At 57.8% G+C, this 57671-nt stretch carries 54 protein-coding genes and 2 tRNA genes (2 of these 56 cut by a window edge); 27 read left to right on the top strand and 29 right to left on the bottom strand.

What is annotated here, in order from left to right:
- The 5 genes from RA19_RS23865 to RA19_RS23845 form a co-directional block, all read left to right on the top strand.
- Positions 1-1428 carry the 3' portion of an ABC transporter ATP-binding protein gene (locus RA19_RS23865; protein WP_039167781.1) on the top strand. The gene continues 210 nt to the left of window position 1, outside the view, so only the last 1428 of its 1638 coding nucleotides appear in the window; its start codon lies beyond the left edge, outside the window; it ends in the stop codon at positions 1426-1428.
- Positions 1429-1652: 224 nt separating this feature from the next.
- Positions 1653-2294 carry a DUF1326 domain-containing protein gene (locus RA19_RS23860; RefSeq protein WP_039167777.1) on the top strand — a complete coding sequence of 214 codons (642 nt, stop codon included), beginning with the start codon at positions 1653-1655 and terminating at the stop codon, positions 2292-2294.
- A 6-nt stretch (positions 2295-2300) separates the two neighbouring features.
- The gene (locus tag RA19_RS23855; protein ID WP_039167773.1) at positions 2301-3125 is read left to right on the top strand and encodes a DUF2182 domain-containing protein; all 825 of its coding nucleotides are present in this window, start codon (positions 2301-2303) and stop codon (positions 3123-3125) included.
- Positions 3126-3275: 150 nt separating this feature from the next.
- Complete coding sequence (locus RA19_RS23850; RefSeq protein ID WP_039167770.1) at positions 3276-4112, top strand: alkaline phosphatase family protein; 837 nt, start codon at positions 3276-3278, stop codon at positions 4110-4112.
- 82 nt (positions 4113-4194) lie between these two features.
- Positions 4195-4752, top strand: coding sequence for a DUF4453 domain-containing protein (locus tag RA19_RS23845; RefSeq protein WP_039167763.1), 558 nt, complete (start codon positions 4195-4197; stop codon positions 4750-4752).
- Here the strand turns inward: RA19_RS23845 and RA19_RS23840 are convergent, their stop codons facing one another.
- The 4 genes from RA19_RS23840 to RA19_RS23825 all read right to left on the bottom strand — a co-directional run bounded on the left by RA19_RS23840 (position 4753) and on the right by RA19_RS23825 (position 9940).
- Complete coding sequence (locus RA19_RS23840; RefSeq protein WP_039167760.1) at positions 4753-5679, bottom strand: alpha/beta hydrolase; 927 nt, start codon at positions 5677-5679, stop codon at positions 4753-4755.
- 117 nt (positions 5680-5796) lie between these two features.
- Entirely contained in the window at positions 5797-7686 is a 1890-nt protein-coding gene (locus tag RA19_RS23835; RefSeq protein ID WP_039167757.1) for an acyl-CoA synthetase, read from the bottom strand.
- Positions 7687-7896: 210 nt separating this feature from the next.
- A complete protein-coding gene (locus RA19_RS23830; protein WP_039167754.1) occupies positions 7897-9696 on the bottom strand; it encodes an ABC transporter transmembrane domain-containing protein in 1800 nt (599 codons plus the stop codon).
- Between the two features lie 170 nt (positions 9697-9866).
- Positions 9867-9940: transfer RNA gene (locus RA19_RS23825), tRNA-Gly, on the bottom strand.
- A gap of 171 nt (positions 9941-10111) precedes the next feature.
- Between RA19_RS23825 and RA19_RS23820 the strand changes: the two genes are divergently transcribed.
- Together RA19_RS23820 and RA19_RS23815 are read left to right on the top strand one after the other, a co-directional pair.
- Positions 10112-10819, top strand: coding sequence for a CbiX/SirB N-terminal domain-containing protein (locus tag RA19_RS23820; protein ID WP_039167751.1), 708 nt, complete (start codon positions 10112-10114; stop codon positions 10817-10819).
- Positions 10820-10943: 124 nt separating this feature from the next.
- A tRNA-Cys gene (locus RA19_RS23815) sits at positions 10944-11017 on the top strand.
- Positions 11018-11350: 333 nt separating this feature from the next.
- Here RA19_RS23815 and RA19_RS23805 read toward each other — a convergent pair.
- The 3 genes from RA19_RS23805 to RA19_RS26745 all read right to left on the bottom strand — a co-directional run bounded on the left by RA19_RS23805 (position 11351) and on the right by RA19_RS26745 (position 14390).
- Positions 11351-12058, bottom strand: a complete 708-nt coding sequence (locus RA19_RS23805; RefSeq protein ID WP_193748326.1) for a replication-relaxation family protein — start codon at positions 12056-12058, stop codon at positions 11351-11353.
- A gap of 65 nt (positions 12059-12123) precedes the next feature.
- The gene (locus RA19_RS23800; RefSeq protein ID WP_039167742.1) at positions 12124-13953 is read right to left on the bottom strand and encodes a type IV secretory system conjugative DNA transfer family protein; all 1830 of its coding nucleotides are present in this window, start codon (positions 13951-13953) and stop codon (positions 12124-12126) included.
- A gap of 254 nt (positions 13954-14207) precedes the next feature.
- Positions 14208-14390: a hypothetical protein gene (locus RA19_RS26745; protein ID WP_152615864.1), complete on the bottom strand. Its 183-nt coding sequence runs from the start codon at positions 14388-14390 to the stop codon at positions 14208-14210.
- A gap of 399 nt (positions 14391-14789) precedes the next feature.
- Here RA19_RS26745 and RA19_RS23790 point away from each other — a divergent pair, with 399 nt between their 5' ends.
- Genes RA19_RS23790 through RA19_RS26740 form a run of 5 tightly spaced genes read left to right on the top strand, consistent with a single transcriptional unit; the run spans position 14790 to position 22428 of the window.
- On the top strand, positions 14790-16961 hold the full coding sequence (locus tag RA19_RS23790) for a type I restriction-modification system subunit M (RefSeq protein ID WP_039167738.1): 2172 nt from the start codon (positions 14790-14792) through the stop codon (positions 16959-16961).
- Positions 16958-18262: a restriction endonuclease subunit S gene (locus RA19_RS23785; RefSeq protein ID WP_052262027.1), complete on the top strand. Its 1305-nt coding sequence runs from the start codon at positions 16958-16960 to the stop codon at positions 18260-18262. Before RA19_RS23790 ends, RA19_RS23785 begins: the two co-directional genes overlap by 4 nt.
- A 2-nt stretch (positions 18263-18264) precedes the next feature.
- Positions 18265-18903 (top strand): hypothetical protein, encoded by a 639-nt coding sequence (locus RA19_RS25980; RefSeq protein ID WP_052262026.1) that lies wholly within the window; start codon positions 18265-18267, stop codon positions 18901-18903.
- 10 nt (positions 18904-18913) lie between these two features.
- A complete protein-coding gene (locus tag RA19_RS23775) occupies positions 18914-22012 on the top strand; it encodes a type I restriction endonuclease subunit R (RefSeq protein WP_052262025.1) in 3099 nt (1032 codons plus the stop codon).
- An 8-nt stretch (positions 22013-22020) separates the two neighbouring features.
- Positions 22021-22428 (top strand): hypothetical protein, encoded by a 408-nt coding sequence (locus tag RA19_RS26740; RefSeq protein WP_152615863.1) that lies wholly within the window; start codon positions 22021-22023, stop codon positions 22426-22428.
- Between the two features lie 124 nt (positions 22429-22552).
- Here RA19_RS26740 and RA19_RS23770 read toward each other — a convergent pair whose 3' ends face one another.
- A complete protein-coding gene (locus RA19_RS23770; RefSeq protein WP_039167848.1) occupies positions 22553-22741 on the bottom strand; it encodes a helix-turn-helix transcriptional regulator in 189 nt (62 codons plus the stop codon).
- A 197-nt stretch (positions 22742-22938) separates the two neighbouring features.
- Positions 22939-23832 carry a phage integrase N-terminal domain-containing protein gene (locus tag RA19_RS23765; RefSeq protein ID WP_039167735.1) on the bottom strand — a complete coding sequence of 298 codons (894 nt, stop codon included), beginning with the start codon at positions 23830-23832 and terminating at the stop codon, positions 22939-22941.
- A 937-nt stretch (positions 23833-24769) separates the two neighbouring features.
- Here RA19_RS23765 and RA19_RS23760 point away from each other — a divergent pair.
- A complete protein-coding gene (locus RA19_RS23760) occupies positions 24770-25090 on the top strand; it encodes an H-NS histone family protein (protein ID WP_039167732.1) in 321 nt (106 codons plus the stop codon).
- 81 nt (positions 25091-25171) lie between these two features.
- Here RA19_RS23760 and RA19_RS23755 read toward each other — a convergent pair whose 3' ends face one another.
- The 3 genes from RA19_RS23755 to RA19_RS27260 all read right to left on the bottom strand — a co-directional run bounded on the left by RA19_RS23755 (position 25172) and on the right by RA19_RS27260 (position 26754).
- Positions 25172-25834, bottom strand: coding sequence for a hypothetical protein (locus RA19_RS23755; RefSeq protein WP_152615862.1), 663 nt, complete (start codon positions 25832-25834; stop codon positions 25172-25174).
- A gap of 69 nt (positions 25835-25903) precedes the next feature.
- Complete coding sequence (locus RA19_RS23750) at positions 25904-26146, bottom strand: hypothetical protein (RefSeq protein ID WP_039167727.1); 243 nt, start codon at positions 26144-26146, stop codon at positions 25904-25906.
- Between the two features lie 455 nt (positions 26147-26601).
- Positions 26602-26754, bottom strand: coding sequence for a hypothetical protein (locus tag RA19_RS27260; RefSeq protein WP_206540301.1), 153 nt, complete (start codon positions 26752-26754; stop codon positions 26602-26604).
- Between the two features lie 41 nt (positions 26755-26795).
- On the opposite strand from RA19_RS27260, the gene RA19_RS23745 reads away from it, so the two are divergent.
- A complete protein-coding gene (locus RA19_RS23745) occupies positions 26796-27473 on the top strand; it encodes a tyrosine-type recombinase/integrase (RefSeq protein ID WP_241479137.1) in 678 nt (225 codons plus the stop codon).
- Here the strand turns inward: RA19_RS23745 and RA19_RS23740 are convergent.
- Positions 27470-27955 (bottom strand): hypothetical protein, encoded by a 486-nt coding sequence (locus RA19_RS23740; protein WP_152615861.1) that lies wholly within the window; start codon positions 27953-27955, stop codon positions 27470-27472. The genes RA19_RS23745 and RA19_RS23740 overlap by 4 nt on opposite strands.
- A 459-nt stretch (positions 27956-28414) precedes the next feature.
- On the opposite strand from RA19_RS23740, the gene RA19_RS23735 reads away from it, so the two are divergent.
- A complete protein-coding gene (locus RA19_RS23735) occupies positions 28415-29683 on the top strand; it encodes a tyrosine-type recombinase/integrase (protein WP_082020663.1) in 1269 nt (422 codons plus the stop codon).
- 137 nt (positions 29684-29820) lie between these two features.
- On the opposite strand, the gene RA19_RS23730 is transcribed toward RA19_RS23735, so the two are convergent.
- Together RA19_RS23730 and RA19_RS23725 are read right to left on the bottom strand one after the other, a co-directional pair.
- Positions 29821-30111 (bottom strand): hypothetical protein, encoded by a 291-nt coding sequence (locus tag RA19_RS23730; RefSeq protein ID WP_039167719.1) that lies wholly within the window; start codon positions 30109-30111, stop codon positions 29821-29823.
- Between the two features lie 813 nt (positions 30112-30924).
- A complete protein-coding gene (locus tag RA19_RS23725; protein WP_039167716.1) occupies positions 30925-32040 on the bottom strand; it encodes a tyrosine-type recombinase/integrase in 1116 nt (371 codons plus the stop codon).
- Positions 32041-32405: 365 nt separating this feature from the next.
- On the opposite strand from RA19_RS23725, the gene RA19_RS27800 reads away from it, so the two are divergent.
- Positions 32406-32576 carry a helix-turn-helix domain-containing protein gene (locus RA19_RS27800; protein ID WP_082020662.1) on the top strand — a complete coding sequence of 57 codons (171 nt, stop codon included), beginning with the start codon at positions 32406-32408 and terminating at the stop codon, positions 32574-32576.
- Between the two features lie 175 nt (positions 32577-32751).
- Here RA19_RS27800 and RA19_RS23715 read toward each other — a convergent pair whose 3' ends face one another.
- From RA19_RS23715 to RA19_RS23685, 6 genes are all read right to left on the bottom strand, one after another.
- Complete coding sequence (locus RA19_RS23715; protein WP_039167712.1) at positions 32752-33009, bottom strand: HipA N-terminal domain-containing protein; 258 nt, start codon at positions 33007-33009, stop codon at positions 32752-32754.
- Positions 33010-33319: 310 nt separating this feature from the next.
- Positions 33320-33922, bottom strand: a complete 603-nt coding sequence (locus RA19_RS23710; protein WP_039167710.1) for an NAD(P)H-dependent oxidoreductase — start codon at positions 33920-33922, stop codon at positions 33320-33322.
- On the bottom strand, positions 33919-34299 hold the full coding sequence (locus RA19_RS23705) for a nuclear transport factor 2 family protein (protein ID WP_039167708.1): 381 nt from the start codon (positions 34297-34299) through the stop codon (positions 33919-33921). Before RA19_RS23705 ends, RA19_RS23710 begins: the two co-directional genes overlap by 4 nt.
- Positions 34300-34304: 5 nt before the next feature.
- Positions 34305-34961: an SDR family NAD(P)-dependent oxidoreductase gene (locus RA19_RS23700; RefSeq protein WP_039167705.1), complete on the bottom strand. Its 657-nt coding sequence runs from the start codon at positions 34959-34961 to the stop codon at positions 34305-34307.
- A 10-nt stretch (positions 34962-34971) separates the two neighbouring features.
- Positions 34972-35907 carry a nuclear transport factor 2 family protein gene (locus RA19_RS27545; protein ID WP_241479136.1) on the bottom strand — a complete coding sequence of 312 codons (936 nt, stop codon included), beginning with the start codon at positions 35905-35907 and terminating at the stop codon, positions 34972-34974.
- Positions 35908-35918: 11 nt separating this feature from the next.
- Positions 35919-36824, bottom strand: coding sequence for an alpha/beta hydrolase (locus RA19_RS23685; RefSeq protein WP_152615860.1), 906 nt, complete (start codon positions 36822-36824; stop codon positions 35919-35921).
- A gap of 129 nt (positions 36825-36953) precedes the next feature.
- Here RA19_RS23685 and RA19_RS23680 point away from each other — a divergent pair, with 129 nt between their 5' ends.
- Positions 36954-37853, top strand: coding sequence for a LysR family transcriptional regulator (locus RA19_RS23680; protein WP_039167702.1), 900 nt, complete (start codon positions 36954-36956; stop codon positions 37851-37853).
- Between the two features lie 344 nt (positions 37854-38197).
- Positions 38198-38380, top strand: a complete 183-nt coding sequence (locus tag RA19_RS23675; protein WP_039167698.1) for a hypothetical protein — start codon at positions 38198-38200, stop codon at positions 38378-38380.
- 35 nt (positions 38381-38415) lie between these two features.
- On the opposite strand, the gene hisI is transcribed toward RA19_RS23675, so the two are convergent.
- A complete protein-coding gene (hisI, locus tag RA19_RS23670; RefSeq protein ID WP_052262023.1) occupies positions 38416-38889 on the bottom strand; it encodes a phosphoribosyl-AMP cyclohydrolase in 474 nt (157 codons plus the stop codon).
- 80 nt (positions 38890-38969) lie between these two features.
- On the opposite strand from hisI, the gene RA19_RS23665 reads away from it, so the two are divergent.
- The 3 genes from RA19_RS23665 (at position 38970) to RA19_RS23655 (ending at position 42855) form a co-directional block, all read left to right on the top strand.
- Positions 38970-40094, top strand: coding sequence for a CobW family GTP-binding protein (locus RA19_RS23665; RefSeq protein WP_052262022.1), 1125 nt, complete (start codon positions 38970-38972; stop codon positions 40092-40094).
- Between the two features lie 108 nt (positions 40095-40202).
- The gene (gene thrS, locus RA19_RS23660; protein ID WP_039167692.1) at positions 40203-42143 is read left to right on the top strand and encodes a threonine--tRNA ligase; all 1941 of its coding nucleotides are present in this window, start codon (positions 40203-40205) and stop codon (positions 42141-42143) included.
- 76 nt (positions 42144-42219) lie between these two features.
- On the top strand, positions 42220-42855 hold the full coding sequence (locus RA19_RS23655; protein WP_039167690.1) for a DUF1826 domain-containing protein: 636 nt from the start codon (positions 42220-42222) through the stop codon (positions 42853-42855).
- A gap of 25 nt (positions 42856-42880) precedes the next feature.
- Here RA19_RS23655 and RA19_RS23650 read toward each other — a convergent pair whose 3' ends face one another.
- Entirely contained in the window at positions 42881-43897 is a 1017-nt protein-coding gene (locus tag RA19_RS23650) for a GlxA family transcriptional regulator (protein ID WP_052262021.1), read from the bottom strand.
- A gap of 123 nt (positions 43898-44020) precedes the next feature.
- On the opposite strand from RA19_RS23650, the gene RA19_RS23645 reads away from it, so the two are divergent.
- A complete protein-coding gene (locus tag RA19_RS23645; protein WP_039167687.1) occupies positions 44021-45184 on the top strand; it encodes an S-(hydroxymethyl)glutathione dehydrogenase/class III alcohol dehydrogenase in 1164 nt (387 codons plus the stop codon).
- 864 nt (positions 45185-46048) lie between these two features.
- Here the strand turns inward: RA19_RS23645 and RA19_RS23640 are convergent.
- From RA19_RS23640 to RA19_RS23630, 3 genes are all read right to left on the bottom strand, one after another.
- The gene (locus tag RA19_RS23640) at positions 46049-47566 is read right to left on the bottom strand and encodes a tripartite tricarboxylate transporter permease (protein ID WP_039167685.1); all 1518 of its coding nucleotides are present in this window, start codon (positions 47564-47566) and stop codon (positions 46049-46051) included.
- Between the two features lies 1 nt (position 47567).
- A complete protein-coding gene (locus RA19_RS23635) occupies positions 47568-48062 on the bottom strand; it encodes a tripartite tricarboxylate transporter TctB family protein (RefSeq protein ID WP_039167682.1) in 495 nt (164 codons plus the stop codon).
- 286 nt (positions 48063-48348) lie between these two features.
- A complete protein-coding gene (locus tag RA19_RS23630; protein ID WP_039167679.1) occupies positions 48349-49332 on the bottom strand; it encodes a tripartite tricarboxylate transporter substrate binding protein in 984 nt (327 codons plus the stop codon).
- Between the two features lie 117 nt (positions 49333-49449).
- Here RA19_RS23630 and RA19_RS23625 point away from each other — a divergent pair, with 117 nt between their 5' ends.
- The 4 genes from RA19_RS23625 to RA19_RS23610 all read left to right on the top strand — a co-directional run bounded on the left by RA19_RS23625 (position 49450) and on the right by RA19_RS23610 (position 53065).
- Positions 49450-50115, top strand: a complete 666-nt coding sequence (locus RA19_RS23625) for a response regulator transcription factor (RefSeq protein WP_039167676.1) — start codon at positions 49450-49452, stop codon at positions 50113-50115.
- A complete protein-coding gene (locus RA19_RS23620) occupies positions 50112-51497 on the top strand; it encodes a sensor histidine kinase (RefSeq protein ID WP_039167674.1) in 1386 nt (461 codons plus the stop codon). The genes RA19_RS23625 and RA19_RS23620 overlap by 4 nt, the downstream gene beginning before the upstream one ends.
- On the top strand, positions 51467-52501 hold the full coding sequence (locus RA19_RS23615; protein WP_039167673.1) for an ABC transporter substrate-binding protein: 1035 nt from the start codon (positions 51467-51469) through the stop codon (positions 52499-52501). The genes RA19_RS23620 and RA19_RS23615 overlap by 31 nt, the downstream gene beginning before the upstream one ends.
- A gap of 234 nt (positions 52502-52735) precedes the next feature.
- A complete protein-coding gene (locus tag RA19_RS23610; protein ID WP_039167671.1) occupies positions 52736-53065 on the top strand; it encodes a DUF2322 family protein in 330 nt (109 codons plus the stop codon).
- A 72-nt stretch (positions 53066-53137) separates the two neighbouring features.
- Here the strand turns inward: RA19_RS23610 and RA19_RS23605 are convergent, their stop codons facing one another.
- Both RA19_RS23605 and RA19_RS23600 read right to left on the bottom strand, forming a co-directional pair.
- A complete protein-coding gene (locus RA19_RS23605; RefSeq protein WP_241479135.1) occupies positions 53138-53905 on the bottom strand; it encodes an SDR family NAD(P)-dependent oxidoreductase in 768 nt (255 codons plus the stop codon).
- Positions 53905-54855, bottom strand: a complete 951-nt coding sequence (locus RA19_RS23600; RefSeq protein ID WP_052262020.1) for an NAD(P)-dependent oxidoreductase — start codon at positions 54853-54855, stop codon at positions 53905-53907. Before RA19_RS23600 ends, RA19_RS23605 begins: the two co-directional genes overlap by 1 nt.
- A gap of 111 nt (positions 54856-54966) precedes the next feature.
- Here RA19_RS23600 and RA19_RS23595 point away from each other — a divergent pair, with 111 nt between their 5' ends.
- On the top strand, positions 54967-55719 hold the full coding sequence (locus tag RA19_RS23595; RefSeq protein WP_039167667.1) for an IclR family transcriptional regulator: 753 nt from the start codon (positions 54967-54969) through the stop codon (positions 55717-55719).
- Here RA19_RS23595 and RA19_RS25975 read toward each other — a convergent pair.
- Positions 55638-57671 carry the 3' portion of a calcium-binding protein gene (locus RA19_RS25975; RefSeq protein WP_193748323.1) on the bottom strand. The gene runs 15 nt beyond the window's last position, so the window shows 2034 of its 2049 coding nt (coding positions 16-2049); its start codon lies beyond the right edge, outside the window — the gene reads right to left on this strand; it ends in the stop codon at positions 55638-55640. The genes RA19_RS23595 and RA19_RS25975 overlap by 82 nt on opposite strands.

Here is a 57671-nt window from a genome sequence, read left to right as displayed (position 1 = left end):
ACCGGCGGCGAGGTCTGGGTCAACGGCCGCGACATTCTGAAGACCGGCCATCGCGACGTGCGCGCCCTGCGCGGCGGCGAGGTGACCTATGTGTCGCAATCGGCGGCAGCCTCCTTTAACCCGGCCAAGAAGATCATGGACCAGGTTGTCGAGGCGGCGGTGGAGCAGAAGAAGTTCTCCCGCAAGGACGCCGAGGCGCGGGCGCGCACCTTGTTCGCCAAGCTGGGCCTGCCCGATCCGGATAACATTGGCGACCGCTTCCCGCACCAGGTCTCGGGCGGCCAGTTGCAGCGCTGCATGACCGCGCTGGCGCTGTGCCCAGAGCCGGATCTGGTGGTCTTCGACGAGCCGACCACCGCGCTTGACGTGACCACCCAGATCGACGTGCTGATGGCGATCAAGGAAGCGATCCGCGACACCGGCGTGGCCGCGCTCTACATCACCCACGACCTGGCGGTTGTGGCGCAGGTGAGCGACGACATCATGGTGCTGAAGATGGGCAACACGGTCGAATACGGCAATGTTGACCAGATCATCAACAACCCGCAGGAGGAGTACACCAAGGCTCTGGTCTCGGTCCGCTCCATCGAGCACGAGGAAAAGGCCCCGACGCCCGATCCGGTGCTGAGCGTGAGGAACATCACCGCACGCTACAAGGGGACCAATTTCGATGTTCTGAAGAACGTGAATGTCGATCTCTACCCCGGCCAGACCCTGGCTGTGGTGGGCGAATCTGGCTCGGGCAAATCCACCCTCGCCCGGGTGATCACCGGCCTCTTGCCGCCGCGCGAAGGCGAGATCGAGTTTGCCGGCCGCAAACTGTCGCCGGATCTGGCGGGACGTTCCCGCGAGGATCTGCGCGAGCTGCAGATGATCTACCAGATGGCGGATGTGGCGATGAACCCGCGCCAGACTGTTGGCACCATCATCGGCCGCCCGCTGGAGTTCTACTTCGGCATGCGCGGCGCCGAGAAGAAGAAGCGGATCATCGAGCTGCTGGACGAGATCGAGCTGGGCGAGAAGTTCATCGACCGCTATCCGGCAGAACTGTCCGGCGGCCAGAAGCAGCGTGTCTGCATCGCCCGCTCGCTGGCGGCCAAGCCCAAAATGATCATCTGCGACGAGGTGACTTCGGCGCTAGACCCGCTGGTGGCGGACGGCATCTTGAAGCTGCTGCTGGATCTGCAGAAGATCGAAGACGTGGCCTATCTGTTCATCACCCACGACCTGGCGACCGTGCGCGCCATTTCGGACAATATCGCGGTGATGTACCAGGGCCAGGTGCAGCGCTATGGCGGCAAGTCCAAGGTGCTGAGCCCGCCGTTCGACGATTACACCGACCTGCTGCTGAGCTCCGTCCCCGAGATGCGGCTGGGCTGGCTGGAAGAGGTGATCGCCAACCGCAAAATGGAAAGCGCCGGCAACTGAACCGGCGGATATTCCGCAGCCTGGCCTCTGCCCGTACCCCGGGCGGGGGCTTTTTCTTATTCGGCTCCACCGGGATTTGTGGTATTTTATTGCCACCGGGGAGAATGCGGCGGAACCAGCCGCAAGCAATAGTAATATAACTGAGCGTGGCTGTTTCCTCATGCAGGCCTAACCCGAATCCTCCGGGCAGTTTTTGCTTTTCTGGCGGAACAGGAGGGACTGCCATGACGGACTGGGCCATTCACGGATTTGAAATCGCAAACTGCAATTGCGTTCCCGGCTGCCCGTGCCAGTTCTCGCAACTGCCAAATGACGGCACTTGCGAGGCGATGCTGACATTCCGGATCGACAAGGGTCATTACGGGGACACCAGTCTGGACGGTCTGCTGGCTGCGGCCATCTACAAGTGGCCAGGGCCGATCCACGAGGGCAACGGCGAGATGCAGCTGATCATCGATGAACGCGCAACCGCAGATCAGAAGGCAGCGCTTGAGGCGATTATGACCGGCCAGGACACTGCGGAATTCGCTACGATGTTCTTTGTCTTCAATGCCATGTGCACAACCAAGCACGAAACCCTCAGCGCCGCGGTCTCATTGAGTTACGACAAGGAAACCGGGACCGGCCATGCCAGGGCCGGCGATATCGGTGAAACCTCGGTGGAGCCGATTCCCAACGTCGTATCCGGCGCGCCGCATTCGGTGCAGATCAAGCTGCCGAACGGGTTCGAATACGATGTGGCCTCGGTGGCGCGGGGCAGCACCAAGACCCCCGGCTCTGCCATCAGCCTGGAAAAGAACAGCAGTACCCACGCCCATGTCGCCGAGCTGCATCTGACCGGTGCAGGCGTTCAGCGGGCGGCCTGAGCCGCCATGGGCGGGCAGCAGCAGATAGATGGGCCAGCGGAGCGGCTGGCCCGCCATGACCGGGCAGTTGTCATCGCTGCCGCCGGCCTGGTCGTGCTGCTGAGCGCGCTTTACACCATTTTCGGCGTCGGCATGGAGATGAGCGCTGTCGAGATGACCCGCATGGCCCGCCCCATCGGTGAGCCGATGCAGATGGGCGGAAGCACCGTCTGGTCCGCGTCTTATGCCGTGCTGATCTTCCTGATGTGGTGGATCATGATGATCGCCATGATGACCCCCAGCGCGGCGCCCGTGCTGCTGCTGTTCACCGCCATCAAGAAAGCCGGATTCCGGCCGGACCTGGCGCCGCTCCTAAGCCTATTGTTCCTGAGCGGCTATCTTCTGGCCTGGGGAGTGTTCTCAATCACAGCCACCGCTCTGCAGTGGGGGCTGGAAACAGTTGGCCTGTCAAACGGCCCAATGATGTCGCTCAGCAGCCGCGCCCTTAGCGGAGCACTGCTGCTGGCGGCGGGCGCCTATCAGTTCACCCCCTACAAGCACGCCTGCCTAATGCATTGCCGTATGCCGGTGCATTTTCTGACCGCGCATAACCGCACAGGTTTGGTTGGTGCTTTGCTGATGGGCGCCCATCATGGAACCTTTTGCCTAGGCTGCTGCTGGGCATTGATGCTGCTGCTGTTTGCCGGCGGCATCATGAACCTCTACTGGATTGCCGGGCTTGCGCTTTACGTTCTGGCCGAGAAGCATTTTGCCCATGGGCGGCTGTTTACTGCTGCCACCGGCGGTCTTCTGATCCTGGCCGGCAGCTATGTCCTGGTCACCGGCCTGTGATGCGCCTGCTGCGTCAAACCCGGTCTCTGCTTGGAAAAACCTTCCCCAAATGACGGTTTCAGACCATTTGTCCGCTTTTTGAATGGCCCTTCAAGAAAGTGACACGTAGATGCGGCAGCTAGGCGTCCGCTAGGCAAAAGGATTCGGCGAATGGACAACAAACTCCTCCTCATCATTCTGGACGGCGTGCCGTGGCGCAATTTCCGCCGGCTGTTCGGAAACCTGGAAGGCTGGGTGGACAGCGGCGACGCCCGCGTCTGGAAGCTGCGCAGCGTTCTGCCGTCGACCTCGGCCAGCTGCTACGCCTCGATCCATACTGGCGTGGCTCCGGCCATTCATGGCTCAACCGGCAATGCCAACGTGTTCCGCCTGAAGGAAAAAGACGTGTTTTCCCAAGTGCGCGAGGCCGGCGGCGTGACCGGTGCCGTGGCGCACAGCTACTGGTCCTCCTTCTTCAACCGGCATCCCTTCGACTACGTGCGCGACATCGAATACGACGAGCCGGAAAGCAAGACCATCAACCATGGCCGCTTCCACTCGATGACCGGCTACGGCAAGGACAATCAGATGACGCCCTCGGATGTCGACCTGTTCGGCACCCTGACCAATCTCTGCCTGCGCTTTGGCCTGAACTACGGCATGCTGCACACTTGCACGCTCGATTGCATGGGCCACCGGTTCTTCCACGATTGCCAGGAGATGGACCACGCGTGTTTCGTGATGGATGAGATGCTGGCGCCCTTCATCACCCGCTGGCGCGATCTGGGCTATGAGGTGATCGTCACCGCCGACCACGGCCAGGACGAGCGCGGCCACCACGGCGGCCGCAGCCCGCTGCAGCAGGAAACCGCGCTATACTACTTCGGCGACGCCGACGGCCCCGATCATGACGAGGTGATCGACCAGCGCCAGCTGGCCCCGACCATCCTCAAGCGGCTGGGTGCCCCGATTGCCGAAACCATGAAGCATGAGTCCTTCCTAAAGTAACTTCACGCTCCTGATCTATAGACGGCGGCTTTGTGCTAGACTGGCACGCAGCCGCCGTTTTTCTTTGTCAGGATCCATTGCCATGAAATCCCTTGTGTTTGCCGTTTCCCTGCTGGCCTCCCCCGCACTGGCCAGCGATGCCTGCCATGACCTGTGGTTCACCCGGAACGCGGTCATTGACCGGGCCGGTTATTGCTTTGGCTCGCCGTTGGGCCAGGCAGTGTTCAACAACGGCGACTGCATCGGCAAATCCGTCTCGCTGCCGCCGCAGGCCGAGCGGATGGTGGCGCTGGTCAAGGAAATGGAATCCCGCTTTGATTGCCGGGTGAACAATAAGCGGACTTCCCTGGATCTGGACGACCTGTTCCTGCGCTATCAGCTATGGGACCTGCCGGTACGCGACGAATTCGAAAGCGCCTGCCTGGGCTGGCTGGGGCCGGTGATGGGGCTGCGTGCCGGGCACCGCCCCGATGCGCCGCTGGTTGGGCAGATCACGCCTGGCGATTACGTGAACTACTCGCATATCCCGGTGGGCAGCTGGACCTATGTCACCACCTCAGGTCCCGACTGGCAGGTCACCAGCGGCGGCTGGCTGGATACCTCGCTGTTTCAGGAGCAATGCGAGAATTATGCAGGGTAATCAGTCCTCGTAGGACCAGACCCCCTGCCCCAGCGCCTCAACCGCCACCGAGATCCGCTCGAAACTATCGCGGGCGCGGGTGACGCTGTGGCGGGCGCGCAGGTAGCCGTGGATCAGCCCCGGCTCGTTGATCCAATGCGCCTTGCCGCCGGCCGCCAGGATACGGTCGCGGTAATCGCGGGAATCATCGCGCACCGGGTCGCAATCGGCGCTGACCAGCACGGTGGGCGGCAGATTCGAAAAATCACTGTCTGACAGCGGCGCATAGAGCGGGTCGTTCTCCGGCGCGGCCCCGTCCACCCGGATATCGTGGTAATACAGCACATCCTCGCGGGTCAGCATCGGCGCCTGGGCGTGTTCGATATAGGAGCCCTGATTCACATCGCCGCCAAATGCCCCGTAGATCAGCACCTGGCCCAGGATCGCCTCAGTGCGGCCACGAGCATGATGCGCCACCGCGGCGCAAAGGTTCGCCCCGGCGCTGTCGCCCACCAGCACGATGCCCTTGCCATAAGCCGCTTCGATCCAACCCAGCACCACCCAGGCATCTTCGAACGCAGCGGGATGCTTGTGCTCCGGCGCCAGCCGGTAGTCCGCCGCCACCACCCTGTAACCGGTCTGGGCGCAGATCTCGGCGCAGACGTCGTCATGGCTGTCGAGCCCGCCAACCACAAAACCGCCGCCATGGCAGAACAGCACCGTGCGGGTGGGATCACCCGCGGTATAAATCCGAACCGGCACCCCGTTGGCCGAGACCTCCTCGACCGAGACCACATCCGGCCGCGGCACCCGGAATTCCTGTGCCATGGAATCATAGATCCGCCGCTGTTCTTCGATGGACATGTCGACAGCATCATCGGGATAGAGCTCGCCGGTCTTCTGGATGAAATCCCAGGTCTCCTCGTCGATCAGCTTTTCATAGTCCATGCGGGTCTCCCTGCGTGCCTGTGTCCCCAGAGCCTAGGCAGAGTTTCCCGTAATTGGAATGCCTGAAAGAAAAAGCGCCCCGAGGGGCGCCAAAAATCTCACGTCAGTTTCCTGGGCTCAGGCCGCTGCGGCAGGCTCCCAGGGGCGGGTGAAATTGTTCAGCACGCCTGAGATTTCTGCCTCGGCGCTGCCATTGGCCGCCACCTGCGCGACCAGCCCGCGTTTCTTGTCGTCGGTCACACTGACAACCCGTGCTGCCAGCCCGGCCTCCTCCAGCGCGCCATTATAGACACGGGTGATTGCGTGCTTGCGCAGATCCGGTTTGAACACCTTGCCCACTGCGGTTTTCGGCAATGCGTCCAGCACCGTCAGATGCTTGGGGATCGCGGCGCGCTCATGCACGTGCACCTTGCAGTATTCCAGCAGCTCCGCCTCGCTGACCGAGGCGCCCTCGACCAGTTCGACAAAGGCGCAGGGCAGCTCGCCCGCGTGGGAATCCGGCTGGCCGATGGCCCCGGCAAAGGCCACCGCCTCATGGCCCAGGAGCGCCTCTTCGATCTCGGCCGGGTCGATGTTGTGGCCGCCGCGGATGATCAGATCCTTGGCGCGGCCGGTGATCCATAGGTAGCCGTCTTCATCGATGCGGCCCAAGTCACCTGTCCTCAGGTGGGTGTCCTGATAATAGAGGTCCGCGTTCTTGTCCGCCTCAGTATAGGTGTTGCCGGCAAAGACGCCCGGACTCGACACGCAGATTTCTCCGACCTCGTCGGTGCCGCATTCCAGCGGGCCGTCGTTGGTCTGCTTGACTATGCGCACGTCTGTGTAAGGGAACGGGATGCCGACCGAGCCGACTTTCTTCTCGCCGTCTGTCGGGTTGCAGGACACCAGGCAGGTGGCCTCGGTCAACCCGTAACCTTCGATGATGGTCACGCCCGACGCGCCCTCGAACCGTTTGAACAGTTCCATCGGCATCGGCGCGGAACCGGAGAAGGCGGTTTTCACAGAGGAGATATCTGCATCCACCTCGCGCTGCATCAGCGCCGAGACGGCGGTGGGCACGGTGATGATAAAGGTGATCTTCCAGCGCTCGATCAGCTTCCAGAAGTTGTCGAAGACGCCCTCGCCCCGGTAACCCTGCGGCGTCGGGAACACCACATGCGCTCCCGAAGCCAGCGCCGCCATCATGATCACATGCACCGCAAAAACATGGAACAGCGGCAGCGGGCACATGATGTTGTCTTCTTCGGTGAACAGCAGCGTGTGGCCGATCCAGCCGTTGTAAATCAGGCCGGAATACTTGTGCTGCGCCACTTTGGGCATGCCGGTGGTGCCACCGGTGTGGAAGTAACAAGCGACCCGGTCGCCGTCGCTATCGGCGAATCTCAGCGTCTTGGGCTGCTTGGCCATCTCCTTGGAGAAATTCAGGTAATCGGCGTGGCTGGGCCGGCTGTCGAGCTTGGGCCGGATCAGCGGCACGATCCAGAATTTCGGCGGCGTCAGATAGCGGTTCAGGTCCACTTCCAGCACCGTGTTCACCCCCGGCGCATGGCGCACTGCCTCGGCCACCTTCTGCGCCACATCGGTTTTGGGAAACGGCCGCAGGGTGACAACAACCTTGGCCTTGGTCTCGCGCAGGATCGAGGCGATCTGTTCCGGCTCCAGCAGCGGATTGATCGGGTTCACAATCCCCGCCACCGCACCGCCCAGCATGGTCACCAGCGTCTCATGGCAATTGGGCAGTACATAGGCGACCACGTCCTGCTCGCCGATGCCAAGTGAGCGGAACATGTTTGCCGCCTGGCTCACCTGGTCCTTCAGTGCGCTCCAGGTCAGCGTTTCCGCCTTGTCCTGAGGGCCGGAGAAGATCTGATAGCTGACCGCCTTGCTGTTGGGAAACTTACCCGCAGTGCGCGACAACAGCCCATAGAGCGTGGCGGGCAGCTCCCTCGCCTCCCAGGGCATTTCGTTCTGCAGCGCGTCGCGGTCCGCAATTCCGGAAAAACTCATAGATTTCCTCCCCATTCCCCCCTGCTGTTCCGGGGTGTGTTCTCGTTAGGCCCAGACTATTGAAATCAAGCGTTTTCGCAAGCGCCGGGTCCGGGTCACGCCAAGGCAGTTTCCAGCATGACGTGACGCCAAGCCCGGTCACTGGCTGATTTCAACCAAAAACGCCCCGGAACCTGTCCGGGGCGCCTGAGATTCAACGCTGCGCTGCGGTTATTCCGCCGCCAGGCCTTCAGTAAACTGCAATTTCGCCAGCCGGGCATAGAGGCCGCCCTCGGCCACCAGTTCGTCATGGGTACCGGTTGCAACAATCTGCCCTTGGTCCATCACTACGATACGGTCGGCCTTTTTCACGGTGGCCAGACGGTGCGCCACGATCAGCGTGGTGCGGCCCTGGCTCAGCTCATCCACAGCAGCTTGCACAAGACGCTCGCTTTCGGCATCCAGCGCCGAGGTCGCCTCGTCCAGAAGCAGTACCGGCGCATCGCGCAGAATGGCACGGGCAATGGCGATCCGCTGTTTCTGGCCGCCCGACAGCATCACGCCGCGCTCGCCGACAAAGCTGCCGTAGCCTTCGGGCAGTTTGGAAATGAAGTCATGCGCCGCGGCGGCCTTGGCAGCAGCCTCTACTTCGGCATCCGTTGCCTCAGGCCGGCCAAAGCGGATGTTTTCAAGCGCCGAGGCGGCAAAGATCACCGGATCCTGCGGCACCAGTGCAATGTGGCGGCGGAACTCATCGCGCTGCAGGTCTGTCAGCGCCATACCGTCCAGCTTCACCGCCCCCTGGTTGGGGTCATAGAACCGCTGCAGCATCTGGATGATGGTGGTCTTGCCCGCCCCGGACGGACCGACAAATGCCACGGTTTCACCCGGCTGCACCCTCAGCGACACCGCGTCCAGCGCCGAGACATCCGGGCGCGAGGGATAGCGGAAAGACACGTTGTCAAATTCAATTGCGCCTTTTACCGGCGCCGGAAGCATCTGCGCCGCAGCCGGGTCCAGCACCGTATCCTCGGCGTTCAGCAGCTCCACCAGCCGCTCGGTTGCGCCCGCCGCACGCTGCAGCTCGCTCCAGATCTCTGACAGTGCCGCCACGGAACCCGCCACCAGCACCGAATAGATCACGAACTGGATCAGAGTGCCCTCGCTCATCAGGCCCGCGCGCACATCATTGGCGCCCATCCACAGAACGCCGACAATGCCGGAGAATACCAGAAAGATCACAATAACAGTCAGATAAGCACGGGTCTGAATGCGGCGGCGCGACACATCATAGGCGGTCTCGGTCATCTCGCCGAATTTCAGCCGGCTTGCGGCTTCATGGGTATAGGCCTGCACCGTCTGCACCGCCCCCAGCGCCTCGCCTGCGTTGCCGGAAGAGGCGGCGATCCAGTCCTGGTTTTCCTTGCTGATCGCCCGCAGGCGGCGGCCCAGCACAAGGATCGGCACGATCACGGCAGGCACGATCAGCAGCACCAGCATCGTCAGCTTCGCCGAGGTCAGCAGCATCAGCACCATGCCGCCCAGGAAAATCAGCAGGTTGCGCAGCGCAATTGAGACGGACGAGCCCAGCACCGACTGGATCAGCGTGGTATCGGTGGTGATCCGGCTCAGGACTTCGCCGGTCATGATCCGTTCGTAAAACTCCGGGCTCATGCCGATCACTCGGTCAAAAACCGCCTTGCGGATATCTGCCACCACCCGCTCGCCCAGCCGGGTCACCAGCGCGTAACGCACCCCGGTGCCAACCGCCAAAAGCGCTGCAATCACCAGTGCAGCACTGAAGTACAAATTCAAGAGTTCGGAATCGGAGACCCGGAAATTGTCCACCACCCGGCGCACCGCCAAAGGCAGTGTCAGCGACAGCCCAGCGGTCATCACCAGGGCACAGGTGGCAGCAAACATCAGCAAACGGTAAGGCCGCATGAACGGCCACAACGCCGACAGCACTCCAATTTTCCGGGAGCCCGCCCGCTCCTGTTCCGCATTCGGGGCTGCTTGATTTCGCGCCATTCCGGATCCTTTAAGCAGTCTTGCGCCGCCGCGGGCCAAAGCCCGCCGCATCTGCCAAGGTTCATGGCCCTGTGCGCCAGCGGCGTCAAGCGCTCAGCAGTTTAAAAAAATGCAAGAAAACAGCCGAAAGCCGCGGCAGATCGTATCAGAAACGGCTGATCAGGAAAGTCTGGAGCGGGTAGCGGGAATCGAACCCGCACCTTAAGCTTGGAAGGCTCTTATGATACCATTTCACCATACCCGCTCAGGACATTTGCTGATGTATGGGAAGCATCCGGCGAGGTCAACCGTCTTGGTTTCGATTATTTTTGCCCGGCCGGAAAAATCTTCGCTCCCCTTGCGAAAGCCTGGCAAGCTGCTCAAATGACACCGTAATCCAGCCGCCTCGTCTCACATCTTTCTCCGGAACAGCGCCTTGACCTCAAACCCGCACACGGTTGTTATAACCGCCCACGGCCAGCCGTCCGCCCCAGCCCCGGCTGAAGCAGATCTGGCACGGCTGGCCTCGGCAGTTGCGCTGCATCTGCCGGACTGGGATGTCCGCTCGGCCACTCTCTCCACCCCCGGGAGACTTGAAGAGCAAGCAGCAGGGGGCGCCCTGATCTACCCGTTTTTCATGTCCCGGGGTTTCTTCACCGCCAAGGTGCTGCCGGACCGCCTGAAAAACACGGGCAGTCGGATTGCAGCGCCGTTTGGCATGGACCCCGGCCTTCCGCAGCTTGCCGCCCGGGCAGTGCACGAAACGGCCAGTGAGCAGAACTGGCAGCTGCAAGACCTTCATCTGCTGCTGGCCGCCCACGGTTCCGCCCGCGGCCCCAAGGCAGCAGATGCCGCCGAGGAGTTTGCCTCCCGGCTGTGCCTCTTGCTGCCCGGCTGCGCGGTTTCGACCGGCTATGTCGAACAGGAGCCCCGGATCGCCTCCGCCGCTGCGCCTTTGCCTGACCGCGCCGTCTGCCTGCCATTCTTCGCTCAGGCCGGCGACCATGTGAAGCAAGACCTCCCCGCAGCCTTGGAGGCCGCCCGGTTTGGAGGAATTCTACTGCCGGTTGCCGGCGCCCTGCCCGGATCTGCCGAGCTGATTGCCACCGGCATCCGCGCGGCAGCCGTCAGCAACGCCCCTTGACCGAAGTCCGTCCAAGTGAAATTCTAGTCTTCCGGAAAGAAAAGCAATTTTTGGCCCGGGCGGAGGCAAAACGCCTCTTGCACCGGCCGCAGGCATGTGATTAATCACGCCCTACACCACGGATGGCGAGTTGGCGGAGTGGTGACGCAGCGGATTGCAAATCCGTGTACACCGGTTCGATTCCGGTACTCGCCTCCAAACAAAATCAATCACTTATGAGATAATAAGCAAGCCCCACAGCGGGTTTAGTCTCTTTTTAGTCTCATAAATCGCTGAGTTTTGAAGCGAGTACCTATGTTCAGGTATGAGCGGCAATCTACCTACCGTGATAGCAGGTGGAGCAGCGCTCCGTAGAACTGATCTTTATCATAGTCGCAGAGCCTCGCTGCCGCTCTGCATATTTCCCGCTCGTCTTCATTTGGGATTGTTGCAAATATTTTGCTATCCAGGCAGCTCTTGTATTTCATCTCAAGTTCCATAGCCTTCTGGATGGGGTTCATTGGTTTAACTCCTGTTTGTCATCAAGGTTAGTCAGTCACGTCCTACTATTTTCACTTCGATATTGGGGATGCCCCAATGGGTCTTGAACGCCTGCGCTTGAATCGCCGCAGCATAGGCGGCTTGCTTCTTCCTGGTGCTGGATGTGGCGGTGCCTGAACGAAAGGCCGGGCTCGTGCGCTCGCATTCCAGCGCATAGAAGCGGTAGCGGCTTTCTCCGTTGATTTGATGCTCAATGCCGTAGATCGCATCAGGGATCAGTTGCGTCTTCCTCCCGTCGATTCTGACGGGTAGCGCCAGCGGGTTCCTGGCTTTCTGTGTTGCCTCCGGTGCCCGTGCCAAAATTTCATCCACTGGTACAAATCGCTGATCAGACTCCGACCGCGTTGCCAATTCAGTTTCCAGCAGGCTTTCAATGATCATCATCGTGTGCAGCACCTGCGGATTGAAACTGTCCCGAGGGCGACGCGAGAAAGTGACGGCCCGATGCGGGAGGAGTTTAAGCGCTTCCAGATAGGTAACGCCCTTATTGCTGATCTCGTACATCATCGGCGTGGCGCGAGCATCAAACAGGGGCGCTTGCAGCAGAGGGCGATTTATGAAGCCCGTCTCATGAAACAAATCGCCCAGCCGCTCAGCAAATCGTTTGGGTGACTTGGGCGAAAAGATGCGGATCAGGTGATCATGGCGCAGATAGCGGTAGCGATACAGCCAGGACAGAATCTCCTGATCGCGCGGCATCAAGCGCATCCTCTTGCCTGTAGGGCTTCTCTCAAAGCGACTACGGCGCCCCAAGGTATCTAGCTTCACCATGTCATGGGGCTGCCATCATCCGGAATGGGCTCACTGACGGAAGGCGGCGCAGCAGTCTCATTCAGATTTCGATAGTACTCAAGCTGCTGCTGTTTGATCTCCGCCCATTGGTCCGGCGTCATGCTGATATTATTGCCAACCAGGTCGCTGTTGGCTTCAAGCTTGAACGTACTGCCGTTGCCAACCTTCATCCAGAAGTGGCCGGTTTGAAGCGCCTGCACATCTGCTTGAGTCTTTCCGAGGATTTTGGCCAGCTTGTCATCTTCAGGTGTTCGGCCTGCCGCTTTGACGTTGGTGTTGTTGAGCACCACGGTCTGCATCTCGGAAGACATGCCCCGGCCTACCACTTGCTGCGCTAGCGTCAGGCTAACACCGTATTTCCGGGCCTCTTCCAAAATCTGCATCGTGGCCGGTGCGATGTAGTTCTGGCATTCATCTATGAAAAGATTGATAGGGGTGCGCCGGTTTTCAGGGATGTCTGCACGGCGCAAGGCCAGCCCTTGAACCGCTGCCACGACCAAGCGCCCGAATGCCTCACTGGCTTCATCGCCCATCCGCCCTTTGGAGAGATTGAAGAGGATGACCTTGCCTTGATTGATCGCCCCTTCAAGGTCGAGGCTCTTGGGACTGTTGACGACTTCATCAAAAGCGAAGGTGTTGAAGAGGCTTTGTAGCTTTCTTGAAATCGCGCTTTTCGATGGACGCAACGTTGGATCACCCGAGAAGTCATGCTGGAAGAAGTCCCGGATGGCCCGTCGGTTTGATTGCTCCCCCAATGCCACCAAATCTTCGTTGATCCGGTCATTCATAAACCGTTGGAGGTCAGCAAGCGTGGAGCTTGGCTGATCTAGCAATGTCAGAATGCACGGCATCAAAACTGTCCGCATGTTCACCGTGAGATTGTCACCGCCGGACCCTTTCAAAAGTTGCTCGAAGGCATTGACGAGTTGCTGGGCGATGACTTCCCGTTGCTGCATGGATGTGCCTTCTGGCACGATGAGCGGATTGAAGGCAGGCACATGATCTTCTTCAAAATAGGGATCGATGTAAATCAACCGATCATCATCCACGAACATCTCCCAATGAGCGACTTGCTCAGCCAGATCGCCGTGGGGATCTATGACAATCGTCGCTTCGTCGAAGCGATGATAGGCGGCATGGATTAGCTGTTTCAGAAGTTCTGTTTTGCCGGAACCGGAGCCGCCTGTGATATAGGCGTGGCGACGGATTTCTGAGAGCGACGGGGCAGCAGGCAGCGCTTCATTGAGCGCAGACATAAAGGCAGTATCCTGCCCCTCTATAAAGTGAAGGTACCCCGTGCGGTCGGGCGTATGTACATGAGGATTAAAGTTGCGCGCCAATTGCAATGTGGTTGCATCGTACTGAGAGTAAAGCTTACGGCGAGCTTCGTTGATTTTATCGGCGAGTTTCCAGTTCTCTGACGGGTTGTAGCCTGTCTTCTTCTCAATGATCTTGGCTGCGATTTTGTCTTCTACGGGGTTTCCCATCCGTCTAACCTGATAGGGGACATCCCGCTCGGCTTCAGCTAGCTTGGAACGAATGCTGTCTATTCCTTTGACAGTGCTCAGGTACTGATCAAAGGTCAGAAGCTGGCGGTTCTGCTCAGCGCTTAAACCCATATCATCGCCATGCTCGAGGTAGATGTTGTCAATGGCATTGGCGACGACCTGCAAGCGATGCTGAATGCAGTGATCTACAACCTCATCGCTATCCGCCACGCGGATACGGCCAATGCTGTCTGCTCCGGCAAGCTCAAGATTGAGCTCTCTCAGACCAAAGTCCTGATAATCCTCCAAGCGCATGAGTCACCTCCCAACAGTCAAACCGATGCACCCTCATGAAGTGCATGAATCACGAGCGCAGCAATGCAGGGTAGTAAGACTCATATCGGCACATAAGAAAACAGGGTTGAACAAAGGAGAGATAGGAAAAGGGGATACCGCATCCCTGAGATTATCCCCATCAACATGAGCTCGTTGCGGGATGTGATTGTGCAACTCAAATGTGGAAGTTCGCAGCAGGTTTCTCTGGGGAGAGGGCACGAAAAATGGGGGGATTATCCCCCCAGCCGTTTTCGCGCCTGTTGGCCACGGAATGCTGCTTCCGTGGCAACCAGGTCGGCTTGTTCTTCGCCTTCAGGTATGGCGTCAACGCGATCCTCAATCTGGCGGACGGTTTCAACGTCCGTTCCACATGCGGGTGCGACTTCTGCGATTTCAGCGTCAGACAGTTTTTTCATAGAAAATGCTCCGATGGGTCAAGCGGGACAATCCCGCTTTTCATGGAGTGTTATGATCGGGTGCGAAAAAAGCTCCTGACCCTTAGCTCTGCTCGGCATTGGCTGTAGAAGGTTGTTGCTACAGATCTTTCCCTTGACGAAAAAAGCACGCTATACGTGCTTCCCGAGAATGAGCGCCCTTGAATCTTGATTTTGTGGATAGCTTTTGAGTTCAGATGCCACAAGGGCTAGGACTGTCCTATAGCTCGTTGAAGGGGCTGGGCGATCTGGAACGTGGCGCAGTTTTTTCGGTTACTACAACATGAAACATGATGTATAGTGATCTGAAATAAAAGGAAAATTCATGATATCTCAAACGACACGCCTGCAACCGCTGGCAATAATGCTGGAGCAGGTTCTTTGAAGCAGAATCACGATCAACTTGTCGGCCTAATCTGGAGCATCGCAAACAAACTCCGTGGCCCGTATCGCCCGCCGCAGTATCGCCGTGTCATGCTGCCAATGACTGTACTGCGCCGGATGGATCTGGTTCTTGCCCCCACCAAGGCAAAAGTTCTCGCCCAATATGAGAAGCTAAAAGCACAGGGCCATAGCGAAGACGCGATCCATAAGATCCTTGGGAAAACCGCAGCGGATGATCGCGAGCAACCGCTTTACAACATTAGCAATTTTGACTTTGAAAAGCTGTTGGGCGATCCAAACAACATTGCACGTAATCTGGTTACCTATATCGAAGGCTTTTCACCCAAAGCCAAAGACATTTTCTCAAAGTTCGGCTTCGATGCAGAGATCGAGAAACTCGACAACGCAAACCGTCTGTTCTTGGTGATTCAGGAATTCGCCAAACCTGAAGTTGATCTCCATCCCGACCGCGTAAGCAACTTGCAGATGGGCTATGTCTTCGAAGAGCTAGTACGCAAGTTTAACGAACAAGCCAACGAAGAGGCTGGAGATCACTTCACGCCACGAGAAGTCATCCGTTTGATGGCTCATCTGATGTATACCGAGGACGAAGACGTTTATACGCCCGGCATCGCGCGTACGATTTATGACCCTACCTGCGGGACCGGCGGGATGCTCTCAATTTCTGAGGAGTACATTCGTGAGCAGAACCCTCAGGCAAATCTAATTCTCTATGGTCAAGAGTATAATGCCGAGTCCCACGCGATCTGTTGTTCCGACCTGCTCATCAAAGATGAACCCATCGACAACATTCACTTCGGTGACACACTGGGTGACGGCAAATCCGGAGACGGGCATCTGGACAAAAAATTCCATTACATGATGGCCAACCCGCCCTTCGGTGTGGAATGGAAAACCCAGCAATCCATCGTACAGAAAGAGGCTGACGCACTTGGGTTCTCTGGTCGTTTTGGCGCAGGCACACCACGTATCAACGACGGCGCGCTATTGTTCCTGCAAACCATGATCAGCAAGATGCGCCCCAGCCCCGAAATCGGCGGTGACGGCTCGAAAATCGCTATCGTTTTCAATGGATCTCCCCTCTTCACAGGGGATGCCGGATCGGGTGAAAGCAACATTCGCCGCTGGATCATCGAAAACGACTGGCTCGACGCGATTATCGCGCTGCCAGATCAGATGTTCTACAATACTGGGATTTTCACCTACATCTGGATTGTCTCGAACCGCAAACGCCCCGAGCGGCGCGGCAAGGTGCAATTGATTGATGGCACTAAGCACTTCCAGAAGATGCGCAAAAGCCTTGGCAATAAGCGCAATGAATTGTCTGACGACCACATTGACGAGATCACTCGCCTTTATGCCAAGTTCAAACATGACGAAACTTCACGCGTCGTCATCGACGGCAAAACCAAAGAGCGGATATGCTCCAAGATCTTCGACAACCGCGATTTCGGTTATCTCAAGATTACCGTCGAACGACCGCTGAAACTGAACTTCCAGGCCAGCGCAGAACGCATTGCACGGCTGGCAGGCGAGACAGCCTTTGCAAAACTGGCGCAGAGCAAAAAACGCAAGGACAGTGCCGTCATCGCGGCGGAGGAAGAGGCTGGCAAGGTCTTGCAGGATCGGATCATCGCTGTTTTGGAAGACATGCCCGACGCTCTGGTCAAAAATCGCGCTGACTTCACTCAGATACTCAACGCCGCCTTCAAAACCGCTGGCCTCAAGCTCGAAGCACCGATCCGCAAAGCGATCCTGAGCGCATTGTCGGAGCGGGATGAGACTGCCTCTACCTGCACCGACAGCAAAGGTAACCACGAGCCGGATACCGAGCTGCGCGATACCGAGCTGGTACCGCTGCCCAAGGATATCGATCTGCCAATGCTGAACGCGATTGAGGGTGAGTTGACGGATGATCAACTGCCCGATCTCGTGAAAAGCCATGTCGAAGCCTATCTCGCCGCCGAAGTGCATCCGCATGTGCCTGACGCCTGGGTTGATCACAAGAAAACCAAGATGGGCTATGAAATCCCGCTCAACCGGCATTTCTATGTCTACGAGCCGCCACGCTCGCTGGAGAAGATTGAAACGGATATCGAGGATATCACTCGCGACATTATGGAGATGCTTAAGGGGATCACCGCATGAGCTACGCCCCTTATCCGGCATACAAGGATAGCGGAGTTCCTTGGTTTGATACTGTTCCAGAACATTGGGATGTTCGACGATTGAAAGACGTCTCACGACTGAAGGGGGGAGCTGGTTTCCCATTGGACGAGCAGAATATTGAAGGCGAAGAACTCTATTTCTACAAGGTTGGTGACCTAAGCTTATCGAAAGATGGCGTTCATCTTGATAAGTCTCCGCACACAATAAATCGAAAGACAGCAGCAAAACTTCGCGCAGAGGTCATTCCGAAGGAGGCCATTTGCTACGCCAAAATTGGGGCTGCGCTTTTGCTGAACCGGCGGCGCATAACAACGGCAGATTGTTGTATCGATAACAATATGACGGCACTTCTACCCAACGCTGACCAACTCAATCACAAATACGCTTTCTATTGGATGTCGACGGTTGATTTCGGCGAACATACCAACCCTGGAGCTGTTCCTTCTCTTAGCGAAGGGTATCAATCATTTATTCCTATCGCCATACCGCCTATCGAAGAACAAACCGCAATCGCGGACTTTTTAGATGAGAAGACGACTGAGATAGATGATCTGATCGCCAAGAAGGAAGAGCTTCTGCGGCTTTTGGCTGAACAACGCACCGCATTGATCACCCACGCCGTCACCAAAGGCCTCAACCCTAACACTTCCATGAAACCCAGTGGCATCGACTGGCTTGGCGATGTGCCAGTAGGATGGGATGTTGTGCCGTTTAAATGGTGCTGTCAGGTTCAAAGCGGCCAAGTCGACCCAAAACTGGATGAATACAAGAGTCTGCCATTGATTGCTCCCGATCACATCGAGTCAGGCACTGGCCGCTTGCTTCCTTACGAGAGCGCTGAAGAGCAAGGGGCGATTAGTGGAAAGTATCAGTTTGATGCTGGCGAAGTTCTCTACAGTAAAATCCGCCCGGAGCTGTCTAAGGTTGCCCTAGCTCCCGAAGCTGGACTTTGCAGTGCCGACATGTACGCTATCCGAGCACTGAAAGGCTTGCGACCAGAGTTCTTGTTCTTCCAGATGCTTAGCCGCCACTTCCATCGCTTCGCAGTTCTCGAGTCGATGCGCGTCGCGATGCCGAAGATTAACCGAGAGTCACTAGGGGTTTTCCCGGTGATGATCCCTGATGAAAACACACAGTACGAAATTCTGGGCCATATCGAAACCGAGCTGGCCAAGATGGATCTGGCTGAAGAGAAGATCACGACTGCGCGTGATCATTTGAGGGAGTACCGCTCTTCAGTAATTACTAACGCGGTCACCGGTAAGATCAAGGTCGCGTAGTGATGCCAATAAACGCAGATGGCTACTTCAAGCATCTAAAAACCTTCCTCGACACTCGTGAAAGCGTTGGGAAAAGCAACATCCCGCACTATGGTCAGCTGTGCCGTGCCAAAGAGCGAGAGGGCCTGGCAGCCAATGAATTTCTTTTGGCTGATACGGATGAGACCACCAAAGAGCGTCTTAAAGCCAAGCTGTCTTTCTCAGGTCGAGTACTGGGGTTGCGACTGGATGCTTGCAAAAACCCGCTTTTCCACTTTCTCGACGACGACGGCAAACGCCCCTGGATGCGTAAATGCGACTTCGTCTTGTTTCAGGCACACGAAAACCGGCTGAAAGCCTATTGCATCGAGTTTAAGAAGGCGCGGACGTTTATCCCTGCATCAGACGTTATGCTTCAGCTGCATGCAGGCGAGGCATGGTGCCACACGCTGCACAAGCTGATCTCGGTCTATTCCAACAAGGACGCCCAGCTTGAGGTGTCCAAGTATGTTTTCACGGATTGCCAAAATCCCGGACCCGACTTGGATCCAGATGGAAAGTATCTGAGAGATTATCCGGATATTCGCCATTACCTATTCAATGAAGTGAACGGAATGGCGCTCGAAGATTTGGAAAATGACACACAAAAAGTAATCGTATAGATTGTAAACTATGAGAAAACATACTGAAATCCGTTTTGAAGATGCCATCACCGAAAGCCTGACTACGAATGGCGGCTATGCCTTGGGCGATCCTGACGGCTTTGATGCCGAGCGTGGGCTATTCCCTGACGATGTCATTGCCTTCATCGAGGCGACTCAGGCCAAACGCTGGGCCAGCCTGCAAGAGTTCCACGGTGACCGCGCCAAGGGCACTCTGCTAGACTCGCTCTGCAAAGAGCTGTCGGCCAAAGGCTCACTGCATGTGCTGCGCCACGGTTTCAAGTGTTTCGGTAAGACGTGGAAGCTGGCCTATTTTGCACCTGCCTCTGGCATGAACCCCGACGCGCTAGCTGACTACGCCGCCAACCGCCTGATAGCCACACGGCAGGTTCATTTCGATCCTAAGCAAAAGGGCCTCTCGCTTGATCTAGTTCTATCAGTCAATGGCCTGCCCATCGTGACGATGGAGCTGAAAAACCAGATGTCTGGCCAAACGGTTGAGCATGCCAAGAAGCAATACAAGGTCGACCGCGATCCGACTTGCCCAATTTTTCGGTTCAAAGAACGGGCGCTGGTGCATTTCGCTGTTGATACTGACCTAGCCTATATGACCACAAGGTTGAGCGGATCAAAGACGTTCTTTCTGCCCTTCAACAAAGGGCATGGGTACGGCGCGGGCAATCCGCTGGATGAGGACAATTACCGCACGGCTTATCTGTGGGAAGAGGTTCTGACCAAGGATAGCCTGATGGATATTCTCTCGCGCTTCCTACATTTGGAGGTCAAGGAAACCAAAGTCGTGACCGCACGCGGGATCAAGACTTCGCGCAAGGAAACGATGATCTTTCCGCGATATCACCAGCTTGATGCGGTGCGGAAGCTGGTGGCAGATGCCAAGACAAAAGGGCCGAGTCATAACTACCTGATCCAGCATTCCGCCGGGTCCGGTAAGTCTAACTCTATCGCCTGGCTGGCACACCGTTTATCCAGCCTGCACGATGGCAACGATCAAAAAGTGTTCAACACAGTGGTGGTGATCACTGACCGCCGTGTGCTGGATCAACAGCTGCAAGACACCATCTATCAGTTCGAGCACAAACAAGGCGTGGTCGAGAAGATCGACGAGAACACACAGCAGCTCGCCAAAGCGCTGTCCGGGGGTGTTCCGATTGTCATCACGACAATCCAGAAATTCCCATTTATTGCTCAAGCGTTGGATACGTTGGCCGAGAAGGGTGAAGGCGTCCAAATCAATACGACAGGCAAGACCTTTGCAGTGATCGTGGATGAGGCGCACAGTTCCCAAAGCGGCGAAACCGCAATGGAGTTGCGCAAAGTTCTCAACCGAGACGGTATTGCGGCCACCATAGCCGAGCAAATAATAGACGATGAGGAGGAGCAGAGCCTTTCGGATGAGGCGAAGGAAACTCTCTTCCAAGAGATGCTAAAACGCCCTCGTCAGAAGAACATCAGTTTTTTTGCGTTCACCGCGACACCGAAATTCAAGACGCTGGCAGTGTTCAATGAACCTGGGGCGAACGAGAAGCCCCCGTTTCACCACTACTCCATGAGACAAGCCATCGAAGAGGGCTTCATCATGGACGTGCTCAAGAATTACACGACTTATAAGGCCTATTATGGGCTGATTAAATCGATAGATGACGACCCCGAGGTACCTCGAAAGAAAGCGGCCAAGCAGCTTGCACGCTTTATGAGTCTTCATCCGCACAATATTTCGCAAAAGGTGGAGGTGATCATTGAGCACTTCCGCCATCACACGCGGCACAAAATCGGCGGCCGAGCGAAAGCCATGCTGGTCACCAGCTCGCGCTTACATGCTGTGCGTTATAAGCTGGCCTTCGATAAGTATGTGAAAGAAAAGGGCTATGGCGACATTAAAGCACTGGTCGCCTTTTCCGGTTCTGTAAAAGATCCCGATTTCCCAACCAAAGAATACACTGAAGTTGGGATGAACAAAGGTATCAAAGAAAGCGAGCTGCCAGAGAAATTCGGCACCGAGGAATACCAAGTGCTCCTGGTTGCTGATAAATATCAGACCGGTTTCGACCAACCCCTGCTTCATACGATGTACGTTGACAAGCGCCTGTCGGGTATTCAGGCGGTTCAAACGCTCTCTCGCCTCAATCGACGGACGGCGGGTAAAGAAGACACGTTTGTTCTGGATTTCGTGAACGAGCGCGATGAGATTTTCCAATCATTTAAAGACTTCTACGAGAGCACTGAAGCTGGCCAAGCACCAGATCCACACCAGCTGTATGAGTTGCAACACTCCATTGAGGAATGGCGAGTATTTGGTAGCGATGAAGTGGACCGGGTTTGTGAAATTTGGTTCAAGAATCGCAAGGAACCGACGGCTTCCGATCACCGAAACATAAACGCTTTGATTGACCTTGCCATCGAGCGCTTTGCCGCCTTGGTAGATGGTGATCGAGAACTACTGCGCGGTAAATTAACTAGCTTCCGAAACCTCTATGCCTTTTTGTCCCAAATCGTGCCCTACCAGGACTCCGAACAGGAGAAACTGTACACCTATCTTCGACTTTTAATCCCTAAACTGCCGAAACGCTTGGAGGATAATCCGTATCAACTCGGCGATGAGGTTGAGCTACAATACTACCGATTGCAGAAAATCAGCGAGGGTAGCATTGACCTAACGCAAGGCAAAGCGGAACCACTGAAAGGACCAACAGAAGTTGGCTCTGGAGTCTCCAAGGATGAAGCCGTCCAGCTCAGCTTGCTCGTCGATTCCCTCAATGAACGCTTCGGAACCGAATTCGACAAAGCGGATGAATTGTTCTTCGACCAAGTTGTGGAAGTGGCCACAGGAAAAGAAAAACTGAGGGAAGCCGCTCGGGCCAACACTCTAGATAACTTTTCCTTAGTCTTCAACTCCATGCTTGAAGGCATGTTCATTGAACGCATGGAGGGCAATGAAGAGATATTTGCCAAGCTAATGAACGATGATCGATTTCGCGAAGCCGCGGCCAATGGCTTGGTAAAGCGTGTTTACGATACGATTATTAAAGCAAATGGGTCTCCAAACGATCCAAATACTGATGATCCCGGACCCATGAAATTTGGTGAATAATAATAAAAATGAAAAACTCCGATGCATATAGTCAGAGACTCGAACAAAAATCTATTGTCTCATCTCGACTGAGTGAAACCACACGTTTTGTTGCGTTTGGTATCGTCGCATGGGTTTTTGCGATCCAAACGTCTGGCGCAGATTTCTCAAAATCATATATTTCGGCATATGAATTCTGGATCAACTCAGCCGGAGCTCTGGCTGTAATATCCATCTCTTGTGATTACTTCCAATATTTATGCGCTTACTTTTCGGTAAATCACGCACTCACCCGGAGAGATAGTGACTACAAATACAACAAAAACCATCCCGCCTACTTATTGCAAACTTTATTCTTCATCATCAAACAGATTGCTGTTGGTGTTGCTGCAATCACAACTGCGGCGACATTCGCCCTTCACATTTTCTTAAATTAGCTCGGTATTTCCATCAGAGCACTGTCACAATCTCATTCAGAATAGCCTGCGCATCACTTTTTGATCTCCCAAAAATGAAGAGGACTGACCTCTCGGCCAGTCCTCCCGCTCTCGACAAGGAGAGTCATTGGCGTTGATCACGTGCGTCGATGCGACTTTGAAGCCAGTCCTGAACCTCAGTCTCAACCCACCCCACGCGGTTGTGGCCCAGCTTTACCCTCTTGGGGAATTTGCCTGCCGCTTCCAGACGTGCGATATGCTGCGGTGAGTACAGAACCAATTCAGTCACCTGCCGCTTGCTCAACATCTTCATCACAATACTCCTCTTGTTGAGGAGCATCGCGATGCCCCAAGGAAAGCCCCAGGGTGGTTCTTTGATACGAAATTCAATCTATGGAAGATAGGCCCTTCATCGGATCAACTTGCTGAGCAGTACAATTAACCCATGCATGATGGCGTGCACCGCCATCGCAAACAGCCAGATGAGTTGCCCCAGAATGATAAACAGGCTTACGAGCATAGCGCAGACCCTCCCTGTAGGAGACGGCCCAGATACACATCGGTAATCTCGATGCGGTTATGGCCGAGCTCTTTGGAGATCCGTTGGCGTGCCTGGCGGTCTAATTCGTATTGCTCATCACTCATCAGGGAGCGGCCAGGGCCGCCATTGATGGGGCACTTCATGCCTGTGAGCTTTTCATAGCGGGCTTGTGCGTATTTGTGGCGCAGGCCATGCGCCCGAGTGATGCCCGCCCCGTGCACTTGGCGTTCATAAATCCGCATGTGCTGGGCATAAGAGCGCTCTTCCGGGATCAAGCTGCCGTCCGCTGCAATCTGGGCGACGGCAGACAACACAACACGCTGATGCTGGGACACAATCGGCACCGTGCGCGGACGACCACCTTTGGTCCAGCTTCCCTTGAGTCTCAGGCAATCTTTCTTGATGGCCTCTTTCGGGATAATTTTCATCGCTTCTTCCCGGCGCAACCCGAATGCGGCCTGAAGCAGAACCGCAGCCTGCACATGTCGATCTGTCAGGGCGTCCAATTGATCCGGGTGCAGCGTGAAGGCGATGTTCTGCCGTTCGGTGCGGTCATCATTGAGCTCATAGCTGGCATTGTCCTTGTCCAGGATGGAAACCTTGTCCACCTTCTGCGCCCACCATCGAAGCCAGCTCATCCGGTTTCGGATGGTGGCTTTGGTGAGCCCACTGTCCCGCCAATGATCGACCAGGGCATTTACATGCTTTGGCTTGATGGAGCGGGAGGTTTTCAAGGAATAGCCCAGGTGTTTGAGTTCCGCTGCCATGGCGGTCAGACCTCGTTGACGGTTCTTTTGTGTTCCAAAACTGCCATCACGGTTACGCTTGGTGAGGCGCACCAAGTCCATAGTGAGATTATCCATCTCCTTTTCTTTCTGTTGTTTTCGATATTGCTAAGTGTTGATGGCCAACCGGCAGCCCTCAGGCTGAGCGGTCCGCAAAAGCGGGAATTGGCCCAGACAAAAATGCGCCCTTGGCGCTTATGTCTGTTGCCCCAATGGGCGGAAATACGCCCGGAGGCGGGATTTCAGGTTATGCGCTGCGATGCGCAGCATTGACGGCGTGATGCCGTAAAGTCGTGAACGGACCGCTCATGGCGGTTTAAGATGATCAGTGATCATGCAGTGTCTCCTTTGTAAAACGGTGTGAGATGGAACTGGGAAAGTTGGACGTCCTCTTTTCCATGGTTTCGAGAGCATTATACGGCCAAGCCGATTTTCCTGCGACGAAATGATCAGAAATGATGAGGGATCGTTCGTGGCTCAGCTCGTCATTTGCCCGTCACTTGTCATTTCCTCTCAGAAACGGCGGTGAGGGAGGCGAACCGAGCGCCGTCACTCCGCGCCACGGAGTGACGGCGCAGCCGTGCATGGCCGTTGGCCATCGGGGGATACCCCCGCCGAGGCGTTGCCTCGCCCCCAGTGCTGATGGGCAGCACGCGCAAACAAGTTGCGCCATTATTGTCTGAAGCTAAGGGGCGCTACCCCTCGCGCGGTCAATGGGTAAAGGCTTCGCCCACGCAGGAGATTATTTTCCCCTGCTGCTCAATTCTCCGAATTGATCACCATTCCTCGCGCACCAAAATAATCACCTGCGCGCCCTTGTCCTTGCTACCCCCGCGTTCGCCACGTGGCAGGGTTCCAAGATATTCTTGAAACCCGCGGCCATTACAAAGGGAACACACTGCGATCTTATTGAGGTACATTGGATTAACCTTGCGCCATTAACCATTTCTAGCTGGACAAAGAATGTTATAACCGGCACATCGCATTCAAATTCATGCACAGCGAAAGACAGGCAATGACTGATCTCAATCTCAACGACATGTCCCTTGAAGAACTGAAAGCTCTTGAAAAGGACGTTGGCGCTGCCATCAAAACCTTTGAAGCCCGCAAGCTGGCAGAAGCCCGTGATGTTCTGACTGCTAAGGCAAAAGAGCTCGGCGTCAGCATTGAAGAGGTTTTTGGCGCTAAAGGAACCAAGGTCAAAAAGGTTGTTGAGCCGAAGTATCGCCACCCTGAAAACCCAGCATTGACTTGGAGCGGTCGCGGCCGTCAGCCCGAATGGTTCAAAGAAGCCATTGGCGCTGGAACAGCCAAAGAAGACCTGTTGATCAAGTAAAGCATCAACGCAAGTCTGCACGCAAAAAGGGAGCTGAACACTCAGCTCCCTTTCTTTTTTGACTACCTGTCTGGCCTGCCGTCAGGTTTCGTCTTTCACCGAGAAGTCATAACCCCACTTTTCTTTGAGATATTTTTGCGCAACGCCTGCGCATTCCAAAGCCGTGCTCTTACTTGAAAAGTAAGTGTGATCCACATCGGCAAAGCCAGTCATGACGAAGCGACTCACCTCCATGCTGATCGCGCCGATGGCGTCAGATGTGGAGAGACCGCCCAATGTCATGCTGTAATCCCCGTCAGGAAATTGCTCCAACGTGATTACCATTTCAGAAGGTTCCAGAGGTTCAAAGTTTGCGGGCGAGTATGCCGGAAAGGGCTTCACAACCGTCCAATTAATTGAGAACAGGTACAGCATGACCCGTGACATGATCTGTGACGGCAGTTCATGTGCTTCAAGCTTGGGGTAAACCCAGGCATAGGTTGGCGCAAGCGCGCGCTGCCCGGCATTACCGCCTTGCGTAAATGCTTCTCTGATCACCGCATCTGCTTCATCATCATCCAGAGCATTAACGGCATTGAGATAAATCGCGTTGGCGATGATGATTCGGGCTGTCCAGTCATTGCTGATTTCAGAGAGTGTGCCCAGTTGACTCGCCCCGACGAAAATGGGGCTGGTCTCAGTGACCATCCAGCGGTCAATGGCACTGGTTCTGCTCAAACCGCAATGAGTATTTGTAGATTGCATAGTCTTTTTCCTTTTGGAATCAAAAGTGCCCCGGTTTCCCGGAGCACAGCGAAGTAAGTGAAGGGGGCTTTACCAGAAGCTCGTTTTGTCTTTGGGCTTGCCCACAAACAGCGCGTCAATGTCATTGGAGGCATCGTCTGCCGCGATTTGCTGGCCAACACTCAGGCAGTGATTAAGGCCGCCGGTGCGGTAGCGATTGGTGCTCGACATGGCATCGGAAATTCCCGAGTGCCCGCAGATTTTATCAAAGTCTGAATACGGCTTCTTCTTGCTGCCGAAGAGATCGCCGTCGTCATCGTCAAAAATACCCATGAAGAACTCCTTTGTTGGGTGAAGGATTAGTGATTGCGGGGAAAGGGACGGCCTACGGCGTGTAGACCTTGAGCGTGCCGTCAGACATGCCGACGGTGCACGACTCCGCTGTCAGGCGCGGATAGCGGCCCTGCGGCGTCCGCATGACTGCTTCCCTGACTTTGCCCGTGCAACCTTGTGTGGCGAGGGGCTGATACCCTTTTCGAGCCATGCACTGACCGTAAGCCCGCTTTCGAGCGGGGATGTTTTGATCTGTGACGGTTGTTTGCCCGCCTGCCCAATAACCGCCCTGCCAGAAGCAGCCTTTGCTATTGCAATGCTGCCGTGCCGGAACCCAATAGCGCTGGCTTGTGTGGGAGACATTGGCAACCGGCGCGCGCTTCGTTGCCTGTCTAGTGCAGGCCTCAACATCCCGATTCCGTTGAAGCGGTGTAATGCCTTCTTTGTACTGCAATTCAGTAGTGACACACCCAGAGCAGAGCAAAAGCCCCAGCATCCAGCCCATTTTGCGCATCGCGTAACTCCTGTAGGATCGAACGGAATTCCCCAAACTGTTCAGCGCCTTGCAAAAGGTTGATTTTGCGATTGAACAGGAGTCGTTGCTTCATGTAGGATTCCGGTAAGGGTTGCTTCGGCAATCTCTACACCTTTGAAACAAAGGGCATTTTTTCTTCACCGAACAGAATGGGGAAGACTGTTCGGCGGGAAAAGGCAGACAAACCTCAACGAAAGCAAAAGCATCCTGGGCGAAGTTACAGCGCGCACCAAGGGACATATTTTGATGTCCGGGCCGTCGCTTCTCACCTCCACCGGCCATCGCAAGTATCTCAACGCCGTTGAACGTGACCGCTTTACTGCTGCTGCTCATGCCCAGCCAGACAAAGCGTGTCTGTTGTGCCTGACATTGCTATGGACAGGCGGGCGGTTGTCGGAGGTGCTGGCATTGAAGCCAGAGCACATTTCCCGCGATGAGGGGGCTGTAATCTTCCGAACGCTGAAGAAACGCGACCAGATCGTCTTTCGGCAGGTGCCGGTTCCAAGATCTCTGATCACTGCTCTGTCAGAAGGTAAAAAGCCTCTGTTCCCCTGGCAGCGCACCCAGGCATGGACCATTGTAAAATCGGTCATGCAAGACGCTTGTATATCAGGCCCACAGGCGACCGCCAGAGGTTTGCGTCACAGTTTTGCCGTTCATGCTGTCACCCGTGGCGTACCGCTTCACCTCATACAGCGGTGGCTTGGGCATAGCCGATTGGAAACCACCGCCATCTATAGCCAAGCATTGGGGCCTGAGGAACGGCAGATTGCAGAGCGCATGTGGGATTAGAGCTGGGATTGCTCCCAGGCGTTGGCAATATCTTCAAAGCACCATTCCCGAAATCCGCCTGATGAGAGGGACTTTCGGCTGAAGCAGCCGCTAAGTCCACTCTTTACCTTGAACTGCTGGAACCAGGACTGTGATCGAGGTTTGCCCCGCGTGTTTGTCTTGATGCTGCGAATATGCAGCCCGTTGGCCCATTGATCACGCGGATTGGCAACTGATTGACGATCTGCAAGGTATCTTCGCAGTTTTCGGATTACCACTTCGTTTGGATCAGTGCTCAGTTCCGACTTAAAGTTATCAATGACCTCTTGAGCAGCTTGTTTGGCTGTTTCGGTCAGCATGTGTTGGAGTTCGTGCTCCATAAAAATCATGGCAGGTTGTCCACTCATATATATCCCCTTTATCTGATTTAACGAAAAAGGGCGCCACCCGGCGCCCCAAAATAAAAAAGCCGCACAGTTGCGACGTTGAAAGTATTTGATCACAAATGGCCCGATTTGTCAATTTAATTCGCCTGCGAAATTATTGGGGTGTCTTGCACTGATGAAAAAGTGAATATAAAGAAATGCGTACACGAAACGTACACGGCGGTAGTTGTAGATTTTGAATGAATGGTAAGTTATTGAAAAATATGGTCGGGGAGATAGGATTCGAACCTACGACCCTCTGGTCCCAAACCGATTTTGTATGCAATATGAATATTGAAGATTTGCGCATAAGTTATTGATTTTAAACAGTATATCATAATTTTTAAAAAATTTAATATTGCAATTTTTTCACAAATTGTGCCAAAATGCGTACACCAGACGTACACGAGAAACAAAAAAACTGAAGGAATTTTGGCACGATTATACCTTACCGACACACTTGTTAGAACATCAATTTGCGAGCCTGCCAAGTCTCAAGAAATCATCCGAGATTGTGCGCTTGGTGTGGACGGCAAAATGCGAAATGATTCTGTTTCCGGACTCGGACTTCGCATAACATCTCAAGGCGCAAAATCTTTCATTCACAACTACCGCTATAACGGCAAAGCTCGAAGAAAGGTTATTGGTACTCCAGACACGATGAACGTGTCATCCGCACGCCTCATCGTCAAACAGCGTAATACGGAAATTGAACAAGGCATTGATCCAGACGCAAATGTTCGCGTGGATTACCGGAAAAAGCATGCCGAAACCTTCGGTGAGGTGATTGATGCTTACTACGCTCAGCAACTTGCCTCCAAGAGCAAAACACATCGATCAGAGTTTGGACGCTTGGTTGCGCCGTGGACCTGGGAGCCACCTAAAACCTCAAATCGCGGGCAAAGGCGTAAATACAAGGTCACGATTGGTGAAACTTTCCGCGATGTACCGATGATAGACATCACCCCGCGCCACATCGGGCCGTATATTCAACAGTTTCGTTCAGACAGCACGGCCAACAACGCTCTTCAGCAGCTAAAAGCGCTCTTCAACTGGGCCATCCGCATGCAGTACGTCGATATGCGCAATCCATGTGACCCATTCACGAAGAGAAAGGTCATCAAACAGCGCCGCGACTATACGCCTGAACAGGTTCGAGAAATTTCTTGGCACGTGTTCAATCCCCCAATGCGTACTGCTGTCAATCTCGAGGGGCTTGCAGGGGAGGAGAAGCGTCTAGCCGCCCTCCAGGCTGGCCACTTTACGCGTCAGCACGAACACCTAACAGAGCTCTGTGCTTTCATGGGCATATTGTTCCTCACGATGGCGCGTCCAGCAGAGGTGAAACAGGCAAAGTTCGAGCACTTCGATCTAGAGCGCCTCATTTGGCACAAACACAACACCAAAGGTATCAAGCTCTCTCGCAACCGCTATGAGTATGCGTATCGCTCCGTGCCCATTCATCCGAAGGTCGCTGAACTGGTGAGGGAGCAGCGAGGGCGCTGGCCTGAGAGTGGATTACTGTTCCCGAACCATTCAGATCCATCTCAGCCGCGAGACAACTTCAAGAGATCCATTCAGAGCTTCAAGAAGCTCGATGGGGTCCCTGAATACTTTCAGCTCTATGACCTCAAGCGCATGGCGATTTCATTGATGATCACGGGGCAAGGAGTACGACGGGAAGATGTGTCCCATTATGTAGATCACAGGGGAAATCTTGATACGACCATGATCTACGATCTTGGGTTTGTAGATCCACTGAGACCAGTAACAAACAAGCTGGGGCAATTACTAGGTGTGGATTAACGGTACTGTTTAGATGGCAGGCCTCAACCAAATAAGTGGAATAATGTTGCGTAAAGAAACCTCACATGGTAATAATATTTTTGCAAATTGCTTGAGCGCGCCACCAAAAGTGGCGCGCCCAGAGACATCATGAGTGTTTAAATGATCGATGCGATGATGATCGCAATTGCAAGCTGAACGAAGAATGCACGTGCAGGGTCTAAGCTGGCGCGGATAAATTCGTTCAAGAAGGTAAGAGCAAGCCATGCCACGGCTTTGCTCTTATCTTTTTTTGTATTCCCACCAGCATATTTCTCGCGGTATTCGTCTACATAGTGACCATAGTCATCGCGAAAGCTCTGCTTCGGAATGACACACGCCAGAAGATTGCGGTAGAGTTTTGGAGGCCATTTTATTGACCGGCGTTCTACATTTAGAGTAAGGCTCATATTCGTCCTTCCTATAAAAAATTTATAATGAAGGCGCGAAATGCGCCTTCGGCGATTACGCGGGGTTAGTTTTCACAGGGGTTTCACGAGACGTGAGGGGATTGTTTCTGGTCGATGTCTCCTTGTTTTCATCAATGAGGGATTGAAAGAACGTTTGGCCGTGTTCCGTCAAGAAATACACAGCACGCGAACGCTGCCCTTTTTGCCTTACTTCTGGCAAGCAGCGTTTACTGTCCAAGATTCCCATTTTTTTGAGCCGATTTAGGCTTCTGGAAACCTGGCCAACAGTTACAGTCCGATTTAGATTTTCAGACAAGAATATTGCAAGCGCTGAGCTATAAGCATCTGGTCCTAGCTTTACAACGGCAGCTAGAAGCGGTTGCTCGAAAGAACCCAGTAGCCTTTGAGCCAAGTATTTTGTGGGGGATGTGTTAGGACGGGAGATTTTAGTTAGTGAGATTGGAAAGACAGACATTGAAGTCTCCATGATATGGATGCTGACTCGCCAACAGTCAGCATAGCTAGGTTCGAGGCTCGGGAGTTTTTTGGGGGTGAGTTGCGTAGGTTCAGAGCCTCTATGAAAATAACATCTCGTGTTAAAGAGATGCGAAGGCGTCGGGAAAAATTCAAGGATCGCTGCGAAGAAAATTTTGCACCCCTGTGCGCATCCAAGCGTCAGCAAGCATCACAGACTCATTCAAAGTCTGGAAATATAGTTTACTAACAAACAGTTGGATGGCATCAGAAGATTTGAAATTTGAATGGCGTCGCTGCAGAGATGGAGCAAGCCTAGCCTACTCATTCTTTCATCCCTTAATCTTTGATGAGCTCTTGAAGCAGTAGCTCATACCGGCTTGCAGCGTCTCGCATCTCTTCAAAATAGGAATGCCGATTGTAGACGGCAGCAACCCCACTGATGGTTCCCGTGACATGGTTCAAGAGTTTTTCAGTTACGTGAATCGGTGTGCCGATCTTGGCGTGTATGGTAGCAAAAGTGCGCCGCAGATCATGAAGGGTGTAAGGAGCAACGCCCTCTACCCCTTCATCAAATCTCGCTTTGTGCCAGGCCCATGTAGAAAACGGCTTTTCGGGGTCAGTGGCGGCAGGGAACAGCAAGTCACCAGTATCCGGCAGATTTGACACTACTTTTTGAGCCAAAGGCGATAAGGGGATGCGGTGTTCTCGCTTGTTCTTGGCAAAACCTTCTGGGAACGTCACTTCATCCCCATTGATCCAAGACTTGCGCAGAAGCCCGATTTCAGTGCGTCTCTGACCGGTTAGGATCAAGAGCTGTACAATCGGCCCAAATGGGAAAGGGGTCTCCAAAGCACGCAGATACACTTGCTTGAGCTCATCTTCACTCAACACGCGATCTCGAGCCTTCATCGTCTGCTTCATCGGGGGCACGACCGAATGTTCAATGAGGCCATGCCGCACACACCAGTTCATCATGGTTCGGATGGCTACATAGGCATGAGATTGCTCTGATGGTGTACCTGACAAGCCGGACACCACCTCCATCACTTGCTTGCGCGTGACGTCCTGAACATCCTCTTTGAAATTGAAATGTCTATTCAATAGCCGAGTATAGTCAGCTATCGTGCGCGGCTTGTTGCGCTTTTCGCAGTCGCTGAGGAAACGCTTCTTGGCATCTTCGAATAGTACAGCCTCTCGAGAAGACGCATCTTCTTCACCTTCCACCTCAACGAAGAAGCGCTTGGCCTGCGCACGTGCATCAGACAGGGACAGGCTTGGGTAACGGCCCAACGTCTTGAGGCGACGTTTTTCTCCGTACATGACCACGAAAGACTTGCTCTTTGTTGAGCATCGCAAGCCAAATCCTGGCATGACTTCATCCCAATGGGTCACTTGCCCCTTCTCGGGAAGAGACAGCTTCTTGATCGCCATGTCGGTCAGCCGCAGCTTCATTTCAGTCTCTTTTTAGTCTCATGAATCGCGAGCGTAAGGAGGTGTTTCTATGTTCAGCAATAATCACAAAACCCCTTATTTTCAAGGGTAATACTAGGAATATGGTCTTCTATGTTCACTTATGAAACCCATATTTCACGGATTGCAAATCCGTGTACACCGGTTCGATTCCGGTACTCGCCTCCAAAAAATTCAATGACTTGTGTCATTGCCCTTCTCCTCCACTGCGCATTTTGAAACAAGCGTTGAAACTTTCACGTTTCGATCGTGATCCGTTCCATTTGATTTCTTGCCTCTTGAGCGCGTTTAGCCAGCTCTCTCTGCCGGATCGGCACACCGTATTTTTTCAACATCTCAACGCCTGAGTGACCGGTAACGGCCTTGCGCTGTCAGCAGGCATAGACCGCAGCTACATCAGCGAGATTGAACTGGCAAAGTCCTCGGTATCCCCCGACATTTCGGAGCGCTTGACGCGTGCTTTGAATGTAGATCCTCAGACCCTATTGGCCCCACGAGGAAACCGTGAACGAAAATAAGACAACTCGCTTATGGGTCGTTGGGGTGAGCCCCGATAGGCGGCTACACGCGCCGTCGTGGCGCAGCAGAGCCGTTTTCTCCTGCGCACCTACGATTGAAATGCGGAAGTTGTCTTCCTCGTCCAAGCCAAGCGGAGCACTGGCAAGGTTGCTCAGCATATCCGCAATGTGCGCCTCACATAAGGGCTCTCCCTCGAGGGGCAACCTCGGAGACCCCACCAGAGACGAACTGCAATGCTCCCACGCAATCGCGCCCGATCTTCTCCAGCATGTGCCATGCGTCCGTGCGGCCTGCGCGCACCTGAGCGGCAACGCGCCCACGTATCGCCTGATTGTCCGGCAGCAGGTTTTCCAGAAAGGCAATGACAGGGCCGCCTTGGTGCGCCTCGGCACTCAAGAGTTTTTTTGAGATGCGCCCGAAGCTCTTCGGCATCCCAGGGCTTCCTGGCAGGGCACAGAGTCGATGACTCCGTTTCGCAAGAGCAGCCGGCAGAATTGCCGGCCCTGGTCTCGCGCCAGCCGTGGCTTATGCAACCGGGTACCCAAATCAAACCGCGTATTGCCGCCCACGAGGTTGACACCTCGGCACGCTTGCAGGTGCTGCCCGGCGCGGCATGGTCGGGGATGGTTTGCAGGACGTGAGCGTTGCTATTGCGCAGCCCGCTCCCCGCGATATGCAAGCCGTCTACCCTAGCCGGCGCCTTCTGCCTGCCCGGGTGCGCAGGCTGATCGACTTTATGCGGTCAGCTAACAGCTGCGGCCTTAGAAGGATCGTCTGCCAGCGCCTTCAGCAACCGGGCTTGCTTGATTTTCGGATCAAGTTCCGGATCGGTCAGATGCACCAGCATCTCTGGCACGCTGGCATCGATCTGCTCTTCAGTTGCAAGGGCCATGCCATGCGCCACGAAAGGCCGCAGATAGGTCATGCCGGTCAGGTGTGCAGTCTGCTGGAACGGGCGCAGCAATTCATCAACGGTGAAGTTGTTATAACCGCCTGCGTGATAGCTGTCCGCCGGGCCGCCAGTTGAGACAGTGATCAGCAATTCGCGGCCCTTCAGCTTGTCACCGCCCGGGCCATAGGCGAAGCCATAAGACAACACCTGATCCATCCAGGCTTTCAGCACCGGCGGGGAAGAGTACCAGTAGAACGGAAACTGAAACACGATGCGTTCATGTTCCAAAAGCATTGCTTGCTCAGCGTCGGTGTCGAACTGCATGTCAGGACCGCCGACGGCAGTAAGGTCGCGGGCGGTGACAGCCTCGGCTTCGGTCAAGGCATTGAACCAGGCTCGGTTGATGCGGGATCTTTTCAGATCCGGATGAGCGGTCAAAACAAGGATCTTCATGAGTTTGCCTCTTCAAGCAAGCGGGCAGAGTAATGGGTGATGAGCGGGCGGCCATTAGGCCGGGCTTCAAAACGCCAATCCTCGCGGACATGGGCTTCGATGGTGCGGCCGCGGAGTGTGAGCGCGCGGAAGGTCACGTTGAAAGACGCTGTGCTGCCGCCCGCAGTAATACCGGTGACATGGTGCTCCGTCGGGCGTTGAAATGTGTCCATAACCCCTGCGCACCAGGCGCGAACGCGGGCACGGCCTTCTAGGTTCGGATCCGCGTCCGGCATGTCCCAATCCACGTTCGGATGCAAGTCGGCCAGGAAGGCCTCAACGGGTTCAAGCCGGTCGAAACGTCCGAACCAGTCAGCGATGAAACTGTGCATATCCATTCTTCTCACCACTCAATCGGTTTGCGGTCGCGGAAAAAGCCGCCGGTGGGGCCTGCGGCGTCCAGGGACGCCAGCCAGATGGCCGTGTCTGCGCCTTCTTCCGGTGAGCGGCTGGCGCCCATCCCGCCCATGCGGGTCCGGACCCAGCCAGGGCACATGGCGTTCACTTTGACGGTGTCTGGCAGGGTGCGGGCTGTTGCGACGGTCAGCGCATTCAGAGCCGCCTTGGCAACGCCGTAAGCAGCCGGGCCGTTGACGCCGTCCGAGAACGCCCCCCAGCCTGAAGAGACATTGACCACCCGGCCGTAGCCCTGCGCAACCATATGCGGGGTCAGATGGTGCATCAAAAGATAGGGGCCATGCACCATGACGGCTATCGACTGGGCAAACCCCTGCGGATCATCCAGCAGGCTGCCCGATCCAAGGATGCCGGCATTGTTAACCAGCACATCCACCGGCCCGGCCTGCTCCGCGGCGCGGGCAATGCTGGCCGGATCGGCCACATCCAGTTCCACCGCTGCGGCCCCGATCTGTTTCGCCGCTTTCTCACCCGCGGCACGGTTGCGGGATCCGATCAGGACCTCGTAGCCCTGCCTCGCCAGACCTTTGGCAATCGCCAGCCCGATACCCCGGTTGGCACCAGTCACAAGCGCGCGTTTCATGCCCCTCTCCTTACTTCAGCCTGGCCTGCGCAAGAGCCGGAAGTTCGGTGTTGCCTGTCAGGAACTTGAAGCGGAAGGTGTTGGAGGACAGTTTCCAGCCGTTGCCCTGGACCAGTTTCAGAACGTAGTCGCCGTAGACAGTCCAAGTGTCGCCGCCCTCGGCACCTGCGATCTGATGCGTTGCAATGACAGAGGTACGCACAGTTGCGTTGCCGCCGGTCACCTCGATCTCAAGCGGCCCCAGATGATGATGTGTTGCGTCGAAGCCCGGCAGAAAGGCCTTCCACCCCTCAAGGATGTCTGCAGGGGGCAGATCCGCACCGGGGCTGGCGCCGAAGCTGGAGTAATCGAGATGGAAGGGATTGGTCATCAGCGCCTGGGTGCCATCCCAATCCCGTGCGTCCACCGCGGCAAAGAAACTGTAGACCGCGTTTGTGATCCCTTGGGTTTCAGCGGTGCTTGCTGCGGCGCTTGCTTCTTTCGGATCGTAGTGCGCGCGGAAGAAGGCATTGGCGGCATCCTGATCCGCGCTGAGGTTGGTGGCCTCGGCAATCTTGCCCTCCTCGATCCGGTAGACCAGTGCCCATGTCGTATCCACATTGGGCTTGCCCTCGGCGTTGGACCAGCCCCGGTGAATGTCGACTACATGCGTTTCATCCGCGCCAAAGTAGATCGGGTCGGCCTTGAAACCCGCCGTGCCCAGCTGCACGAAAAAGTCCATTACTTCCTCGCGGCCCTGTTTGGTGCCGGACAGCGGATGGCGGCCGGGAATATGCCAGCGGACGTTTGCGTCCATGACGGCGGCAATCCCGTCCAGGTCGTTTGCGCCGTAGGCCGCAAAGAAGTCCTGCACAACCTGGATGTTCTCTTCAGGGGTTCCGGCCATGGCTGCGTCTCCGGCGATGAGAACCGCAGTAAGTGCGGCGGCTTTGGTCAGGGTTTTCATCGGCTGCCCTTTCATGCGTTCAGGAAGTCAGCCACGGCATCCGCCGCCGCTGTGACCGCGTCCTTGCGGTCGTAGAAATCGAACTGGGTCACGTCCTCGCCCAGCCAGAGCTTTTCCAGCGGCGCCTTGGTGCGGGCCTCATAGGCGGCGGCACCGGCAGGCAGGGCGATGGAGGGTGAGCCGACCATCAGCATCGGCTTGGTCAAACGGTCCGCTGAAGCCTGCGCATCATAGGTCAGCCAGGGTTTCCAGGACGCCGCCGAGAATTTGTTGTCATAGGCCGGGATCAAGCCCCGGTCTTCTTCGGTGTAGTAAGGGGCCTGATACATGACTGCGTTTTCGTCGGTGGCGCTGGCTGCCAGCAGAACGGTTTCTGCGGCATTCCCGGCTTCGCTGGCGGCGATCAGATTTGCGGCCATCTCCGCTCCACCGTAGATGCCCTCGGCCATTTCCGGGTCGTGCAGCCATGGGGCAACCAGAGCGGCCTTCTGCAGGTGATCGTCATCCGCCACAGCCGCGGCCATGTAGCCCGACGAGGCACAGATCCCCAGGCCCGAGATGCGGCCTGCATCGACGTCTTGCAGCGTTGCCAGGAAGGCAGCAGCGGCATGGATGTCGGCGGTCTTTGCGGCGGGGTCTTCAACGTAGCGCGGTGTTCCGCCGCTCTCGCCCCAGCCGGTGAAATCAAACGCTAGGGCCGCAAAACCCCGGGCGGCCAGCTCGCGGGCATAGGTGCCGGGCATCTGCTCTTTGACGGTGGTCCAGGCACCGGTCACGATGGCGGCGGGCAGCGGCCCTTTGGCGGTCTCGGGGGTGTATAGCGTGCCCTTCAGAGTGTGGCCGTTGCTGTCAAAGGAAACCGTGCGCTCGGCCACGCCTTTGCGCGACGGGGTGTTTTGCAGATTGATAATGGTCATGGGGTGGTCTCTTCCGGATCGGTGTTGCCGTGATGACGCCAACTTAATCCCCGTAGCATCATGCGATAATTCCCCACCCCTTCACTTCTTTAGTGTATCAAATCTACCAATCGCACTGAAGGAGTCCCAATGCGCCTGCCTCTTGCCACGCTGGAAGTGTTCACCGCCATTGCCCGCCACGGCAGCCTGCGCGCGGCTGCCGATGCGCTGAACCTCAAACCCTCGACCGTGAGCCATCAGCTGAAAACGCTGGAGGAACAACTGGGCCTAGCGCTGTTTATCCGCACCACCCGGTCTGTCAGCCTGACCGAGGCAGGCCGGGCGCTGATCCGCGGGGCGGGGCCAGCCTTTGACCAGCTGACGGATGCGGTGGAAAGTGCCCGCACGACAGGGCACGCAGCGCGCGGGGCACTCAAGCTGGCGATGGCGGATCATGTCTATGATCTATATGTCAGCCCTGCCCTGCCCTCCTTTTGCGCCGCCTACCCCGAAATCGAGCTGGAGTTTTGCATCAGCGACGCACTGACCGATCTTGTTGAAGAAGGATTGCACGCGGGGTTCCGGATCGGCGACCGGATCGCGCAGGACATGGTGGCGGTCCGCCTGACCCCGCCTATGGCGCTGGCGGTTGTGGGCAGCCCGGATTACTTGGCCCGTCAAGGTGAGCCGGACACCCCGCGCGATCTTCTGCATCACAATTGCATCCGCTACCGCTTTCATTCCTCCGGGCGCATAGCGCCGTGGGAATTCCAAGGGAAGGAAGGCGTCTATTCAGTTGATGTGCGAGGCAACCTGATCAACAACACTTTGCCGGCGTCCATTGATCTGGCGCGCCAAGGGCTAGGGCTGGCTTACACGTTCCGGGATTATGTCGCGCAGGATATTGCGTCGCGAAAATTGATGCCGGTGCTGGAGACCCATCTGGCAGGAACCCCCGGCATCTATATCTATTTCCCCCGGGAATACCGCTCCATGATGCCGCTCAGGCTGTTCATGGAACATCTCAGAGAACACGTTGTTCAAAACTGACGCTGGCTTGCCGACTGCCGTTTCTCAGTGATTGGCCCCTTCCTGGATGCGGCGCCAAAGAAGAGTTTCCGCATTTCCAAGGTCAAACCCCTTTCGTCTCCTGTCCTGCCAGTTCGCCGCCCAGCAAACCCGTGCGCCGGGCCCTTTTGTCGCACGGGGCCTCAGTGGCAGGCCCCAACTGTTCAACCACTCTCTGCGGTCCGTGATCGTCACAGTGACCATCAAGCGGATGACGCAGCCGGCCATTGACCAGATTGCAAAGGTGACCGCCCTGAGGGACGGCCTAGGGCGAGCTGGTCTGGTCCTTAGGTCCGGACTGCCGAAAGGTCCGCCGCCCGGATCGCATGAACCGGCAGATGGATGGTGAAACCCCGGCGGACAAAATCCGGGCCCAGGATGGTAACTTGTGTGGCTGGTCCCGGACAGTCAGGATCGCCGCAGTCGATTTCGACAACGGTAATCAAGGCAAGCTGCCCGGCACCAGCCATTTCACGGACCAGGCGTTTTATGCGCTGGATATGCCATAGTGTGGCTGCCTTCCCTTTGATTTGGGCGGTAAAACTCACAGCTGCGTTGGATTCGGCGCATCGCCGTAAACGGCTGCTGGATCAAAGCTCTTGCGGTCTTCCTTGAAAACCAGCGGGGCGCCCGCATCGGTGCCAGCGGGCACCGCACGGTAGAAGCAGGAGCGATAGCCCACATGGCAGGAGGCCCCTGAGCCTGCGACCGCCACACGCAGCCAAATCGCATCCTGGTCGTCATCGATCCGCGCTTCCACAACCCGTTGAACCAGCCCGGATGTTGCGCCTTTATGCCAAAGCGTTTGACGTGCGCGGCTGAAGTAATGCGCCTCGCCGGATTCCAGCGTCAGCCGCAGGGCCTCAGCCGTCATCCAGCCCAGCATCAGAACCTCGCCGCTGTCCGCGTCCGTGGTGATGCAGGGCATGAGCCCGTCGGGGCCGAACTTGGGCGCCAGCACGCAGCCTTCTTCGACTTCCTCGACCGATTGGCGGGGGGCGAAACGAATTTTGTCCACTTGGATACCTTGCTGTTTGATATGTTATTTCATAACAATCATGGTCAAACCTGCTTCGCAACCCGAAAGAGCGGCACGACATGCAAAGCCAGATCCCAATCACCCTGCTCACCGGCTTTTTGGGCGCGGGGAAAACCACGCTATTGAACCATCTGCTGCACGATCCCGCCGCAGGCCGTATAGCGGTAGTTGTCAATGAGTTCGGTGATGCAGGCCTGGATCATGATTTGATCGAGGAAACCGCTGAAGATGTGGTTCTGATGGCAGCCGGCTGCATCTGCTGTTCCATCCGCGGAGATTTGTCGAGGACGCTGATGTCCCTGCTGAACCGCCGCACCCAAGGGGAACTGGCGTTTGACCGCGTGGTGATCGAAACAACCGGGCTGGCGGATCCAGGACCCGTCCACCACACTTTGCTGATCGACAAGGAATTAGCCGCCAGCTTTGCACTGGATGGTATCGTCACAGCCGTCGATTCCGTTCTGGGCGAGAACACGTTGAACCAGCACGCCGAGGCGCAAGCGCAGGTTGCCATGGCCGACCGGATTGTTTTGACCAAGCGGGATCTGGCCAACCGGGCTGCCAAGCGGGCGCTGGCCCGGCTGCTTGACCGGCTGAACCCGGGCGCACAACGGATCGAGGCCGACCATGGAGCCGTCCCTTCCGGGACATTGTTCAGCTTAAGCGCCATGCGCAAGGAAACATCCCGCAGCCATGCCCTCGACTGGCTTGCCGGGTCTGCTGCAGCTGCACCGGCAGACCCCTTGGCAGGGCTATCCGGGTTTGACCTGCCGCAGGCGGATCCGATGCTGGAAATTAGTGCCCCTTCGCATCATGCCACGGACAGCAGGATCGTGACGGAATCGGTGACAATCGACACACCGGTCCCGGCCCGGGTATTTGATTTCTGGCTGGATACGCTCATCGCATTGCGTGGCGCGGACATCCTGCGGCTGAAAGGCATTGTCCATATCGAAGATGTGCCAACACCCTTTGTCTTTCACGGTGTCCAGCACATTTTCGAACCTCCAGTGCCTCTGAAGGACTGGCCGGCAGGCGATCATACCAGCCGTGTCGTCGTGATCGCCCGGGATTTTCCGCAGGAGGATCTCAGGCAAAGCCTGGCCATGCTGCGCATGCGTCCAAAGGAAGGGGACGAGACCCAGGGGATAACCGTTCACACCCTGAGCGCCGAGGCTTTGTGACCCTGCGCTTGTTTTCCACCAATGTTTCGCGCCGCTGAAGCGCTGCAACCCATGGGGCGGGCCGGGACAGACTCCGGCTCCGCCCGCACGACCCAGGAAGCAATCACTATGATCCATGTCCACTTGCCTGACGGGGCCGCCCGCGCGCTGACTGCCGGCGCGACCGCTGCCGACCTGGCCGCCGCAATCAGCCCCAGTCTGGCCAAGCGCACCGTGGCGGCCTCGGTCGACGGGCATATGACCGACCTGTCAGCCCCTCTCCCCGATGGTGCCGCGGTAGAGCTGGTGACCCGCGATGATCCCCGTGCGCTGGAATTGATCCGCCATGACCTGGCTCATGTGCTGGCCGAGGCCGTGCAAACGCTCTGGCCCGGAACCCGGACCGCTATCGGCCCCGCAATCGAACATGGTTTCTACTATGACTTCGAGCGCGAGACGCCCTTCACGCCCGAAGACCTTCCGGTCATCGAAGCCAAAATGCGCGAGATCATCGCAAGCCGCACCCCCTTCGTGTGCGAGACCTGGACCCGCAGCCAGGCGCGCGCGCATTTCGAAGCCGCAGGCGAGAGCTACAAGCTGGCCCTGCTGGATGCGATCCCCGAGGGCGAACCGGTAACGATCTACCGGCAGGGTGATTGGCTGGACCTCTGCCGCGGCCCGCATATGCGTCACACGGGCGACGCCGGCGCAGCCTTCAAACTGACACGGGTTGCCGGCGCCTATTGGCGCGGCGATGCCAGCAACCCGATGCTCAGCCGGATCTATGGCGTGGCCTTCGCCTCCAAGGCTGATCTGGACGCACATCTGACCATGATGGCCGAGGCGGAGAAACGCGACCACCGGCGGCTGGGCCGCGAGATGGACCTGTTCCATTTCGAAGAAGTCGCGCCGGGCTCCATCTTCTGGCACCCGAAGGGCTGGCGCCTGTTTCAGACCCTGATCGGATACATGCGCGACCGGCAGGAGGCGGCGGGTTATGTTGAGGTGAACTCGCCGGACATCATGGACCGAGCACTGTGGGAGACCTCAGGCCATTGGCAGAACTACCGCGCCAACATGTTCCTGGCGCAAACCGAGGACGACCGGGACTATGCGCTGAAGCCGATGAACTGCCCCGGCCACATGCTGATCTACGGGCAAGGCACCAAAAGCTACCGCGATCTGCCGCTGAAATTGGCCGAATTCGGCAAGGTGCATCGTTATGAACCGTCCGGCGCGCTGCACGGGCTATTGCGCGTGCGCAGCTTCACCCAGGATGACGCCCACATCTACTGCACGCCTGAGCAGCTGACAGAGGAATGCCTTAAGGTCAACGACCTGGTTCTGTCGATCTACCGCGACTTCGGCTTTGAGGATGTCCGTATCAAGCTGTCCACCCGGCCGGAAAACCGTATCGGCAGCGAAGAAAGCTGGGACCGGGCTGAAGATGCCCTGCGAGAGGCGCTGGACGCCTCAGGGCATGAATACACGCTGTTCGAGGGCGAAGGCGCGTTTTACGGGCCCAAGCTGGAATATGTCCTGCGCGACGCCATCGGGCGGGACTGGCAATGCGGCACGCTGCAGGTGGATTTCAACCTGCCTGAACGCTTCGGGTCTTCCTATGTGGCGGCCTCGGGCGAAAAGCTCCCGCCGGTCATGCTGCACCGGGCGCTGTTCGGGTCTCTGGAACGCTTCACCGGCATCCTGATCGAACATCACGCGGGCCATCTGCCGCTGTGGCTGGCGCCGGTTCAGGTGGTCGCCGCAACCATCATCGGCGCCGCAGATAACTGGGCCAAGGAAGTGGCCCAGGCCATGCGCGCCGCCGGATTGCGGGTGGAGACGGACCTGCGCAACGAGAAAATCGGCTACAAAGTTCGGGAACACGCGCTGAAGAAAATCCCCGTCCAGATCGCGCTTGGCATGCGCGAAGCAGAGGAGCGGACGGTCACCATCCGCCGCCACGGCGAGGCCAAGACGCAGACGCTGCCCTTGTCCGAAGCCATCACACTCCTGACGCTGGATGCTCAGCCGCCGGCGGCGGCCCAAGCGGAGACCAGTCAGTCATGAACAAGCACATCAGAGGCAAACCAATGCACTCCGCTGTCCCGCGTTTCCCGCCGGTATTCCGAAAGGGGTTAATAGCATGAACGTTGTTGATTTTCCCGCCCGAGGCGAAGCCTGCTCTGTGCTGCAGGCACGCGATGCCTCGGCCTTGCCGGGCATCAAACAGCCGGGTGTTGCGGCCGCAATCTGGCAGCGCGATCCAGCGCCTGAGTTTGCCAACTGGATTTCAGGACTGCCACCGGAGAAATTGCCAAAGCTGCGCAGCCTTGTTGGTGTCGATGCGCTGGAAGGGTGCATTCAGGCGGCCTGCAGCCTGGCTGGAACACCCGCCGGACCGGAGCGGGACATGCTGGCAGGCGACATCGCCGCGCTTGGATTCCTTATGAGCGAGATCATGGAGACGCCGCTGCTGCATGTGCGTCTGGAAGTTGTCACCACAAACGCCTGCCGCAGGTTCCACGTCGACAATATGACGGCGCGCTTGCTGTGCACCTACCTGGGCGCGGGAACCCAGCTTGCCCAGCCCGGAGCCGAGGCCGCGCCCCTTTCGGTTTCCTCGGGCAGCGCGGTTCTGCTGCGCGGCCGCCGCTGGCCTGGCAAAGAGCAGACCGCCTTGCTGCACCGCTCGCCGCCTATCGAAGGCACGGGCGAAACCCGTTTTCTAGCCGTGATTGACCCGGCCATGGATCATGAACCCCAGGAAACCCTCCACTAACCGCAGAAATTCGGCACGCCAGGCCTCAGCCCGGCGCCATCCCCGCGGTTTTGAACCGCGCCCGGTAATCGCGGGGCGACAACGAGAAGCGGCGGCGGAACACCTTGCGCATCTGCTCGTCCGAGCTGAACCCCGACCGGAATGCAACAGTCTTCATCGGCAGATCCGTGTCTAAAAGCAAGGTCTTGGCCCGGTCGCAGCGCAGCCCTTCAAGGTAGGCCATCGGCGTTACCCCGCATTCGGCGGCAAAGGCGCGCGTGAAGCTGCGCACGCTCATATTGGCTTGCGCGGCCATGGCATCCAGCGTCATCGGCTGATCAGACCGCATGCTCAGCCAGGTCCGGATATCGCGCATGCCGGCGGAACCGCTCATCTGCCCGGTCAGCATTGTGCTGAACTGCGACTGCCCGCCGGGCCGCTTGAGATACATCACCATGTCGCGGGCCACCCGCAGCGCAATATCGCGGCCAAAGTCCTGCTCCACAAAGGCCAGTGCCAGATCTATCGCTGCGGTCACCCCGGCTGAGGTCCACAGCGGGCCGTCCTGCACAAAGATCGCATCGGCATCGACATCAACCACTGGGAACAGCTTCTGCAAACGCGCCGCGTAGTTCCAATGCGTGGCCGCCTTCCGGCCATCCAGCAGACCGGCAGCGGCAAGGATGAAACTGCCAGTGCAAAGGGCTGCAAAGCGCTCCGCCTCAAAACCCCGCCGCCTGCACCATCCAACGAGCTCCGCTTCCCGCGTCAGCACCGTCTCGATATCCTGGGCGCCCACGATGAACACCGTGCCGAGCGGCGCCTCCCTGGGCAGGCCCGCGCCAGCCTCCAGCGACATCAGCGTGTCGGAACACACAGGGCCGGGTTCGGGCGCCATGATCGTCACGTCGTATCCGCCGTTCAGCCTGGAGAGATCCAGGTGCCGACCGGCATAGCTCAGCACCGTAAGCACGCCGATAGCCTCAAGCGCCTTGAAACCCGGGTAAATCACCAGCGCCACAGATCGTTTGTGCTCCGGCCTAGGGCAAGCAGTCAGGTTCATGCGTCTGTCCTCTTGGGCTTTGTTAACGTGCCGAATGGCCAGATTTACCCGGTCGGCAGCCTTTGGCGTTAGTTCGTTACGATATAACATTGCAAATCAGAAAACTGAAGAAGGAGCACTGCCATGAAGACCCGTGCAGCCATTGCCTGGGAACCCAACCGCCCGTTGGAGATTGAAGAAATCGATTTGGAAGGCCCCAAGGAAGGTGAAGTTCTGGTCCGCATCGTGACCACCAGCCTGTGCCACACCGACATGTTCACCTTGTCGGGCCGTGACCCCGAAGGCCTGTTCCCCGCTGTCCTGGGCCACGAAGGTGTCGGCATCGTCGAGGAGGTCGGCCGCGGCGTGACTTCGGTGGTGCCCGGCGACCATGTGATCCCGCTCTACACGCCCGAAGACCCCAACTGCCCGTTCATCAAATCCGGCAAAACCAACCTCTGCCAGACAATCCGCAAGACCCAGGGCCAGGGGCTGATGCCCGACGGAACCTCGCGGTTCTCCTACAAGGGAAAGATGATCCATCACTACATGGGCACCTCGACCTTCAGCGAATACACGGTCCTGCCCGAGATTGCGGTTGCCAAAATCTCAAAGGACGCGCCGCTGGCCAAGGCAAGCGTCATGGGCTGTGCCGTCCCTACCGGCATCGGTGCCGTGCGCAACACTGCTAAGGTCGAGCCGGGCTCGACCGTCGCGATCTTTGGCCTTGGCGCAGTTGGCATGGCGGCGATCCAGGGAGCGAAAATGGTCGGCGCGAGCCGCATTATCGGCATCGACACCAACCCCAACAAGTTCCCGCTGGCCCAGAACCTGGGCGCAACCGAATGCATCAATCCCGCCGACTTCCCGCAGCCGATCCAGGATGTCATTGTCGAAATGACCAACGGCGGCGTCGACTACTCCTTTGAATGCATCGGCAACGTTAACGTGATGCGCGCGGCGCTGGAGTGCTGCCACAAGGGCTGGGGCGAATGCACGGTGATCGGCGTGGCCGGCGCAGGCGAAGAAATCGCCACACGCCCCTTCCAGCTGGTCACCGGCCGTGTCTGGCGCGGCTCCGCGTTCGGCGGCGTGCTGGGCCGCAGCGAACTGCCGGGCATGGTGGATGAATGGCTGCGCGGCGATTTCGATGTCGACCCCTATATCACCCACAACATGACTCACGATCAGATCAACACCGCCTTTGACTTGCTGCACGCGGGCAAATCGATCCGTTCGGTTATTCACTTCCAGCCGAATGACACGATGCGGGTGAATGACTTGCCGGGTGTCATCGTTCCAGCCTGATCAATTGTGGTCCGCAGCTGCCAGCTGCGGACCAAGCAAATAAGCGTTTTTTAAGTGCATGCAATTTCTGCAAGGATGGACATCATCATCCCTCGTCACGCGCATCCAGCCTGGGAAAAGGCTTCAATACGTAGGTATGGCAGCAATGCGGGAGTTTCTGAGCGGCAAAACTTGGCCGGACAGCTGTCTCCATTGGGGCGCAAGAGAATTGGCTTTACTCGGTCAAGTCCTGTGAAAGAGTTCTCCTTCGCCATCCCCTTCAGCTAAGCTGAACGGCTGCCTGCCTGCAATCATCTTGCAACCGGGTTTGATATGCCGTCACAAGCCTGAAGGCGGGCAACCTATCTAGGTGCCGGTTGGCAATTCACCGGCATAATGGATAGCGCTCATGCATCCATAGCCCGTGGCCAGACACAGGACACTAGGCCAATAGCCGCGGCCCCTAAGCGGCCATTCCGCTTCCGGCAAGCTCCTCAACAGCGGCTGCGTCCGGGGGTGCTGCAGATGACGTCCAGCTTGCCTCCTCCCCGGACATTTCATACGCAAAGGCCCTGCCGGCCGATGCCCCGGATCTGCCTTTCCGACGGCCCCGCCCTTTTTTGACAGCCAAACTGGCCGCTTTGCCTTCAGGCAGGTTGCACCAATCATAAACGTCTCATTTTCCCATAGCTGGCGGCCTGCCCTGCCATCAATGCGGGGATTGCCCTGGCGCCAGTGGAAGCAGGGCTCAAGGCGCGCTATTTACGTGTCGCCTGACCTGTAAGATTGGACACGTAAGAGACTTAGCAGGCATGCCGATAGCCACAACGATGCATCCTGACCTTAGGAGGCAAACGGAAGGCCGGAGCCTTCCATTTGTTGCGGTCAATCAGCATCGGCAGCGCCCTCGGCGCGCAGCCGGGCACGGCGCGCCCGGTAGCTGGGCAGCACAACAAGAATGATGGCCAGTGCCAGCAGGCCAAGGGTCATCGGCCGCTCCAGGATGAAGCCCAACCCGTCATAAAGCTGCATGGAGCGGGCAAAATTGTCCTCCAGCATCGACCCCAGAATGAAACCGATAAGCAAAGGGGCCAGCGGGTAGTCCGCAAACCGAAGCACCGTGGCGCAGATACCCAGCCCAACCAGGATCAGCAGCTCGGTGGCATTGTTCTGGCCGATGTAGGCTCCCATCAAAGTAAAGAACAGAATGAAGGGGATCAGATAGTTGCGCGGCACTGCCAGAATCTTGGCGATATAGGGGATCAGCGGCAGGTTCAGGATCAAGAGGATCAGATTGCCCAGATACATCGAGATGATCACCGCCCAGAAGATTTGCGGCTCATCCACCATCAGCCGCGGCCCGGGCGAAACGTTGAGCGCAATCAGCGCACCCAGCAAGATCGCAGTGGTGCCGGAGCCCGGGATGCCCAGGGTCAGCAGCGGGACGAATGAGCCGGTGCAGGCGGCATTGTTGGCGCTCTCCGGCGCAGCCAGCCCCTTGACCGAGCCCTTGCCGAATTGCTCCTGTTCCTCCTTGGAGGCAATGTTGCGCTCCACGGCATATCCGAGGAAGGAAGCGATGGTGGCCCCTGCCCCGGGCAGCACGCCGATCAGGAACCCCTGGATCGACTGGCGGCCGATAACCGGAGTGATTGCCTTGGCTTCATCCCTGGTGATGCGCAGATCCTTAATCTCGCTGCTGCCGCCGCCAGTGTTCGACCGTGAGGGATCCAGCACCAGATACATCGCCTCGGGGAGGGCAAACATCGCCATCGCCAGGGTGATGAAGCCGAAGCCCGACTGCAGATCCATTACCCCCATGGTGAATCGCGGCATATTGAACAGCGCGCCTTCGCCCACCGTGGCCATGATCAGCCCCAGCAGCGTCATCAACAGCGCTTTGCCGACCTGGCCGGAGCCTGCAAAGGCGGCGATGGCCGAGAGGCCGACCACCATTAGCGCGAAGTATTCGGCCGAGTGGAACAGCAGCGCCACCGTCGCCAGCGCCGGGGCAAAGATCATCAGCAGAATCGCCCCGATTGTGCCGCCCGAGAATGAGGCGATGGCGGCAACCGTCAGCGCCTTGCCGGCCTTGCCCTGACGCGCCAGCGGATAGCCGTCAAACGAGGTCGCCACGGTCGAAGCCACCCCCGGCGCGTTGATCAGGATCGAAGAGGTGGAGCCGCCGAAAATCGCACCGTAATAGACGCCGGCCAGCAGGATCAGCGCGGCGGAAGGGTCGCCGATGGAGATCGCCACCGGGATCATGATGGCGATGATCGACATCGGCCCCAGTCCCGGCAGCATGCCGATGAAAGTGCCGATCAGGCAGCCGCCGATGACCATCAGAAGATTAGTGAGAGAAAAGGCCGTTCCAAGCCCGACCATAATGCCTTCGAGCATATCAGCCTCCGTTTGTCAGAAATGCGGGCCAGGGGCTGAGAAAGATCCCCAGCACTTCCTGCACCAGATACCAGACCACGCCCGCGGCTCCGGCGGCGACCGGCAGCAGGATATGCAGCTTGCGCTCGCCAAGAACACAGGCGCCTGCAATCAGAAAGCCCGTGGTGGCAGGTAGAAAGCCCGCAGGCCGCAGCAGCAGCGCGTAGGCCGCCATCAGCCCCAGCAGGATCAGCGCCTGGCCCAGGTTATAGTCGGTCAGGCGGCGGTAGTTGATGTCCATCGGCTTCGGATCATCCGCGCCTTTTTCGAACCCCAGCAGCACATAAAGCGCGGCCAGGATAGCCAGGACCGACAGGATCTTGGGAAAGGTGCTTGGCCAGATCGGATTGCGTTTCATGAACGGCGGCAGGCCGCCGTCCATGGTGAAGAAGGCCGCATAGCCGTAGGCGAGGCAGATCATCAGGATAACCAGGGCAATCCAGCGGTCGAGTGCCATGTGCTCCTCCAAGTGTCTTGTGTGGTTTCAAGAGTTCCGGGGGCGCTGCCCCCGGCCGCGGCAGGCCGCGGCTCCCCCGGGATATTTCCGGCAAGAGGAAGGAAAAATTAACCATGCCGCGCCAGGCTGGCGTTGCGGTACAGGCTGGGAAGCCGATGACCGCGCAAGGGGAAGGCTCTGCCTTTCCAGGGAGGGGAGATGCCTGTCTCTCCTTCCTCTTGCTGAAAATATCCCGGGAGCGCGAGGGCAGAGCCCTCGCACCAGGCTGCTGTGCCGGGCCGCCGGCTCAGAGGAACCCGAGCTGCTTCATCAGATCGCCGATAACCTGTTCCTGGCCCTCCAGGAAGCTGCGGAAGTCATCACCGGAATTGTGGATGTTGACCCAGCCGTTGCGGGCGCGCACTTCTTCCCATTCCGCGGTGCCGTACATTTTCTCCAGCGCCGCCTGATATGCAGCCAGTTTGTCCTCGGGCAGGCCCGGCGCCGCAAAGAACCCGCGCCAGTTCACGAAAGTCGTGTCGAGCCCCTGCTCCTTCATCGTCGGAGCGTCCGGGTAGCTGTCGACACGCTCCTCGGCGGTAACTCCAATGATCTTTACTTCGCCTGCATTGGCGAGGTCGATGGCCTCGGAAAACCCGGTGCTGAGCGCTGCGATTTCACCGGACAGCAGCGCTGCCATCGCCTTGCCGCCCGCATCATACGGAATGTACTTAACCGCCGTCGGATCCTCGCCCGCCGCCTGCATCACCATGGCTGCAACCAAGTGGTCCATGCCGCCCGGAACCGAGCCGCCGCCCATTGCAGTACCGCGCGGGTCTGCCTTGTAGGCCGCCAGCAGGTCCTCCATCGAGTTGATCGGGCTGTCCTTGCCCACCACGATGGCGGCATAGTCGCCGATGGTGCCGGCCACCAGCGTCAGGTCGCGAAAGTTCTGCGGAAATACGCCGGTCAGCGAACGGATCACAATGGGGGTGGAGTTCACCATCAGCGTGCCGTGCTGGCTGGCAGCGTTTTCGATCAGGTAGCCGATGGCTTTGCCGCCGCCGCCGCCGGACATGTTCTCATAAGACGCCTTGCCGACCAGGCCCGAGGCGGTCAGCGCTTCGCCGGTACCGCGGGCGGTGCCGTCCCAGCCGCCGCCGGCGCCGCCGGGGATCAGAAAGTGGATGCTGTCCAGCACTTTCTCTTCTGCATTGGCCGGGGCGCCAAAGGCCAGCGCAGCTGCCGCCGCCGCAATCGCGGCCCGGCGCGTCAGGGTCCATGTGGTCATTTTGTCCTCCCATTTGACAAATCGCGGTCACGCCGCTCATGACTGAAAGAGAGCACAGTAAGCTGACATGGACCTGTCACGGGCCTGTCAGGAACGGCATGGAAAGGATCCGGACCCATGCGCTTCCTCCTGGTTGAGGATAACGAAAGCCTGGCAAGCGCCATCCTGGACCGGCTGCAGCTGGACGGGCATGTTGTGGATCATGCACCCGACATCGACACAGCCGCCGCGTTTTCCGGAACCACCGATTACGATTTGATTCTATTGGACATTATGCTTCCGGATGGCGATGGCCGCAGCTTTCTGAAAGCCCATCGCGGGAACCGGAAGGAAACCCCTGTGATCGTCCTGACCGCGCGCTCCGAGGTCTCGGACCGGGTCGGAATGCTGGACCTGGGTGCCGACGATTACATCACCAAACCTTTCGACTTTTCCGAGCTCGAAGCCCGCTGCCGGGCCGTGCTGCGGCGCCGCGGCGGCGGCAGTTCCAATCTGCGCCGATTCGGAAATCTGCAGTTCGATCCGATGGCTGGAACGGTTTCAGCAGGCGGCAAAACGACGGCGCTGCGGAACAAAGAGCTGCGGCTGCTGGAGGTGTTTTTGAACGCGCCTGATCAGATTTTGCCCAAGTCTAAACTGGTGGACCGGCTGTTTTCCTATGACGAAGACGTCTCGGAGAATGCCATCGAGGTTTACGTTGCCCGGCTGCGCAAGCATCTGGCCGGTTCCGGCGTGCAGATCACCACGGTGCGCGGGCTTGGCTACCGGCTGACGCTGGGATGAGCGCCGGGGTCAACCTCAGCGGCTCGATCCGCCGCCGGCTGCTGGCTCAGCTTGTTGGGAGTGCAGCGCTGCTGGCGGCGCTGCTGTTCTTTGCGGTTCTCGGCTTTGTCCGCAATGTTGCCGAAGAAAGCCACGACCGGATCCTGCTCGCTTCAGCGACTTCGATCCTGGATTCCGTTTCCGTTCACTCGGGGGAACTGACCGCTGATATCCCCTATGCGGCCCTGTCGATGCTGGGAAATGTCAGCGACGACAGGGTCTTCTACAAGATCACCCGCCCGGCCGGAACGCTCACCGGCTATGCCGATTTACCCGTTGGCGGCCTCCCAGTGCCGCCTGGCCAGCCGGTTTTTGAAACGGCCCGGTACAAGGGCGAAGGCGTCCGGGCCGTGACCATTTCCCGGCGCCTGTCTGTGCAGGGGGCGCCGGTGCCAGTGCAGGTTTCGGTTGCCCAGACCCGGACGGGACAGGCGGCATTGCTGGAACGGCTTTCCTGGTCGGCGCTCTACATCGGTGCCGGGTTCTTTGTGCTGGCGTCCGCCCTGGCGTTCTGGTCGGCCCAGTCCAGCATCAAGCCGCTGCGGTCGCTGACCGAAGCCATCTCCCGCCGCGGTCCCAAGGACTTGCGCCCGGTCACCCGGCCGGTGCCGTCCGAAATGTCGCCGCTGGTGTCCTCGCTGAACAGTTTCATCCGCCGCCTGCAGGTGTCTCTGGCCCGGTCCGAGGACTTCATCGCCGAGGCAGCGCACCGGGTGCGCACGCCCCTGGCGACGGTGCGCACCCAGGCCGAGGTCACCCTGATGCGCGTGGAGAAAGAAAATAACCGGGCCAGCCTGCGGGAAATGATCCGCGCCATCGACGAAAGCTCCCGCGCCGCAGGCCAGCTGCTGGATCACGCCATGGTGTCTTTCCGCACTGACAGCCTGGAACAGGAAGACGTCAACTTGACCGAGCTCGCCCGGGACCTGACCGAGCGGCTGCGGCCGGTGGCCGAGTTGAAGGACATCGCCCTGCATTTCGAAAGCGGCGGTGCGGCCAGCGTCAAAGGTGATAATATCCTGTTGCAAAACGCCGTTCGCAACGTTTTGGACAATGCTATCAAATACTCCGGCCAGGACAGTGAGATCTGGGTCCGTGCGAGTTGCACTGGCAATCAGAGCTGCATTGAAATTGAAGACCAGGCCGGTGGTTTTGCAGGGGAAGATACCGAGGCGCTCACCCGCCGCTTTGTCCGCGGCGCCAATGCAAAGGATACCATCGGCTCGGGACTGGGACTGACGATTGCCCGCGAAGTGGCCGAGGCCCATGGCGGCAGCCTGATGATCAACGACAGCCATACAGGAGCAGGCGCTTGCGTAACGCTTTGTTTTCCCTCGCCCTGACCATTCTTGCCTTTGCCGCACAGGCTGCGGCCGGATTTGAGGTAGAAGAGCAGCACTGGATCGGCCCGCAAGACGGCACGCCGCTGCGGGTGATTTCGACCACGGATACAGACATCCTGGCTCCTTTGATCGCGGGCTTCCTCCTGAAACACCCCGGCATCGCGGTCGACTACACCGTGGCTAACAGCACGGAGGTCATGAAGGCGGTTCTGGAAGGAGGCGGGAAATTCGATATTGCCCTGTCCTCAGCCATGGATCTGCAAACCAAACTGGCTAATGACGGGTACACCCTGCCTCACAAGTCGCCAGCAACCGCCCTGATTCCCGAGTGGGGTGAATGGCGCGGCCATGTGTTTGCCATTTCACTCGAGCCGGCATCAATCGTGCTCTCTGCAGCTGCGTTTTCCGGCATCAGCCTGCCGCAGACCCGCCAGGACCTGATTGAATTGCTGCGAGCCCAGCCTGAGCGTTTCCATGGCAAGGTGGGCACTTATGACGTGTCGCTTAGCGGGCTTGGGTATCTCTTTGCCACCCAGGACGCCCGCACCGCCGAAACTTACTGGCGCCTGATGGAGGTCCTTGGCAGCCTGGAACCGCAGTTGCTGTGCTGCTCCGCCAGCATGATAGAACGTGTCGCTTCAGGAGAAATGCTGGTGGCTTACAACGTCCTTGGCAGCTACGCCCGGGCGCGGCAGGACCTGGCCGGCAAGATCATCGTTGTGGACCCGGAAGACTACACGCATCTGATGATGCGCTCGGCGGTATTGCTGAAAGGCGGCGGCCAGCCGGATCTTGCAAAAACCTTTGCCGACCATCTGATCACCGCAGCCTGGTCGCAGCCCCCGGCTGCTGACTATCCGTTCAGCAAGCCGCCTGTCGCCTTTGCAGACACTGCCAGCCCCAAACGGCCTATTCAGCTCGGCCCGGGGCTGCTGGTTTACCAGGACGCCGAAAAGCGCAAACGCTTCATGGCGGAATGGTTCAGTGCGGTACGGCAACAGTAACCCGGCAAGCCTCTTCTGCATCTCTGCACTGATACCCGCCGCGAGTTTGTGACGGCATACAAACCAGGACGTGGACAAAGACGCCGCTGTTCTCCCGCTGCCGCAAGGCCCCCGGTCCGAGGGCACGAATTGAGACAATGCCCGGCCAGCAACGGACACGTGCAGCCAGGCCATGGCCGCAGCCAGCCAAAGCTGCTAACCACCAGCAAAAGCTTGCCAGAACAGGACTAAAAAATGATCCAGCCCACCGCATCGTTCAAAGACAACCTGCAGCTTCTGCCGCCCATCGAAGGTCTTGCCCGCATCGACCTCATTGGTCCCGATGGCACCACCGTCGCGTCGATTGAAAACCAGCCGGGCAAGCAGGGTTCGCTGGCCGTATACCAGTACCTGCAACAGGTTTTCGGCACCCTGGACGCCGAAGCCGCAGCACACGGCCTCACCGTTTTTGCCGAACACACTCAGGATGCAAAGAACCGCCCTGGCGCACATCCCAATATCGACCGCTTACTTGAGATCGCAGATGGCGGTGCGGCACTGAGCATCCAGCTGCTCGCAGACTGATGGGATGCGGCCAAGCCGCATCCTCCCTTCCGGCCGGTCAGTGCCCGCACGCCATACAGGCCGCGGCTGCGCTCAAGTAGTGGCAAACTGGCCGTTGTCGACTATAAGCGTCTCGCCGTTGATGAAGCTGGCGTCCTTGCTCAGCAGGAACAGGGCGGCTGCGGCGACTTCCTCCGGCTCGCAGATGCGGCCCTGCATTTTTGCGACATCGCCATCGGACCAGTCCTGGCCCAGGGTCACCAGCTCCTCGGCTTCGCGCATGCCATGGGCAGTGCGGATCAGAGCCGGTGCCACCGAATTGCAGCGGATGCCCTGGTCGCGGAACTCAACCGCAATCGACCGGGTCAGCTGGATACAGGCCCCTTTGGAGGTGCAATAAGCCGCCTCCAGCGCCGAGGCGGTGATCCCCGAAATCGAGGTGGTATTGACAATAGCGCCGCTGCCCGCGGCGATCATATGCGGCAGCACCGCCTGGCAGCTGTGGAACATTGAATTGACGTTGATTGCCATCAGCCGGTTCCAGTCCGCTTCCGAAGTTTCCAGGAACGGCTTCACGATCACGGTGCCTGCGTGGTTGTACAGCGCGTCGATCCTTCCGAACGCCGCCATTACCGCCTTGATCCCCGCATGCACTGCTGCGCCGTTGCTGACATCGGTGCGGATGAACAGGACTTCACCGCCGCCAGCCTCAATATCGGCCACGGTTTTCATGCCCATCTCTCCGTTGACATCAAGGATCCCGACCTTGGCGCCTTCCTGCGACAGCCGCAGCGCCGCGGCGCGGCCGCACCCGTCGGCGCCGCCGGAGACCACCGCCACCTGCCCTTCGAAGCGTTTCATCATGCGGCCCCCTTGTTGCTGAGCGCCACATTGGCCACATCTGCCATCGACTCGACGATCACCGCATGGCTCTTGCGGCCCAGGCCCCGCGCCATCGCAGTCTGATAGAGTTCCATCACCGCCGCATTCAGCGGAAGCGGCACGTTGTGCTTACGCGCCAGCTCCCCCGCCAGGCGGTGGTCCTTATGCATCAGGTCGACAGGGAAGCCTTCCTCATAATTGCTGGCGGTCACGTGCGGTGCGAACTCCTCGAACATGGTGAAGCTCTGGGCGTCGGTGTGCTTGAACACCTTCAAGAGGGTTTCGTGGCTGATGCCAAGCGCCGCACCGAGGACAAACCCCTCGGCCATGGTTGCCATATAGAGGCCTGCAATGTGATTGGAGATCAGCTTCACCGCATTGCCGGTGCCCGCCGGCCCCAGCAGCAGCCAGTGCTTGCCCAATACCTCAAACACTGGCACTGCCCGGTCAAAGGCGGCCTGCTCGCCGCCCGCCATAAAGGTGATCAGCCCCTTCTGCGCACCGAAATGCCCTGCCCCGCCCGGCTCACCGCCGGACATCGGGCTTTCCAGATACTGGTACCCGGCCTCGGCGCAGCGGCCGTGGATTTCAATCGCGGTGTCAGGATCAATTGTGGAAATGTCGATGATCAGCGCGCCGCTGTTGCCTGCAGCCAGGATGCCATTTTCTGCATCATACATCTCTTGGCAGACAATTTGCGGATTGGGCAGCGCCAGAACGATGATGTCAGCAAGGGACGCCAGATGCCGCGACGAACCGGCGATGGTGGCCCCCTCTGCTTCAAGCTTGGCCAGTTTTTCTGCGTCGGTGTCATAGACCACCAGTGCGCCAAAGGCCTGCAGAAGGTTTTGCGCGTAAAAGCCGCCAACATTGCCAAGACCGATGATGCCGACACGGCGCTGATCTGGACGGCGGTGTGAATTTGTCATGACATGGGCCTCATTTTAGCTTGCCAATAGGTCCAATATATGGAACTATAGTCCACATATTGCCAAATTAGACTCTTCCTTTGGAAGGAGTCAAGAAACAGGAGTACCCAGGTGCAGGAACCGATTCCGGGCACGGCCGCCTTGGCGAAGGGCTTCATGGTGCTGCGCGCCGTTTCCGATCAGGCCAAACCTTCTACGCTCGCCGAACTCCAGAAGATTACTGGTTTGCCCAAGGGCACGCTGCACCGCATCCTGCAGGCGCTGACAGCCGAAGGCGTTATCCGCCAGGACAGTGATCACAAAACCTTCCAGCTTGGCTTCGGCCTGCTGCGGCTTGCAGGCAAGGTGCTCGACGATCTGGAGCTGCGCGACATTGCCCGCGATATCCTGACAGAGTTGCGCGACGAGACTGGCGAAGCGGTGCACCTGGCGGTGCCCGAAGCGCGGGCGGTGGTCTATGTAGAGATCCTCGACAGCGGCCGTCCCATTGGCGCGGTCGGCAAAATCGGCAGCTCGTCTCCTTACCACTGCGCCTCAGCCGGCAAGGCGATTGCAGCCTTTGACCCCACGCTTGCCAGCCAGGTGCTGTCCTGGGATTTGCCGGAACTCACCCCGGGAACAATCACCTCTCCCGATGTGCTGGCTGCGGAGTTCGCGAAGGTGCGACAGCAGGGGTTTGCAACCAACTTCGAGGAAGAATTTCCGGAAGTGCATGGTGTTGCCGCGCCGGTGCTGGACAGAAGATCCAAGCCGGTCGCTTCGGTCAGCATCACCATTCCCAGCTACCGTTTCGAGCAAGACAAGCTGCCGGAGCTGAGCCGCGCCGTGCGCGCAGCCGCAAACGCCATCGGCAACCGGCTGTGAAGGACCGCGGCGAAAAGAGAGGCTAATCGCCGTACCGCTGCCAGCAGGCGATCGCCTGCAAGCGCCATCTTCAGGCTGAACGGGACCCACCCGGAAAACAGAGCGCCCGGCCAAATGGCTGAGCGCTCCTGACGACAGCTGCTGATCAGATCAGAACAGAACAGAAAGTCATCCGCACTAAGGTCACTGATGCCGCGGTTCAGCAAGGTCAGCGTATTGCCGTCATCATCACTGATCACGACATTGCCGTTCCGTTCCTCCAGGTGATTGTTTCTGAGGTCGCGAAAGCTGCGAATTCCATCCGCCTGGCTGAGATCGATATCGTCGCTGCGGCCCAGTCCGTTGATCCGGTCGTGCCCCTCGGAGAAAACGAAAACATCGCGGCCCTTGCCGCCCGACAGGAAATCGTTACCGGCACCGCCGTCCAGCGTATCGCGGCCGCCCCCGCCAAAAAGCCTGTCGCGCCCTTCTTCCCCATTCAGGGTGTCGTGGCCGCCGCGCCCCTTAAGCACGTCATTGCCGCCACGCCCGTCCAAACGATTCTTGCTGCTATCGCCAAGCAGGGTATCACTGCCTTCATTGGAGCCGCTCACCCATTCAATGCCGCTGATACTGTGCGCAAAGTCCTCGCCGCGCCAGACACCGGAGGCCTCGCCCCTGGCCAGATCCACGGTAACATCCTCCACCTGAGGGCGGTCATAACGCAACCGGTCGAAACCGCCCCCGCCTTCCACCGTGTCATTGCCCGCCATTAGAATGAAGCTTTCGCCCTTGTCCGAGCCGGTGACGTGATCATCGAACATGCCGGTGCGAATTTCATTGACCTGGCCGCTGCCGGTGATCACGTCCGACCCGCCGTTGCCGTCATCACTGACCGTGCCCATGCCGAGATCCGCAGTCACACCGCTCTCGGCGCCGCGGTAGTTCAGACGCAGATAGCCCTCGCTGGCACCGATGTTAAATGTGTCGTTTCCACCCAGGCCGCTCAGCTGCGCCCAGCCGCCATCGGTGACTGTCACGTTGAACACATCCCGCTTGCCGGTGCCCTCAATGCCCAGCCCGCCAAAGCCGCTTTCGGTGGCCAGCATCGGGTTCTCCACGTCAATCAGCTTGGTAACCCCGTTACCCTTGCCCTTGCGGATCACACCCGTGTTTGCATTGCCGTCAATTGTGACCTTGATGCCCTTGTTCAGATCCCAGTGGCCCAATCCGGCATAACCATCGGACAGGTTTGAAAACACAACCTTGTCCCGGCCGCGGCCCGTGGCGATGGTATCCCAGCTTTCGTTGTCGCCCGGGTTCAGCGTGTCATTGCCGTCGCCGCCCATCAGCAAGTCCTGACCCGCGCCGCCCACCAGCCGGTCATTGCCGAGCCCGCCGAACAGCTGGTCATCGCCTGCACCGCCGCGCAAAGTGTCGTTCCCGTCCGTGCCGTGAATTTCGTCATCTTCGGAAACCTCCGGGAACAGGCTGCTGAGCGCAATGTCCCGCTCCGGCCCCAATGCCCCGGATGGCTGTATTTCTGCGCCAATTCCATCAAAGAACGCCTGGGCATCGGCAAGTGTGCTGATCGCAGGCAGAGTATCGCCGCCGATCGGGAACATGGCGTCGGCAACGGCATCTTCCAGGCCGCCCGGATCCACTCCGCCGGCCGCAGCATCTTCAAAATAGAACACCAGAAAGGTGGTGGTGCCGCTGGCGCCGTTGAAAGCCCAAGTGACATCCAGCACCGCCATATCTTCTGCATCAAATCTCTGTCCGCCAATCAGGGCAATACCATCTTTGACAAAGACATCGGCCAGCATCGGAAAACCCGCATCCGGCGGCTGCACCGTGGTGTAGCTGAGCGTTTTGGTGCTGTCTGGAACGATCAGAGCAAACTCCACATCAGCTGCAACGCCGACAGGTCCGCTGCCGCCTGCACTTGGAAAATAGGAAACAAATCCTGTGGT

The sequence above is a fragment of the Leisingera sp. ANG-M1 genome (genome assembly GCF_000813745.1).
In the GTDB taxonomy this organism is placed as follows: domain Bacteria; phylum Pseudomonadota; class Alphaproteobacteria; order Rhodobacterales; family Rhodobacteraceae; genus Leisingera.
The sequence above is the reverse complement of the archived record's forward strand: the minus strand, read 5'-3'. Positions and strand labels throughout refer to the sequence as shown.

Coding starts and splice junctions, on each gene's coding strand:
- RA19_RS23860 (WP_039167777.1), top strand. CDS start 1,653: ATGACGGACTGGGCCATTCACGGATTTGAAATCGCAAACTGCAATTGC.
- RA19_RS23855 (WP_039167773.1), top strand. CDS start 2,301: ATGGGCGGGCAGCAGCAGATAGATGGGCCAGCGGAGCGGCTGGCCCGC.
- RA19_RS23850 (WP_039167770.1), top strand. CDS start 3,276: ATGGACAACAAACTCCTCCTCATCATTCTGGACGGCGTGCCGTGGCGC.
- RA19_RS23845 (WP_039167763.1), top strand. CDS start 4,195: ATGAAATCCCTTGTGTTTGCCGTTTCCCTGCTGGCCTCCCCCGCACTG.
- RA19_RS23840 (WP_039167760.1), bottom strand. CDS start 5,679: ATGGACTATGAAAAGCTGATCGACGAGGAGACCTGGGATTTCATCCAG.
- RA19_RS23835 (WP_039167757.1), bottom strand. CDS start 7,686: ATGAGTTTTTCCGGAATTGCGGACCGCGACGCGCTGCAGAACGAAATG.
- RA19_RS23830 (WP_039167754.1), bottom strand. CDS start 9,696: ATGGCGCGAAATCAAGCAGCCCCGAATGCGGAACAGGAGCGGGCGGGC.
- RA19_RS23805 (WP_193748326.1), bottom strand. CDS start 12,058: ATGCCGCGCGATCAGGAGATTCTGTCCTGGCTGTATCGCTACCGCTAT.
- RA19_RS23800 (WP_039167742.1), bottom strand. CDS start 13,953: ATGCGCTTGGAGGATTATCAGGACTTTGGTCTGAGAGAGCTCAATCTT.
- RA19_RS26745 (WP_152615864.1), bottom strand. CDS start 14,390: ATGAAAAAACTGTCTGACGCTGAAATCGCAGAAGTCGCACCCGCATGT.
- RA19_RS23785 (WP_052262027.1), top strand. CDS start 16,958: ATGAGCTACGCCCCTTATCCGGCATACAAGGATAGCGGAGTTCCTTGG.
- RA19_RS25980 (WP_052262026.1), top strand. CDS start 18,265: ATGCCAATAAACGCAGATGGCTACTTCAAGCATCTAAAAACCTTCCTC.
- RA19_RS23775 (WP_052262025.1), top strand. CDS start 18,914: ATGAGAAAACATACTGAAATCCGTTTTGAAGATGCCATCACCGAAAGC.
- RA19_RS26740 (WP_152615863.1), top strand. CDS start 22,021: ATGAAAAACTCCGATGCATATAGTCAGAGACTCGAACAAAAATCTATT.
- RA19_RS23770 (WP_039167848.1), bottom strand. CDS start 22,741: ATGAAGATGTTGAGCAAGCGGCAGGTGACTGAATTGGTTCTGTACTCA.
- RA19_RS23765 (WP_039167735.1), bottom strand. CDS start 23,832: ATGGATAATCTCACTATGGACTTGGTGCGCCTCACCAAGCGTAACCGT.
- RA19_RS23760 (WP_039167732.1), top strand. CDS start 24,770: ATGACTGATCTCAATCTCAACGACATGTCCCTTGAAGAACTGAAAGCT.
- RA19_RS23755 (WP_152615862.1), bottom strand. CDS start 25,834: ATGCAATCTACAAATACTCATTGCGGTTTGAGCAGAACCAGTGCCATT.
- RA19_RS23750 (WP_039167727.1), bottom strand. CDS start 26,146: ATGGGTATTTTTGACGATGACGACGGCGATCTCTTCGGCAGCAAGAAG.
- RA19_RS27260 (WP_206540301.1), bottom strand. CDS start 26,754: ATGAAGCAACGACTCCTGTTCAATCGCAAAATCAACCTTTTGCAAGGC.
- RA19_RS23735 (WP_082020663.1), top strand. CDS start 28,415: ATGCGAAATGATTCTGTTTCCGGACTCGGACTTCGCATAACATCTCAA.
- RA19_RS23730 (WP_039167719.1), bottom strand. CDS start 30,111: ATGAGCCTTACTCTAAATGTAGAACGCCGGTCAATAAAATGGCCTCCA.
- RA19_RS23725 (WP_039167716.1), bottom strand. CDS start 32,040: ATGAAGCTGCGGCTGACCGACATGGCGATCAAGAAGCTGTCTCTTCCC.
- RA19_RS23715 (WP_039167712.1), bottom strand. CDS start 33,009: ATGCCGAAGAGCTTCGGGCGCATCTCAAAAAAACTCTTGAGTGCCGAG.
- RA19_RS23710 (WP_039167710.1), bottom strand. CDS start 33,922: ATGAAGATCCTTGTTTTGACCGCTCATCCGGATCTGAAAAGATCCCGC.
- RA19_RS23705 (WP_039167708.1), bottom strand. CDS start 34,299: ATGGATATGCACAGTTTCATCGCTGACTGGTTCGGACGTTTCGACCGG.
- RA19_RS23700 (WP_039167705.1), bottom strand. CDS start 34,961: ATGAAACGCGCGCTTGTGACTGGTGCCAACCGGGGTATCGGGCTGGCG.
- RA19_RS27545 (WP_241479136.1), bottom strand. CDS start 35,907: ATGAAAACCCTGACCAAAGCCGCCGCACTTACTGCGGTTCTCATCGCC.
- RA19_RS23685 (WP_152615860.1), bottom strand. CDS start 36,824: ATGACCATTATCAATCTGCAAAACACCCCGTCGCGCAAAGGCGTGGCC.
- RA19_RS23680 (WP_039167702.1), top strand. CDS start 36,954: ATGCGCCTGCCTCTTGCCACGCTGGAAGTGTTCACCGCCATTGCCCGC.
- RA19_RS23675 (WP_039167698.1), top strand. CDS start 38,198: ATGAACCGGCAGATGGATGGTGAAACCCCGGCGGACAAAATCCGGGCC.
- RA19_RS23665 (WP_052262022.1), top strand. CDS start 38,970: ATGCAAAGCCAGATCCCAATCACCCTGCTCACCGGCTTTTTGGGCGCG.
- thrS (WP_039167692.1), top strand. CDS start 40,203: ATGATCCATGTCCACTTGCCTGACGGGGCCGCCCGCGCGCTGACTGCC.
- RA19_RS23655 (WP_039167690.1), top strand. CDS start 42,220: ATGAACGTTGTTGATTTTCCCGCCCGAGGCGAAGCCTGCTCTGTGCTG.
- RA19_RS23650 (WP_052262021.1), bottom strand. CDS start 43,897: ATGAACCTGACTGCTTGCCCTAGGCCGGAGCACAAACGATCTGTGGCG.
- RA19_RS23645 (WP_039167687.1), top strand. CDS start 44,021: ATGAAGACCCGTGCAGCCATTGCCTGGGAACCCAACCGCCCGTTGGAG.
- RA19_RS23640 (WP_039167685.1), bottom strand. CDS start 47,566: ATGCTCGAAGGCATTATGGTCGGGCTTGGAACGGCCTTTTCTCTCACT.
- RA19_RS23635 (WP_039167682.1), bottom strand. CDS start 48,062: ATGGCACTCGACCGCTGGATTGCCCTGGTTATCCTGATGATCTGCCTC.
- RA19_RS23630 (WP_039167679.1), bottom strand. CDS start 49,332: ATGACCACATGGACCCTGACGCGCCGGGCCGCGATTGCGGCGGCGGCA.
- RA19_RS23625 (WP_039167676.1), top strand. CDS start 49,450: ATGCGCTTCCTCCTGGTTGAGGATAACGAAAGCCTGGCAAGCGCCATC.
- RA19_RS23620 (WP_039167674.1), top strand. CDS start 50,112: ATGAGCGCCGGGGTCAACCTCAGCGGCTCGATCCGCCGCCGGCTGCTG.
- RA19_RS23610 (WP_039167671.1), top strand. CDS start 52,736: ATGATCCAGCCCACCGCATCGTTCAAAGACAACCTGCAGCTTCTGCCG.
- RA19_RS23605 (WP_241479135.1), bottom strand. CDS start 53,905: ATGAAACGCTTCGAAGGGCAGGTGGCGGTGGTCTCCGGCGGCGCCGAC.
- RA19_RS23600 (WP_052262020.1), bottom strand. CDS start 54,855: ATGACAAATTCACACCGCCGTCCAGATCAGCGCCGTGTCGGCATCATC.